At 75.4% G+C, this 55,678-nt stretch carries 61 protein-coding genes (2 of these 61 cut by a window edge); 34 read left to right on the forward strand and 27 right to left on the reverse strand.

The window, feature by feature from the left end; all coding sequences use genetic code 11:
- The 3 genes from ACI789_RS10590 to ACI789_RS10600 all read right to left on the reverse strand — a co-directional run.
- On the reverse strand, positions 1–1,323 hold the 5' portion of the coding sequence (locus ACI789_RS10590) for a sensor histidine kinase (RefSeq protein ID WP_457008727.1). The gene continues 264 nt to the left of window position 1, outside the view; 1,323 of the gene's 1,587 nt are visible here — the first part of the coding sequence; its start codon is at positions 1,321–1,323; its stop codon lies off the left edge, out of view.
- 157 nt (positions 1,324–1,480) lie between these two features.
- Positions 1,481–2,203 carry a response regulator transcription factor gene (locus ACI789_RS10595; protein ID WP_457008729.1) on the reverse strand — a complete coding sequence of 241 codons (723 nt, stop codon included), beginning with the start codon at positions 2,201–2,203 and terminating at the stop codon, positions 1,481–1,483.
- Positions 2,204–2,303: 100 nt separating this feature from the next.
- The gene (locus tag ACI789_RS10600) at positions 2,304–3,101 is read right to left on the reverse strand and encodes a siderophore-interacting protein (protein WP_457008731.1); all 798 of its coding nucleotides are present in this window, start codon (positions 3,099–3,101) and stop codon (positions 2,304–2,306) included.
- A gap of 278 nt (positions 3,102–3,379) precedes the next feature.
- On the opposite strand from ACI789_RS10600, the gene ACI789_RS10605 reads away from it, so the two are divergent.
- Together ACI789_RS10605 and ACI789_RS10610 are read left to right on the forward strand one after the other, a co-directional pair.
- Complete coding sequence (locus ACI789_RS10605) at positions 3,380–3,589, forward strand: DUF2945 domain-containing protein (protein WP_457008733.1); 210 nt, start codon at positions 3,380–3,382, stop codon at positions 3,587–3,589.
- Positions 3,590–3,614: 25 nt separating this feature from the next.
- On the forward strand, positions 3,615–4,046 hold the full coding sequence (locus ACI789_RS10610; RefSeq protein ID WP_457008735.1) for a DUF2795 domain-containing protein: 432 nt from the start codon (positions 3,615–3,617) through the stop codon (positions 4,044–4,046).
- An 11-nt stretch (positions 4,047–4,057) separates the two neighbouring features.
- On the opposite strand, the gene ACI789_RS10615 is transcribed toward ACI789_RS10610, so the two are convergent.
- The gene (locus tag ACI789_RS10615; protein ID WP_457008737.1) at positions 4,058–5,191 is read right to left on the reverse strand and encodes a hypothetical protein; all 1,134 of its coding nucleotides are present in this window, start codon (positions 5,189–5,191) and stop codon (positions 4,058–4,060) included.
- Between the two features lie 292 nt (positions 5,192–5,483).
- On the opposite strand from ACI789_RS10615, the gene ACI789_RS10620 reads away from it, so the two are divergent.
- Positions 5,484–7,529, forward strand: coding sequence for a LytR C-terminal domain-containing protein (locus ACI789_RS10620; RefSeq protein WP_457008739.1), 2,046 nt, complete (start codon positions 5,484–5,486; stop codon positions 7,527–7,529).
- 337 nt (positions 7,530–7,866) lie between these two features.
- Here the strand turns inward: ACI789_RS10620 and pstB are convergent, their stop codons facing one another.
- The 6 genes from pstB to ACI789_RS10650 all read right to left on the reverse strand — a co-directional run bounded on the left by pstB (position 7,867) and on the right by ACI789_RS10650 (position 14,017).
- Positions 7,867–8,646 (reverse strand): phosphate ABC transporter ATP-binding protein PstB, encoded by a 780-nt coding sequence (gene pstB, locus ACI789_RS10625; RefSeq protein ID WP_456916330.1) that lies wholly within the window; start codon positions 8,644–8,646, stop codon positions 7,867–7,869.
- Positions 8,647–8,672: 26 nt separating this feature from the next.
- Positions 8,673–9,752, reverse strand: coding sequence for a phosphate ABC transporter permease PstA (gene pstA / locus ACI789_RS10630; protein ID WP_457008741.1), 1,080 nt, complete (start codon positions 9,750–9,752; stop codon positions 8,673–8,675).
- A complete protein-coding gene (pstC, locus tag ACI789_RS10635; RefSeq protein WP_456916328.1) occupies positions 9,752–10,702 on the reverse strand; it encodes a phosphate ABC transporter permease subunit PstC in 951 nt (316 codons plus the stop codon). The genes pstA and pstC overlap by 1 nt, the downstream gene beginning before the upstream one ends.
- 298 nt (positions 10,703–11,000) lie before the next feature.
- Positions 11,001–12,119 (reverse strand): phosphate ABC transporter substrate-binding protein PstS, encoded by a 1,119-nt coding sequence (gene pstS / locus ACI789_RS10640; protein WP_457008743.1) that lies wholly within the window; start codon positions 12,117–12,119, stop codon positions 11,001–11,003.
- Between the two features lie 211 nt (positions 12,120–12,330).
- A complete protein-coding gene (gene mshD, locus ACI789_RS10645) occupies positions 12,331–13,266 on the reverse strand; it encodes a mycothiol synthase (protein ID WP_457008883.1) in 936 nt (311 codons plus the stop codon).
- A gap of 7 nt (positions 13,267–13,273) precedes the next feature.
- Complete coding sequence (locus ACI789_RS10650; RefSeq protein ID WP_457008745.1) at positions 13,274–14,017, reverse strand: winged helix-turn-helix transcriptional regulator; 744 nt, start codon at positions 14,015–14,017, stop codon at positions 13,274–13,276.
- A 121-nt stretch (positions 14,018–14,138) separates the two neighbouring features.
- Here ACI789_RS10650 and ACI789_RS10655 point away from each other — a divergent pair, with 121 nt between their 5' ends.
- The 6 genes from ACI789_RS10655 to ACI789_RS10680 all read left to right on the forward strand — a co-directional run bounded on the left by ACI789_RS10655 (position 14,139) and on the right by ACI789_RS10680 (position 18,217).
- Positions 14,139–14,897 carry an alpha/beta hydrolase gene (locus tag ACI789_RS10655; protein WP_457008747.1) on the forward strand — a complete coding sequence of 253 codons (759 nt, stop codon included), beginning with the start codon at positions 14,139–14,141 and terminating at the stop codon, positions 14,895–14,897.
- Positions 14,894–15,715: a hypothetical protein gene (locus ACI789_RS10660; RefSeq protein WP_457008749.1), complete on the forward strand. Its 822-nt coding sequence runs from the start codon at positions 14,894–14,896 to the stop codon at positions 15,713–15,715. The genes ACI789_RS10655 and ACI789_RS10660 overlap by 4 nt, the downstream gene beginning before the upstream one ends.
- Complete coding sequence (locus tag ACI789_RS10665) at positions 15,715–16,404, forward strand: LmeA family phospholipid-binding protein (RefSeq protein WP_457008751.1); 690 nt, start codon at positions 15,715–15,717, stop codon at positions 16,402–16,404. Before ACI789_RS10660 ends, ACI789_RS10665 begins: the two co-directional genes overlap by 1 nt.
- 40 nt (positions 16,405–16,444) lie before the next feature.
- Complete coding sequence (locus tag ACI789_RS10670) at positions 16,445–16,807, forward strand: thioredoxin family protein (RefSeq protein ID WP_457008753.1); 363 nt, start codon at positions 16,445–16,447, stop codon at positions 16,805–16,807.
- 280 nt (positions 16,808–17,087) lie between these two features.
- Positions 17,088–17,921 (forward strand): sulfurtransferase, encoded by an 834-nt coding sequence (locus ACI789_RS10675; RefSeq protein ID WP_457008755.1) that lies wholly within the window; start codon positions 17,088–17,090, stop codon positions 17,919–17,921.
- 2 nt (positions 17,922–17,923) lie between these two features.
- Positions 17,924–18,217, forward strand: coding sequence for a DUF1416 domain-containing protein (locus ACI789_RS10680; RefSeq protein ID WP_457008757.1), 294 nt, complete (start codon positions 17,924–17,926; stop codon positions 18,215–18,217).
- An 86-nt stretch (positions 18,218–18,303) separates the two neighbouring features.
- Here ACI789_RS10680 and ACI789_RS10685 read toward each other — a convergent pair whose 3' ends face one another.
- The 3 genes from ACI789_RS10685 to ACI789_RS10695 are packed head-to-tail and all read right to left on the reverse strand — an operon-like array spanning position 18,304 to position 20,179.
- Positions 18,304–19,029 (reverse strand): DUF4184 family protein, encoded by a 726-nt coding sequence (locus ACI789_RS10685; protein ID WP_457008759.1) that lies wholly within the window; start codon positions 19,027–19,029, stop codon positions 18,304–18,306.
- Positions 19,030–19,043: 14 nt separating this feature from the next.
- Positions 19,044–19,490: a hypothetical protein gene (locus ACI789_RS10690; protein WP_457008761.1), complete on the reverse strand. Its 447-nt coding sequence runs from the start codon at positions 19,488–19,490 to the stop codon at positions 19,044–19,046.
- Positions 19,487–20,179, reverse strand: coding sequence for a TetR/AcrR family transcriptional regulator (locus ACI789_RS10695; protein ID WP_457008763.1), 693 nt, complete (start codon positions 20,177–20,179; stop codon positions 19,487–19,489). The genes ACI789_RS10690 and ACI789_RS10695 overlap by 4 nt, the downstream gene beginning before the upstream one ends.
- Before the next feature lie 128 nt (positions 20,180–20,307).
- Here ACI789_RS10695 and ACI789_RS10700 point away from each other — a divergent pair, with 128 nt between their 5' ends.
- From ACI789_RS10700 to ACI789_RS10710, 3 genes are all read left to right on the forward strand, one after another.
- On the forward strand, positions 20,308–21,237 hold the full coding sequence (locus tag ACI789_RS10700) for an NAD-dependent epimerase/dehydratase family protein (RefSeq protein ID WP_457008766.1): 930 nt from the start codon (positions 20,308–20,310) through the stop codon (positions 21,235–21,237).
- 197 nt (positions 21,238–21,434) lie between these two features.
- Positions 21,435–21,968 (forward strand): FABP family protein, encoded by a 534-nt coding sequence (locus ACI789_RS10705; protein ID WP_457008768.1) that lies wholly within the window; start codon positions 21,435–21,437, stop codon positions 21,966–21,968.
- Positions 21,965–23,668, forward strand: a complete 1,704-nt coding sequence (locus tag ACI789_RS10710; protein WP_457008770.1) for a DUF885 domain-containing protein — start codon at positions 21,965–21,967, stop codon at positions 23,666–23,668. The genes ACI789_RS10705 and ACI789_RS10710 overlap by 4 nt, the downstream gene beginning before the upstream one ends.
- Here the strand turns inward: ACI789_RS10710 and ACI789_RS10715 are convergent, their stop codons facing one another.
- Both ACI789_RS10715 and nhaA read right to left on the reverse strand, forming a co-directional pair.
- A complete protein-coding gene (locus ACI789_RS10715; protein WP_457008772.1) occupies positions 23,669–24,391 on the reverse strand; it encodes a hypothetical protein in 723 nt (240 codons plus the stop codon).
- A gap of 322 nt (positions 24,392–24,713) precedes the next feature.
- Positions 24,714–26,039 carry a Na+/H+ antiporter NhaA gene (nhaA, locus tag ACI789_RS10720; RefSeq protein WP_457008774.1) on the reverse strand — a complete coding sequence of 442 codons (1,326 nt, stop codon included), beginning with the start codon at positions 26,037–26,039 and terminating at the stop codon, positions 24,714–24,716.
- A gap of 168 nt (positions 26,040–26,207) precedes the next feature.
- Between nhaA and murD the strand changes: the two genes are divergently transcribed.
- From murD to ACI789_RS10775, 11 genes are all read left to right on the forward strand, one after another.
- Positions 26,208–27,542 (forward strand): UDP-N-acetylmuramoyl-L-alanine--D-glutamate ligase, encoded by a 1,335-nt coding sequence (gene murD, locus ACI789_RS10725; RefSeq protein WP_457008776.1) that lies wholly within the window; start codon positions 26,208–26,210, stop codon positions 27,540–27,542.
- Positions 27,502–28,866 carry a hypothetical protein gene (locus ACI789_RS10730; protein ID WP_457008778.1) on the forward strand — a complete coding sequence of 455 codons (1,365 nt, stop codon included), beginning with the start codon at positions 27,502–27,504 and terminating at the stop codon, positions 28,864–28,866. Before murD ends, ACI789_RS10730 begins: the two co-directional genes overlap by 41 nt.
- Positions 28,863–29,771: a glutamate cyclase domain-containing protein gene (locus tag ACI789_RS10735; RefSeq protein WP_457008780.1), complete on the forward strand. Its 909-nt coding sequence runs from the start codon at positions 28,863–28,865 to the stop codon at positions 29,769–29,771. The genes ACI789_RS10730 and ACI789_RS10735 overlap by 4 nt, the downstream gene beginning before the upstream one ends.
- Before the next feature lie 10 nt (positions 29,772–29,781).
- On the forward strand, positions 29,782–30,249 hold the full coding sequence (locus tag ACI789_RS10740) for a Fur family transcriptional regulator (protein WP_456916306.1): 468 nt from the start codon (positions 29,782–29,784) through the stop codon (positions 30,247–30,249).
- Entirely contained in the window at positions 30,246–31,355 is a 1,110-nt protein-coding gene (ygfZ, locus tag ACI789_RS10745) for a CAF17-like 4Fe-4S cluster assembly/insertion protein YgfZ (protein WP_457008782.1), read from the forward strand. Before ACI789_RS10740 ends, ygfZ begins: the two co-directional genes overlap by 4 nt.
- A gap of 81 nt (positions 31,356–31,436) precedes the next feature.
- A complete protein-coding gene (locus tag ACI789_RS10750) occupies positions 31,437–32,282 on the forward strand; it encodes a 3-keto-5-aminohexanoate cleavage protein (RefSeq protein WP_457008785.1) in 846 nt (281 codons plus the stop codon).
- Complete coding sequence (locus ACI789_RS10755) at positions 32,279–32,836, forward strand: RsiG family protein (RefSeq protein ID WP_457008787.1); 558 nt, start codon at positions 32,279–32,281, stop codon at positions 32,834–32,836. Before ACI789_RS10750 ends, ACI789_RS10755 begins: the two co-directional genes overlap by 4 nt.
- An 80-nt stretch (positions 32,837–32,916) precedes the next feature.
- On the forward strand, positions 32,917–33,861 hold the full coding sequence (locus ACI789_RS10760; RefSeq protein ID WP_457008789.1) for an asparaginase: 945 nt from the start codon (positions 32,917–32,919) through the stop codon (positions 33,859–33,861).
- An 88-nt stretch (positions 33,862–33,949) separates the two neighbouring features.
- Positions 33,950–34,459, forward strand: a complete 510-nt coding sequence (locus tag ACI789_RS10765; protein ID WP_457008791.1) for a helix-turn-helix domain-containing protein — start codon at positions 33,950–33,952, stop codon at positions 34,457–34,459.
- Positions 34,456–35,232 (forward strand): hypothetical protein, encoded by a 777-nt coding sequence (locus tag ACI789_RS10770; RefSeq protein ID WP_457008793.1) that lies wholly within the window; start codon positions 34,456–34,458, stop codon positions 35,230–35,232. Before ACI789_RS10765 ends, ACI789_RS10770 begins: the two co-directional genes overlap by 4 nt.
- A 178-nt stretch (positions 35,233–35,410) precedes the next feature.
- Complete coding sequence (locus tag ACI789_RS10775) at positions 35,411–35,698, forward strand: DUF2516 family protein (RefSeq protein ID WP_456916299.1); 288 nt, start codon at positions 35,411–35,413, stop codon at positions 35,696–35,698.
- A gap of 4 nt (positions 35,699–35,702) precedes the next feature.
- Here the strand turns inward: ACI789_RS10775 and ACI789_RS10780 are convergent, their stop codons facing one another.
- Entirely contained in the window at positions 35,703–35,903 is a 201-nt protein-coding gene (locus ACI789_RS10780; protein WP_457008795.1) for a PspC domain-containing protein, read from the reverse strand.
- A gap of 23 nt (positions 35,904–35,926) precedes the next feature.
- Here ACI789_RS10780 and ACI789_RS10785 point away from each other — a divergent pair, with 23 nt between their 5' ends.
- Entirely contained in the window at positions 35,927–36,448 is a 522-nt protein-coding gene (locus ACI789_RS10785) for an O-acetyl-ADP-ribose deacetylase (RefSeq protein WP_457008798.1), read from the forward strand.
- On the opposite strand, the gene ACI789_RS10790 is transcribed toward ACI789_RS10785, so the two are convergent.
- The 3 genes from ACI789_RS10790 to ACI789_RS10800 are packed head-to-tail and all read right to left on the reverse strand — an operon-like array spanning position 36,438 to position 38,938.
- On the reverse strand, positions 36,438–37,298 hold the full coding sequence (locus ACI789_RS10790) for a spermidine synthase (protein WP_457008800.1): 861 nt from the start codon (positions 37,296–37,298) through the stop codon (positions 36,438–36,440). The two genes, ACI789_RS10785 and ACI789_RS10790, sit on opposite strands and share 11 nt — an antisense overlap.
- Positions 37,295–38,053, reverse strand: coding sequence for a maleylpyruvate isomerase N-terminal domain-containing protein (locus ACI789_RS10795; RefSeq protein WP_457008802.1), 759 nt, complete (start codon positions 38,051–38,053; stop codon positions 37,295–37,297). Before ACI789_RS10795 ends, ACI789_RS10790 begins: the two co-directional genes overlap by 4 nt.
- 27 nt (positions 38,054–38,080) lie before the next feature.
- Positions 38,081–38,938 (reverse strand): class I SAM-dependent methyltransferase, encoded by an 858-nt coding sequence (locus tag ACI789_RS10800; RefSeq protein WP_457008804.1) that lies wholly within the window; start codon positions 38,936–38,938, stop codon positions 38,081–38,083.
- Between the two features lie 34 nt (positions 38,939–38,972).
- Between ACI789_RS10800 and ACI789_RS10805 the strand changes: the two genes are divergently transcribed.
- Complete coding sequence (locus ACI789_RS10805) at positions 38,973–39,980, forward strand: UDP-N-acetylmuramate dehydrogenase (protein ID WP_457008806.1); 1,008 nt, start codon at positions 38,973–38,975, stop codon at positions 39,978–39,980.
- A 129-nt stretch (positions 39,981–40,109) separates the two neighbouring features.
- Here the strand turns inward: ACI789_RS10805 and ACI789_RS10810 are convergent, their stop codons facing one another.
- On the reverse strand, positions 40,110–40,892 hold the full coding sequence (locus ACI789_RS10810; RefSeq protein ID WP_457008808.1) for an SDR family oxidoreductase: 783 nt from the start codon (positions 40,890–40,892) through the stop codon (positions 40,110–40,112).
- A gap of 81 nt (positions 40,893–40,973) precedes the next feature.
- On the opposite strand from ACI789_RS10810, the gene mshA reads away from it, so the two are divergent.
- Genes mshA through ACI789_RS10825 form a run of 3 tightly spaced genes read left to right on the forward strand, consistent with a single transcriptional unit; the run spans position 40,974 to position 44,445 of the window.
- Complete coding sequence (mshA, locus tag ACI789_RS10815; RefSeq protein ID WP_457008810.1) at positions 40,974–42,323, forward strand: D-inositol-3-phosphate glycosyltransferase; 1,350 nt, start codon at positions 40,974–40,976, stop codon at positions 42,321–42,323.
- Positions 42,320–42,853 carry a YbjN domain-containing protein gene (locus tag ACI789_RS10820; protein WP_457008812.1) on the forward strand — a complete coding sequence of 178 codons (534 nt, stop codon included), beginning with the start codon at positions 42,320–42,322 and terminating at the stop codon, positions 42,851–42,853. Before mshA ends, ACI789_RS10820 begins: the two co-directional genes overlap by 4 nt.
- Entirely contained in the window at positions 42,850–44,445 is a 1,596-nt protein-coding gene (locus tag ACI789_RS10825) for an MFS transporter (protein ID WP_457008814.1), read from the forward strand. Before ACI789_RS10820 ends, ACI789_RS10825 begins: the two co-directional genes overlap by 4 nt.
- On the opposite strand, the gene ACI789_RS10830 is transcribed toward ACI789_RS10825, so the two are convergent.
- On the reverse strand, positions 44,418–45,176 hold the full coding sequence (locus ACI789_RS10830) for a class I SAM-dependent methyltransferase (protein ID WP_457008816.1): 759 nt from the start codon (positions 45,174–45,176) through the stop codon (positions 44,418–44,420). The two genes, ACI789_RS10825 and ACI789_RS10830, sit on opposite strands and share 28 nt — an antisense overlap.
- A 416-nt stretch (positions 45,177–45,592) precedes the next feature.
- On the opposite strand from ACI789_RS10830, the gene ACI789_RS10835 reads away from it, so the two are divergent.
- Positions 45,593–45,892, forward strand: coding sequence for a hypothetical protein (locus ACI789_RS10835; protein WP_457008818.1), 300 nt, complete (start codon positions 45,593–45,595; stop codon positions 45,890–45,892).
- A gap of 34 nt (positions 45,893–45,926) precedes the next feature.
- Positions 45,927–46,688: a phosphoglyceromutase gene (locus tag ACI789_RS10840; RefSeq protein ID WP_457008820.1), complete on the forward strand. Its 762-nt coding sequence runs from the start codon at positions 45,927–45,929 to the stop codon at positions 46,686–46,688.
- 57 nt (positions 46,689–46,745) lie between these two features.
- Here ACI789_RS10840 and phoU read toward each other — a convergent pair whose 3' ends face one another.
- Entirely contained in the window at positions 46,746–47,405 is a 660-nt protein-coding gene (gene phoU / locus ACI789_RS10845) for a phosphate signaling complex protein PhoU (protein ID WP_457008823.1), read from the reverse strand.
- Positions 47,406–47,631: 226 nt separating this feature from the next.
- Here phoU and ACI789_RS10850 point away from each other — a divergent pair, with 226 nt between their 5' ends.
- Positions 47,632–48,885, forward strand: coding sequence for a sensor histidine kinase (locus ACI789_RS10850; protein WP_457008825.1), 1,254 nt, complete (start codon positions 47,632–47,634; stop codon positions 48,883–48,885).
- Positions 48,885–49,565 (forward strand): winged helix-turn-helix domain-containing protein, encoded by a 681-nt coding sequence (locus tag ACI789_RS10855; protein ID WP_456916283.1) that lies wholly within the window; start codon positions 48,885–48,887, stop codon positions 49,563–49,565. The genes ACI789_RS10850 and ACI789_RS10855 overlap by 1 nt, the downstream gene beginning before the upstream one ends.
- A 112-nt stretch (positions 49,566–49,677) precedes the next feature.
- On the opposite strand, the gene ACI789_RS10860 is transcribed toward ACI789_RS10855, so the two are convergent.
- Both ACI789_RS10860 and ACI789_RS10865 read right to left on the reverse strand, forming a co-directional pair.
- Positions 49,678–49,887 carry a DUF3072 domain-containing protein gene (locus ACI789_RS10860; protein WP_456916282.1) on the reverse strand — a complete coding sequence of 70 codons (210 nt, stop codon included), beginning with the start codon at positions 49,885–49,887 and terminating at the stop codon, positions 49,678–49,680.
- Positions 49,888–49,930: 43 nt separating this feature from the next.
- A complete protein-coding gene (locus ACI789_RS10865) occupies positions 49,931–50,158 on the reverse strand; it encodes a hypothetical protein (protein ID WP_457008828.1) in 228 nt (75 codons plus the stop codon).
- An 82-nt stretch (positions 50,159–50,240) separates the two neighbouring features.
- Here ACI789_RS10865 and ACI789_RS10870 point away from each other — a divergent pair, with 82 nt between their 5' ends.
- Complete coding sequence (locus ACI789_RS10870; protein WP_457008830.1) at positions 50,241–51,242, forward strand: helix-turn-helix domain-containing protein; 1,002 nt, start codon at positions 50,241–50,243, stop codon at positions 51,240–51,242.
- A gap of 146 nt (positions 51,243–51,388) precedes the next feature.
- Here ACI789_RS10870 and ACI789_RS10875 read toward each other — a convergent pair whose 3' ends face one another.
- The 3 genes from ACI789_RS10875 to ACI789_RS10885 all read right to left on the reverse strand — a co-directional run bounded on the left by ACI789_RS10875 (position 51,389) and on the right by ACI789_RS10885 (position 55,345).
- The gene (locus tag ACI789_RS10875) at positions 51,389–52,231 is read right to left on the reverse strand and encodes a class I SAM-dependent methyltransferase (RefSeq protein WP_457008832.1); all 843 of its coding nucleotides are present in this window, start codon (positions 52,229–52,231) and stop codon (positions 51,389–51,391) included.
- Between the two features lie 5 nt (positions 52,232–52,236).
- Positions 52,237–54,432 carry a bifunctional MFS transporter/dTMP kinase gene (locus ACI789_RS10880; RefSeq protein WP_457008834.1) on the reverse strand — a complete coding sequence of 732 codons (2,196 nt, stop codon included), beginning with the start codon at positions 54,430–54,432 and terminating at the stop codon, positions 52,237–52,239.
- Positions 54,433–54,493: 61 nt separating this feature from the next.
- Positions 54,494–55,345, reverse strand: coding sequence for a hypothetical protein (locus ACI789_RS10885; RefSeq protein ID WP_457008836.1), 852 nt, complete (start codon positions 55,343–55,345; stop codon positions 54,494–54,496).
- Between the two features lie 111 nt (positions 55,346–55,456).
- On the opposite strand from ACI789_RS10885, the gene ACI789_RS10890 reads away from it, so the two are divergent.
- Positions 55,457–55,678 carry the start of a Ppx/GppA phosphatase family protein gene (locus ACI789_RS10890; RefSeq protein WP_457008838.1) on the forward strand. It continues 726 nt past the right edge of the window, so 222 of the gene's 948 nt are visible here — the first part of the coding sequence; the start codon lies at positions 55,457–55,459; the stop codon falls past the right edge of the window.

Genomic DNA, 55,678 nt, shown 5'->3' on the forward strand with positions numbered 1-55,678 from the left:
GCCCGGGCCCTCGTCCGCCACCCGGAGGACGACGGTCCCGCCGTCCTCGCCGTCCGCGGCCTCGTCGGAGATGCTGACGGTGACCGGCGCGGTCGGCGGCGTGTGGACCAGCGCGTTGGTGACCAGGTTCCCGACCACCTGGCGCAGCCGGGCCTCGTCGCCGAGCACGACCGGCAGCTCGCTGAGCCCCTCGTCCACGTGCAGGGTGATCGACCGCTCCGGCTGGACGGCGCGCGCGTCGTGCACCGCGTCCCCGGCCACCTCGGCGAGGTCGACCGGCGCGATGGACAGCGGGCGCTGCTGGTCGAGGCGGGCCAGCTGCAGCAGGTCCTCCACGAGGACCCCCATCCGGGCGCCCTCGGACTCGATCCGCTGCATCAGCCGGGCGGTCTCCTCCGGCGTGCCCACCGCGCCCTGCCGGTACAGCTCGGCGAACCCGCGGATGGAGGTGAGCGGTGTGCGCAGCTCGTGGCTGGCGTCGGCGACGAAGCGACGCATCCGGGTCTCCGACGCCCGGGCCTGCTCCTCGGAGGCCTGCTGGGCGCGGAAGGCCCGCTCGATCCTGCTGAGCATGCCGTTGAGCGCGGTGGTCAGCCGGCCCACCTCGGTCCGGTCGTCGCCCTCGGGGACCCGCTGGGACAGGTCCCCGGCGGCGATCGCCCGCGCCGTCCGCTCCACCTCGGCCAGCGGCCGCAGGCTGTTGCGGACCAGCAGGTAGCCGGCCGTCCCGAGCAGGACCAGCACGATGAGCCCGACGACGACCTGGATCCGGACCAGCCGGCCGATCACCCGCTCGTCGCCGGCCAGGTCCGAGCCGACGAGTGCGGTCCAGCCCTCGGGGAGGTCCACGGCGGCGATCCGCCAGGCCGTGTGGTCGTCCTCGGCGGGCACGGTGAACATCCGCGCCTCCTCGGGGCCGTCGTCCTCCTCCGGGCCGTCGTCCTCCTCGGGGCCGTCGTCGTCCAACTTGTGGGACAGGACGTCGAGGTCGGGCCGCCGCCCCGGGTCGTTGACCGGGCCGAGCACGAGGACGAGGTGGTCCTCGTCCGGCGGCAGGCAGCCCAGGTAGTCCGGCGACGGGTAGCCCGGGCCGCCCTCGGTGCACTGGTCGAGCACCCGCCAGGGGTCGCGGGCGACGCTCTCGGCGCTCAGCCGCAGCTGGGCGTCCTGCTGCCCGGTGAGGTAGCCGCGCAGCAGTGACGTCGCGGCCAGTCCGGTGGCGGCCAGGGCCACCGTGACCAGCGCGACGAGGAGGGCGACGAGGAGGATCCGCAGCGGGATGCGGGCGCCTCCCGGCGCAAGAGCGGGCGCTCGACCGCTCACGACGTCACCGGTTCGCCACCGCGGGGCGTTCCGCTCCTCGCTCGCTGCGACCCCGGTCGCCTCCGCGGTCGCTCCGCTCCTCGCTCGCTGGCGCTCGCTGCGATGCTCACTCCCTGTCGGCTTCGTCGCCCGCTGCGGTGCCCGCGCCCCTGTCCGCTCACGTACCGCGGGGGAGCCGCAGCGTGTACCCCACGCCCCGGATGGTGTGCAGCAGTCGCGGCTCGGTCGTGTCGACCTTGCGCCGCAAGTAGGAGATGTAGGACTCCACCACGTTGGCCTCGCCGTTGAAGTCGTAGTTCCAGACGTGGTCCAGGATCTGCGCCTTCGACAGCACGCGCCCGGCGTTGGCCATCAGGTAGCGCAGCAGCTTGAACTCGGTGGGCGACAGGCTGACCACCTGGCCGGCCTTGATCACCTCGTGCGACTCCTCGTCGAGCTCGATGTCGGCGAAGGACAGCCGCGGGGTCTCCGCGGCGCGCTGCTGGCCGGTGCTGCGGCGCAGCACCGCCCGGATCCGGGCCAGCACCTCGTCGAGGCTGAACGGCTTGGTCACGTAGTCGTCACCGCCCAGGGTGAGGCCGGAGACCTTGTCCTCGTTGGCGTCGCGGGCGGTGAGGAACAGCACCGGGGTGTGCCGGCCGCTCTCCCGCAGGCGGCGCACGACGCCGAACCCGTCCAGCCCCGGCATCATGACGTCGAGCACGAGCAGGTCGGGGCGGAAGGACGCCGCCATGGCCAGCGCCTGCTGCCCGTCGGCGGCCGTGGCCACCTCGAACCCGGCGAAGCGGAGGCTGGCGGACAGCAGCTCGCGGATGTTGGGCTCGTCGTCCACCACGAGGAGGCGCGCCTCCGGTGCCGAGCTCCTGCCGGTGCTGGTCACAGCACCTCCCGTCGAACGTGCAGCCGTCGTCATGGTCCCCAGGGTGGAGCCGGGTGCTTGGTCTCCCCTGGGCGGCACCTGTGAGGAGTCTGGACGCCGGTCAGGTGGTGGGGGACATGGCGCGCCCCCGCCGCCAGTAGCCGATGGCGTGGTGCTGCGCCCGCCCCAGGCCCCAGCGACCGCGCAGGTCGGCCCGGACGGTGCGGACGACGCCGGACTCGGCCGCCACCCAGGCGAAGACGTCGTCCCCCTCCGGCCGGTCCATCCCCGCGAGGGCGTCGGCGATCACCGTGCTCTCCCCCGGGGGCGTGCCGCCGCGGTGCAACCAGCGCACCTCCACGCCGTCCGGCGCGGGCAGCGGCTGCTCCTCCGCGGCGTCGGCGACCTCCACCAGGGCGAGCCCGCGGGTCGACGGTGCGGCCTCGGCGAGGATCCGGGTGATCGCCGGCAGCGCGGTCTCGTCCCCGGCCACCAGCAGCCACCCGGCGGGCCGCTCGCCCAGGGGCCCGCCACCGGCGACGGCGACCGACGCGCCGGGGACCGCGGCCGCCGCCCAGGCCGCCGCCGGGCCGTCCCCGTGCAGCACGAAGTCGATCTCCACCTCGCCGCGCTCGACGTCCTGGCGGCGGGCGGTGTAGCTGCGCAGGCTCACCCCGTGGGAGCCGGCGGGCCAGACGATCCGGCCGTCCCGGGCGACCTCGGGCCAGCGCGGGTCGGGGTCGCCCACCCGCGGCACCAGCAGGGAGATGGTCGGCCCGGCCGCGGCGACCGCCGCCGGCGTGCCCGACAGCAGCACCCGGCGCACCGAGGGGGTGACGTCGCTGACCGAGACGACGGTGAGGACGTCGACCGGGCGGGTCGGGCCGGGCGCGGTCGGAGCGGGGGTGCTGGCGGTCATCTCGGGCCCAGCCTAGAACGGGCCGACCCGGCCGACCCCGGGGGAATGGAGTCGACCGGGCCGGCGATCGAGGACGGCCCACGTGACCGTGGGTAGTCGCTGCCCCCTGTCCGAACTGCACCGATGGGGGAGCGTTCTCCGTCGACGGCAACGCTACGTGACCGCTCGTCGTTTGCCACTGCCCGCACGGGTGATGCGACGTTCCGAACGGGTGATGTGTGCCCCGGGCGCCTGGGGGGCAGGGGCAGGGGGACAGCGACGAGCGCCGGGAGCGACGGATGGCAGACGAGTTCAGCAAGGGCGACCACGTCACCTGGAACAGCCACGGCAGCAAGGCCGAGGGCACCGTCAAGCGCAAGATCACCGAGGAGACCGAGGCGTCCGGGCGGAAGGTGAAGGCCAGTCCGGAGGAGCCCCAGTACGAGGTCGAGAGCGACAAGAGCGGCAGGACGGCGGTGCACAAGCCCGGCGCGCTGCACGAGAAGTGACAGGCCAACGAGGAGGAGAACGACCGTGAGCGAGACCGGGGACCAGTTCGCCGGAGTGTCGGCACGCAGCACCAAGCACAGCCCGCGGCTCGACGAGGAGCTCGAGCACGAGACCCAGGGGATGCTCCGGGCCGAGCGGGCGACCCGCGCGGAGGAGTGGCGCGAGGTCGAACCGGTCGCGGAGGGCGACCCCGACCTGACCGCCGACCCGCAGGGCACCCTCGTCGGCGGCACCCCGGTCGGCATGGACGCCGACGCGGTCGTCCGCCGCGCGGAGCTCGCCCGGTGGCTCGACCGGGCCGACTTCCCGAGCGACGGCCCGGCGCTGGTGGAGGCAGCCCTGGACCACCGGGCTCCTGACAACGTCGTCGACGAGCTCCGGCGGCTGCCCGAGGGCGAGACCTACAAGCGGATCGGCGACGTCGTCCGCGCCCTCGGCTACCCCACCGAGACCTGATCGGCCGGCGGTCAGGAGCCGGTCCGCTCCGGCTCCTGACCGTCCGAGGCGGTCCGCTCGGCCGCCTCGCGCTCCTCGTCTTCGGCGACCTCCTCGGCTCCGCGGCGGCGGAACAGCCGTGAGCCGGGGAACCCCTTCACCACGTGCCGCAGGTCCTGCATCGTGTCGAGCAGGTCGTGGACGTCGGTGCCCACGTTCCCGAGGGACTCCACGATCGGGAGGATGTCCTCGTCGAGGTGCCGCATGAGCTGCGGCAGCCGATCGATGAACGTGACGACCGCCTCGACCTCCGCCGGGTCGACGCTCGCGGCCAACCGCCGCACCGCCGGCGCGAGCGCCAGGAGGGGTTCCTCGTACGTGTCGACCAGCGGGTCGACCCGGCCGAGCAGGCCCTCGGTCGCGGAGACCGCACCGTCGGCCCGGGCGATGGTGCCGTCCACCGCCGTGATCGCCGCATCGGCGCGCTCCTGCGTCGTCCCTACTGCGGTGATCGCCGCATCGGCGCGCTCCTGCGTCGCCCCCACTGCAGTGATGGCGTCGTCGGCTCGCTGCTGGGTGGCGCCGACGGCGCTGATCGCGTCGTCCGCCCGTTGCTGGGTGCGGCCCACGGCGGCGATTGCGTCGTCGGCCTTCTGCTGGGTGGCGCCCACGGCGGCGATGGCGTCGTCGGCCCTCTGCTGGGTGGCGCCCACGGCGGTGATGGCGTCGTCGGCCCTCTGCTGGGTGGCGCCCACGGCGGTGATGGCGTCGTCGGCCCTCTGCTGGGTGGCGCCCACGGCGGTGATCGCGTCGTCCGCCCGTTGCTGGGTGGCGCCCACGGCGGCGATCGCGTCGTCGGCCTTCTGCTGGGTGGCGCCCACGGCGGCGATGGCCTCGTCGGCGGCGCGCTGGGTCTGACCGACCGCGCGAACGAGGTCGTCGGCCCGGCTGCGGGTGCCCTCCACCGCGGTGACCTCGCCGTCGACCCGGTCGAGGAGCCCCTCGATGCGGTCCACCACCCCGGTGACCCGGTCCAGCAGCGTCTCGACACGGCCCACGACCGTCCCGATCCTGGGGACGAGGGCCAGCGCCTCGGTGACGCCGTCGCGGAGGCCCTCCACCGCGGAGATCACGTCGGACGGTCCCGGGACGAAGGGCAGCTTCACCCGGGGGACGGTACGACCGCGTCGGGAGTACCGCGCGGCGATCTCCGCGCGTCGGCGGGGAGGACGGCGATCCGCCCGTATCGTGGACAGTTGCCGCGACCGCGCGCGGGCAGTGCCGCCTGCGCCCGTGCGGAGAGACGGCACGGGCCAGGGCGACACCTCGACGAATGGGAAGTCGGCACACGTGGGGGACAAGCGGACGCGCGACGACGCGGGGGACGGTCGGACGCCCGGGCGTCTCCTCGGCCGGCGGCGTCCGGCCGAGCAACCGGCGGCGGACCCGGCCCAGCCGGTGCGCGAGCCGATCACCGTCGAGCAGCTGATCGCCCGGCAGGGCGGTGAGGTGGGCCGCCGGCGCGCTGCCCGCACCGGTGAGATCCCGCTGCCGCTCGCCGTCGGGGAGCAGCCCCCACCGCACCGGCGCGGCCTGCCGCCGGTGCCCGCGGAGGACGCCCGGCCCGCCCGCGACGGAGCCGGCCCCACCGACCAGACCCCCGCGGCTCGGCGCGGCCTCCCGCCGCTGCCCGGTGCCTCCGCGGGTGTCGTGGGGAGCGGCCAGCCCGGCCCGGAGGCCGACCAGGCTCCGCGGCCCGACCGAGCTCCGGAGCCGGCGGCGGCCGCGGAGGCCCCGCCGCGCAGCGGTCTGCCTCCCGTCCCGCCGTCGCCCGTGCGGGCCTCCACGCCGCTGTTCCCGCCGCTGGGCGACCAGCCGCCCGGGTACCGGCCGTCCCGGCCGATCGCCCCGCTGCCGCCGATCCCGGGCCGTGACGTCCCCCTCGCGGGCGCGACCCGGCTGGCCCCGCCGAGCCCGCGGGAGCGCCGGGCGGCCCGGCGTGCGGCCCGCAGCCCCGGCCGGCGCCGGCTGATCCGCGCGGCGCTCGGCCTGCTGGTCGTCGTGGGCGTCGTCGTCGGCTACCACCTGGGCCTGTACTTCTACGTCGACCAGAGCATCCAGCGGGTCGCGGCGCTGGCCCCCCAGGGGCCGGAGGTGCTCGCCCCCGGTCTGCAGGAGGGTGCGGCCACCTACCTGGTCACGGGTACCGGCCTGCCCGGTGCGGAGGGCCCGGCCGCCGTCGCCAGCCTGCTCGTGCACGTGACCGCCGACGAGCAGCGCGCGGTCCTGGTCAGCGTCCCGCCGACCGCCCTCGTCGACACGCCCGCCTGCGTCGGCACCGACGGCGAGCTGCGTGAGCCGACCACCGAGGCGTTCGCCTCCTCGCTGCTCGACGGAGGGCCGGCCTGCACGGTCCGCGCCGTCCAGCAGGTGACCGGACTGCGGATCGACCACTACCTCGGCGTCGACCTCACCCGCCTGCCCGGCATGGTCGACGCCCTCGGCGGGGTCGGCCTGTGCCTGCCCACGGTGACCGACGCCGTGGCCGCCTCGGCCCGTCCGCTCACGGCCGGCACCAGCGAGCTCTCCGGCGAGCAGGTCACCGGCTTCCTCACCGCCGGGGACGCCGGGTCCGACGTGACCGGGGCCGCGGTGGCCGAGCGCGCCCAGGTGCTGCTCACCTCCACCCTGCGGACGGCGATGTCGTGGGGCACCCTCGGCAACCCGGTGACCCTCACGCAGTTCCTCAGCCGCGCGTCCGACGCCCTGACCGTCGACGAGGGGACCACCCTCGGTGACCTGCGCACGCTGGCCGGCACCCTGGGCGACCTGTCCGGCGACGCGGTGCAGCGCACCGGCCTGCCGGTCTCCCAGGTCGGCTACGTCCCGGCCGGCACCGACCAGGCTCTGGTGGTGCTCGACGCCGACGGCACCCGCTCGCTGTTCGACGAGGTCATCGACGAGGGACGGCTGCCGGAGGAGGTCCTCGCGCAGCAGGCGGCCGACGACGCCCCCGCTGCCGCCCCCGCGCCCGAGGCCGCTGCCTCCGCGGCGCCCACCGCCGAGGGGGAGCAGCCCGCCGCTGCGCCGGCGCCACAGCCGCTGACGGTGGCGCCCGCCGGGATCACCGTCGACGTGCTGAACGGCACCGGCACCAGCGGGCTGGCCGCCACGGTCGCCGACCAGCTGCGCGCCCAGGGCTTCGGCGTCGGCCAGGTGGGCAACGAGCCGGGCACGGTCAACGAGACCCTCGTCCGCTTCGGCCCCGGCGCCGAGGAGCGGGCGCGCACCGTCGCGGCCGCCGTCCCCGGGTCGGTGCTGCAGGCCAGCGACACCATCGGCGACGGCGTGCAGCTCGTGCTGGGGCCCGGCTTCTCGAACGTCGTCCCCGTCGAGGTCCCGGCGCCGCCGCAGCCGGAGGCCGCCGAGGCCCAGCCGAGCAACGACACCCTCGCCGCGCCCGCCACCGAACCCGCCGCGAGCGAGTCCCCGGTCTCCTGCTGAGAACGCGAGAGGGGGCCGCCGCGGAGAACGCGGCGACCCCCTCTGTGCTCTCTGTCGTCCTCCGGACGACACCGCGGCCAGGTGCCGTCCCCCTGCTGCGTCGAGCGCGTCCGCGGACTCGTCGCGGGACCCTGCGGGCCCCACTCCTCGCCGCAGCGACACCGCGGCCAGGTGCCGCCCCCTGCTGCGTCGAGCGCGTCCGCGGACTCGTCGCGGGACCCTGCGGGCCCCACTCCTCACCGCAGCGGCACCGCGGCCAGGTGCCGCCCCCCTGCTGCGTCGAGCGCGTCCGCGGACTCGTCGCGGGACCCTGCGGGCCCCACTCCTCACCGCGAACTCACCCGAAGCGGCCGGAGATGTAGTCCTCGGTGGCCTTCTGGTCCGGGTTGCTGAAGATCTTCTCGGTCGGGTTGAACTCGATGAGCCGGCCCGGCTGGCCCACGCCGTTGAGGTTGAAGAACCCCGTGTAGGAGCTCACCCGCGCGGCCTGCTGCATGTTGTGCGTGACGATGACGATGGTGAAGCGCTCCTTGAGCTCCGTCATCAGGTCCTCGATCGCCAGCGTGGAGATCGGGTCCAGGGCCGAGCAGGGCTCGTCCATCAGCAGGACCTCGGGCTCGACGGCGATCGCGCGGGCGATGCACAGCCGCTGCTGCTGGCCACCGGACAGGCCCGAGCCCGGGCGGTCCAGCCGGTCCTTGACCTCGTTCCAGAGGTTGGCGCCGCGCAGCGACTTCTCGACCAGGTCGTCGGTCTCGGACTTCTTCATGCGCTTGCTGTTGAGCCGGTTGCCGGCCACGACGTTGTCGTAGATCGACATCGTCGGGAACGGGTTGGGCCGCTGGAAGACCATGCCGATCGACCGGCGCACGTTCACCGGGTCGACGTCGGCGCCGTAGAGGTCCTGGCCGTCCATGACGACCTTGCCCTCGACCCGGGCGCCCGGGATGACCTCGTGCATCCGGTTGATGGACCGCAGGAAGGTCGACTTCCCGCAGCCGGAGGGACCGATCAGCGCCGTGATGTTCCGGGGTTCGATGGAGACGTTGACGTCCTGCACGGCGAGGAAGTTGCCGTAGTAGATGTTGAGGTCGGAGACCTCGATGCGCTTGGCCACGTGCGTGTCCTCCTGGACGAACCCGGTCAGCGACCGGTCTTGGGGGCGAAGAATCGGGTGATCAGGCGGGCGACGACGTTGAGCGCCATCACCAGGATGATGAGGACCAGGGCTGCTGTCCACGCGCGCTCGATGGCGAACTCCGGCGGGAAGCCGGGCTGGGTCAGCTGGTAGTAGGCGAACACCGGCAGGGTCGCCATGCGGCCGTCGAACGGGTTGAGGTTGGTGCCGTTGATGATGCCGACCGTCACCAGGAGCGGCGCGGTCTCGCCGATCACGCGGGCCACGGCGAGGGTGATGCCGGTGCCCAGGCCGGCGATCGCCGTGGGCAGCACGACCTTCACGACCGTCCGCCACTTCGGGACGCCGAGCGCGTAGCTGGCCTCGCGCAGCTCGTTGGGGACGAGCTTGAGGACCTCCTCCGAGGACCGGACGACGACCGGGATCATGAGCACCGACAGCGCGACGGCACCCATGACCCCCAGCCGGATGCCGGGACCGAAGAACAGCGCGAAGAGGGCGTAGGCGAACAGCCCGGCCACGATCGACGGGATGCCGGTCATGACGTCGACGAAGAACGTGATGGCCCGCTTGAGCCGGCCGGTGCCGTACTCGACGAGGTAGATGGCGGTCAGCAGACCGATCGGCACGGAGATCACGGCGGTCAGCAGCGTGATGATGACGGTGCCGAGGATGGCGTGGTACGCGCCGCCGCCCTCACCGACGATCCCGAGCATCGAGGAGTTGAAGAACTCGGCGTCGAACCGCTTGAGGCCGTTCTCGAGCACGGTCCACACCAGGGACACCAGCGGGATCATCGCGATGGCGAAGGCCGTGGTCACCAGGGCGGTGACCAACCGGTCGGTCCCCTTGCGCCGTCCCTCCACCTGGCGGGAGACCAGCCAGACCAGCAGCGTGCCCAGGACGGCGCCGTAGATGACCGTCAGGGCGATGCTGAAGCCGGTGAGCGCCGAGACGACGGCGCCGACGGCGATGCCCAGGACGTAGAGCCCCAGCGCCGCATAGCGGGGCAGTTGCCGGCTGCGGCGCACGGGCCCCTCGGTGGGCGGGAGGTTCGTGGGCGCGGAGCGGGTGTCGGTGCTCATCAGTTGGCTCCGGAGAAGTCGGCGCGCCGCTCGACGATCCAGCGGGCGAACATGTTGACCGCCAGGGTGATCACGAACAGGGCCAGGCCACTGGCGATCAGCGTGTTGATGGCGATGCCGGTGGACTCGGGGAACTGCAGGGCGATGTTGGCCGCGATCGTGGACGGGTTGCTGCTGGAGATCAGGTTGAACGTGATCCCGCCGGACCCGGAGAGCACGATGGCGACGGCGAGCGTCTCGCCGAGGGCGCGCCCGAGGCCCAGCATCGAGCCGCCGATGACGCCGGACTTGCCGTAGGGCAGCACCGCCATCCGGATCATCTCCCAGCGGGTGGCGCCCAGCGCCAGGGCGGCCTCCCGGTGCAGGGCCGGCGCCTGGCTGAACACCTCGCGGGAGATCGCCGAGATGATCGGCAGGATCATGACCGCGAGCACGAGCCCGGCGGTCAGCATGGTGCGGCCGGTCGCGGAGGCGGGCCCGGCGAAGAGCGGGATGAAGCCCAGGTTGTCCGCGGCCCAGGCGTAGAAGGGCACCAGGGCCGGCGCCAGCGCGGCGATGCCCCAGAAGCCGTAGACGACGCTCGGGATGGCGGCCAGCAGGTCGACGACGTAGCCGAGGCCCTGGGCGATGCGCCGGGGCGCGTAGTACGTGATGAACAGGGCGATCGCCACGGCGAGGGGTGTGGCCACCACCAGGGCGATGACCGCGGCGATCAGCGTGCCGAAGAGGAGTGGCGCGATGTAGCTGCCCAGGCCCTCGCCGCCGGGGATGTCCTCGGCGGGGGCGGTGAACGCCGGGAGCGCCTCGGCGATCAGGAAGGCGGCGACGCCGGCGAGGACCAGCAGGATGAGGATGCCGGAACCGGTCGCGCTGGCGGCGAAGATCCGGTCACCAGGGCGGCGTACCGGCCGCTTGGTCGTGGGCTCGGACGGGGTCCTGGTGGCGGTCACCCTTGCTCCGTGGGTTCGTCTCGGTCGGTGTCGGGTCCGCCCGGCTCCGGGCGGGGGTGGGGGGGGGGGGGGGGGGGGGGGGGGGGGGGGGGCGCGGGGGGGGGGGGGGGGGGGGGCGGGGGGGGGGGGGGGGGGGGGGGGGGGGGGGGGGGGGGGGGGGGGGGGGGGGGGGGGGGGGGGGGCGGCTCGGGGGGGGGGGGCGGCGCGGCCGGGGGCGCGCCGCCGCGCCGCCCCCCCCCCCCCCCCCCCCCCCCCCCCCCCCCCCCCCCCCCCCCCCCCCCCGGTCCGGGTGGGTCGGTCAGCCCGCGGTGATCGCGTCGACAGCGGACTGGGCCTGGTCGCGCAGGGTGTCCGAGATGGGGGCGCTGCCCGCGGACTCGGCTGCGGCCTGCTGGCCCTCCTCGCTGATGACGTACCCCATGAAGGCCTTGACCGCGTCGGCCTTCGCCTGGTCGTCGTACTGGATGCACCCGACGTGGTAGCTGACCAGCACGATCGGGTACTCGCCCGAGCCCTCGGTCTGCCGGTTGACCTCGATGGCGAAGTCGTACTGACCGCGGCCCTCGACGGCGGGGGAGTTCTCGACGACCGCAGCGGCGGCCTCCGGGGTCGGGGCGACGAACTCGCTGCCGACGGCCACGTTGGCGATGCCGAGCTCGCCGGCCTGGCTGGCGTCGGCGTAGCCGATGGCGCCGGCGCCGGCCTGGACGGCGGCCACGACGCCGGAGGTGCCGTTCGCGGCCTCACCGCCGGGCAGCGGCCACTCGCCGTCGGGCTCCGAGGTCCACACGTCCCCGGCCGTCTGGAACAGGTAGTCGGTGAAGTTGTCCGTCGTGCCCGAGTCGTCGGCGCGGTGGACGGGGGTGATCGCCTGGTCCGGCAGCGTGGCGTCGGGGTTGTCGGCGGCGATCGCCGGGTCGTTCCAGTTCGTGATGGCGCCGGTGAAGATCCCGGCGATGGTGGCCGGCGAGAGGTTGAGCTCGTCGACGCCCTCGAGGTTGTAGATGACCGCGATCGGCGAGATGTAGTTGGGCAGCTCGAAGACCTCGCCGCCGGCGCAACGCTCCTGCGCGGAGGCGAGCTCCTCGTCGTCCAGGGCCGCGTCGGAGCCGGCGAAGTCGGTGCCGCCGGCGATGAACTGCTCACGGCCACCGCCGGAGCCCACCGGGTCGTAGCTGAAGTTGATGCCAGGCTGCTGCGAGTTGAACCCCGCCTGCCAGGCCTGCATCGCGGCCTGCTGGCTGCTGGCGCCGGCGCCGACGAGGTCGCCGCTGAGCTCCGCCGCCGCGGCGCCGCCGGTGCTGCCGCTGCCGCCGCCGGCGTTCTGCTCGTTGGCGGCGCCGCACGCGGTGAGCGCGAGGGTGCCGGCCAGCGCCGTGGAGAGAGCGACGGCGCGCGACCTGGTGCTGAGCTTCAACTCAGTGCCTTTCGACTGGTGTGCCCGGACCTCGATGCCGGGCAGCGAAGAACCAACGAAGGCGAAGTTAGGCAGCCCAAGTAGACGCATCCGGGTCACTCGGTGAACGACCGGTGAACGACGGCGAAGCGTTTCCCGACCGGGTGAGAACCAGGTCACGGCCATCAGGTGAACGAGGCCGTGGCCCCGTTGCGGACGCGATCGTCCGGTACTAGACGGCCCGCCGCCACGAGACGTCGACGGCGTGCCGGGTGAAGCCGCTGCGCTCGTAGAGGGTCACCGCGGCGGTGTTGTCCTCCTCGACGTAGAGCAGGACCTGCCCCAGGCCGAGGGCGCGCAGGTGCGCCAGCCCGATGTCGGTGAGGGCCCGGCCCAGCCCGGTGCCCTGGGCGGCGGGGTCGATGCCGAGGACGTAGACCTCGCCCACCGCCTCCGGCCCCTCGTCGCCGGGCGGGTGCACCTTGGTCCAGTGCGAGCCGAGCAGCGTGCCGCCGTCGTCGGGTTCGCCGCGCCAGGCCAGGAAGAAGCCGGCCGGGTCGAACCACGGCTCGGCCTCGCGCAGCTGCAGGTCGGCGAGGGTCCAGCTGCCCTGCTCCGGGTGGGTGGCGAAGGCGCGGGCGTTGACGGCCAGCCAGGCCTGCTCGTCCCGGCCGGGCCGGAAGGGACGCACCGTCACGCCTTCGGGGAGGGGCCGGCGCGGCTCGGGGTCGACCCCGTCCAGGTCGCGGCGCATCTGGAGCAGCACCCGCGCCCGCGTGTAGCCACGCCGCGCGGCCAGCTCGGCCGACCCGGGCAGGTCGCCGTGCGCCCACACCCGGAGGGGGCGGTCGCCGGCGAGCTCCTCGAGCCGGGTCAGCAGGGTGCGGCCGACCCCCTGCCGCCGGGCGGCCGGGGCGACGACCAGCTCGGCCTCGGCGTCCCCGGTGCCGCCGCCCTCGAACCGCGCGTAGCCGGTCAGGGTGCCGTCCGGCGCCTCGACCAGCACGTCCCGGCCGCCGTCCGGACCGCCGTGCTGCAGCCGCAGCTCGGCCTCCTCGGAGAGCGGGCGGACGCCGTCGGCCGCCGTCGCGGTGCGCAGCAGCGCGAGCACCGCGGCGACGTCGGCGGGGTCGAGGCGCGCGACGTCCCGGGCGGCGGAGGAGGACAGGGGGGCCTCAGACCAGCTCGGCGTCGGAGGAGGCGTCGGCCTCGCTGCGGGCGGCCGCGGCGGTGGCGTCGGCGACCTGCTGGTCGAGCTTGTAGCCGACGTTGCGCACGGTGCCGATCAGCGCCTCGTGCTCGGTGCCGAGCTTGGCCCGCAGCCGGCGCACGTGGACGTCGACGGTGCGGGTGCCACCGAAGTAGTCGTAGCCCCAGATCTCCTGCAGCAGTTGCGCGCGCGAGAAGACCCGGCCGGGGTGCTGCGCCAGGTACTTGAGCAGCTCGAACTCCTTGTAGGTGAGGTCGAGCGGACGGCCGCGGAGCTTGGCCGAGTAGCTGTGCTCGTCGATGACCAGCTCGCCGGCGGTGGTCACGCCGCTGTCGCCGCCGTCGACCGGCGTGGCAGCGGCCATGCGCCGGGCGGTGGCCCACTTCAGCCGCGCGTCGACCTCGGCGGGGCCGGCGGTGTCGAGCAGGACGTCGTCGATGCCCCAGTCGGCGGAGAGCGCCACGAGGCCGCCCTCGGAGAGCACGGCGACCAGCGCGGAGGCGACACCCGTGGAGGACAGCAGCCCGCACAGCGTGCGGGCGCCGATCAGGTCGTGGCGGGCGTCGACGAGGACGACGTCGCCGGAGTCGCCGTCGAGCAGGCTGGACAGCTCGGGCGCCACCACGCGGACCTGGTGGCCCAGCAGCCCGAGGGCGGGCAGCACCTCGGTCGTGGCCTGACGCGCCGCGGTCATGAGCACGAGTCGCATGTCGTCTCCTCAGGGGAGCCGGGGACGGGGATCCGTCCGGGGGCCCACGACGGCACTGTCGAGAGACAGCAGGATAACCGACGTGTTGCCGAAGCCCTCCGTCGTGACCGAACTGCGATCAGTGACGGTGCACACGGACGACGGCGTCCGGCTGTCGGGCGTCGTCGTCCCGGCGGTGCTGCCGGAGCCGCTGCCGCCCGGAGCGCGGCCGCTGACCTTCGTCGTCGCGCACGGCTTCACCAACTCGGTGACCCGGCGGCACTTCCTGCGGCTGGCGGGCTGGCTGCGTCGCTTCGGCGAGGTGCGCGGGGTGGACTTCCGCGGGCACGGGCGTTCCGAGGGCGGGTCGGGGGCCGGGGGCGACGCGGAGCTGCGGGACCTCGACGCCGCCGTCGCCGCGGCCCGGGACGACGGCGCCGACGCCGTCGTGACCGTGGGGATGTCCATGGGCGGCGGCGTGGCACTGCGGCAAGCGGCCCTGGGGCGGCACCGGTCGGACGCGGTGGTCGCCGTCAGCGCGGTGAGCCGCTGGTACGTGCGCGACACCGCGCCGATGCGGCGGGTGCACTGGCTGCTGGAGACCACGGCCGGACGGCGGATCGGCACCCGCGTCGTGCGCCTGCGACTGGACACGCCGTGGATCACCCCGCCGCAGGCGCCGCTGGAGGTGGTGGCCCGGATCGCGCCCACGCCGCTGCTCCTGGTGCACGGTGACCGGGACAGCTACTTCCCGCTGGAGCACTTCCGGGCGCTGGTGCGGGCGGCCGGTCCGGCGGCCACCGCGTGGGTGGTGCCGGGGTTCGGACACGCCGAGAGCGGCGCCACCGGCCCGCTCGTCGAGCGGATCGGCCGCTGGGCGTCTGCGACGATCAACCCGTGACAGCGGCCGCACTCGGGACCGGGGCGTCGACCCGCGGGCGCCACCTGCCCGCGGCCGCCCTGGCGGCCCTCGCCACCGCGCTGCTCGTGGTGCCCGCCGAGGTCGCGGGCGAGCCCGGCCGGGTGGCCGCCGTCGCCGCGCTCCAGCTGGCCCTCGTGGCGGCGTGGAAGCCGGCTACCGGCATCGCCGGGCGGGTCGGTGCGCCGCTGCTGGGGGTCGCCGCGGCCGCCGGCGCGGACGTGCTGCTCGTCGTCCCGGAGCGGCCGGAGCTCGGGTCGCTGCTGGCGGTGCCCGGCCTGGGCTTCCTCGCGGCCGTGCTGCACCAGATGTTCCGCCCGGCGCCGCGCCGCGACGTCGTCGGCTCGCTGGCCGGCGTGGTCCTGCTGGTCTGCGCGGTCTCGGCGCTGGCCGTGCTGCTGCTCCTGCCCGGGGACGGCGACGAGGGCCGCGTGGCGACGACGGCCCTGCTGGTCGCCGGCACCACGCTGGTCGTCGGGCACCTCGTCGACGTGGTGCTGCCGCGGCCGCGGGTCGCCGACGGCGTGCCGCGGGGGGTGCCCGGCCTGGTGGTCTCGGTGCTCGCCGGCGCGGTGCTGGCGCTGGTCCGGCACGGCTCCACGGACCTGTTCCAGGTGCTCGCCGTCCTCACCTTCGGGCTCGGTCTCGCGGGCGTCGCCGCGCTGGTCGCGCTGGCCGCGCAGTACGTGACCGCGGAGGGACCGCGGCGGGCGTGGGCGGCGCTGCTGCTGCAGGTGGTGCTGCCGTTCGCGGCCTGCGCACCGGTCGCGTTCTCCCTCGTCCTGCAGGACGCGTTCTGATGCGCGCCCTGCTGGTGGTGCTCCTGCTGCTGGTCGGGCTGGCCGTCGTCGCCGACCGGGTCGGCGTCGGGATCGCCGAGGACCGGGTCGGCCAGGCCATCGCCGAGCGCGGCGGCCTCGCCGGGCAGCCGGAGGTCGACATCGGCGGGTTCCCGTTCCTCACCCAGGCGGTGAGCGGCACCTACGAGGACGTGCGCATCGCGCTGACCGCGGCCGACCTGGCGCAGCCGGAGGGCACCCGGGCCGACGTCTCGCTGCGGGGCGTGCACGTCCCGCTGTCCGACGTGCTGTCCGGGTCGGTGCAGGAGGTGCCGGTCGACCGGGTCGACGGTACGGCGACGCTGTCCTACGCGCTGCTGTCGCAGCAGCTGGGCCCGGGCACCACGCTCTCCCGCGAGGGCGACGGGCTGCGTGTCGAGCGGACCGTGGAGCTGGCCGGTCTGACCGTGCCGCTGACCGCCGTCGGCACGCTGGGCCTGGACGGGAACGACCTGGTCGTCGACGTCTCGGAGGCCTCCGGCGCCGGTGTGGACCTGCCGGCCGTCCTCGTGGACCAGGCCAGCGACCTGCTGGACCTGCGCTACCCCGTGCCCGAGCTGCCGTTCGGGCTGCAGCTGACCGGCGTCGCCCCGGCCGACGACGGCGTCGACGTCGCCGTGGCGGCCACCGACACCGTGCTGCGGGGCTGACCCCGGGAATCCCGCGGGGACCGGTCGGGTTGGCCGGGGCGTGAGCGCCCAGGACGTGCCGGCCGATGTCCTCGCGGGGCTGGGTGTGCGCCCGGAGGACGCCGACCTGACCGTCGTCCAGTTCTCCACCGCCTTCTGCGGGCCGTGCCGGGCGACCCGGGCGCGGCTGCGGCAGCTGACGGCGACCCGGCCGCGGCTGGCCGCCGTCGACGTCGACGCCGAGAGCCACCTCGACGCGGTCCGGGCGCTCGACGTCCGGAGCACCCCGACGCTGCTCTTCCTCGCCGGCGACGGCCGCCTGGTGGGGCGCGCCGACCGCGCGCCGCGGGCCGGGGAGCTGGCCGCGCTGGTCGATGCGCACCTGGGTGCGCTCGTGGGCACCCGGGCGGGGAGGGGCGTGTGATCGGTTACCCTCGCGCCGTGGGCATCCTGCTGACCTCACGCCGCACAGTCGACCTGTGCCGCGTCGGCAGCTGCCTGTGTCCGGTCTCCTGAGCGCCGGCCCGGCTCGTCAGAACCCGCCCCCACCGACGTGCGGGCGCACGGCCGAACGGCCGGTCCGCCCGGTCGACCCCGGGGCGGACCGTCCTGGCCCTCTCCGCACCCCCACCTGAACCGCCCGGCGGGTCGCACCGGCCCGCACCGCCCGACCCGCACACCCACCACAGGAGGGAACACCCCCCATGAGTCGCAACGACGTGCTCGTCTCCGCCGACTGGGCCCAGGAGCACCTCGGCCAGTCCGGCATCGTCTTCGTCGAGGTCGACGAGGACACCAGCGCCTACGACAAGGGCCACATCGAGGGTGCGGTGAAGCTGGACTGGAAGACCGACCTCCAGGACCCGCTGCGCCGTGACTTCGTCAGCAAGGAGCAGTTCGAGCAGCTGCTGTCCGAGCGCGGCATCAGCAACGACGACACCGTCGTCCTCTACGGCGGCAACAACAACTGGTTCGCCGCCTACGCGTACTGGTACTTCAAGCTCTACGGCCACCAGGACGTCAAGCTGATCGACGGCGGCCGCAAGAAGTGGGAGCTCGACAGCCGTCCGCTGTCCACCGACGCCGTCTCGCGGCCGGCCACGCAGTACCGGGCCCAGGAGCCCGACACCTCCATCCGCGCGTTCCGCGACGAGGTCGTCGCCGCGATCGGCCAGAAGAACCTGGTCGACGTCCGCTCGCCCGACGAGTTCGCCGGCAAGCTGGTCGCCCCGGCGCACCTCCCGCAGGAGGGCGCGCAGCGTCCGGGCCACATCCCCAGCGCCGTGAACGTGCCGTGGAGCAAGGCGGCCAACGAGGACGGCACCTTCAAGAGCGACGAGGAGCTGGCCAAGCTCTACTCCGACGCCGGCCTCGACACCAGCAAGGACACCATCGCCTACTGCCGGATCGGCGAGCGCTCCAGCCACACCTGGTTCGTGCTGCGCGAGCTGCTCGGCCACCAGAACGTCAAGAACTACGACGGCTCGTGGACCGAGTACGGCTCCCTCGTCGGCGTCCCGATCGAGAAGGGGGCCTGAGCATGTGCGGCGCTCCCAAGCAGGGCACTGCCCTGGCGGGCGTGGACCTGACGACCCAGACGGTCATCCAGGGCTCGGTGTGGCACGACGGCGCACCGGTCGCCGGCGCCTACGTGCGGCTGCTCGACTCCACCGACGAGTTCACCGCCGAGGTCGTCACCAGCCCCGAGGGCGAGTTCCGGTTCTTCGCCGCTCCCGGCGAGTGGAAGCTCCGCTCGCTCGCCCCGGTCGGCAAGGGTGAGCGCGTCCTCACCGCGGACGTGGGCCTGAACGAGACCACGGTCGCGATCGACTGAGGAAGGACCCCCGAGGGCCGTCCCGCACAGCGCCCGCTCCGGCACCCGCCGGGGCGGGCGCTGTGGCGTTCTCGGACGTCCGCGGCTCACCGCCGGTGGGTGGCGTGCCACCCCGCAGCGAGGACGACGGAGACGGCGAGCACGGCTCCGCCGCCCCAGGTCGCACTCGCGAACGCCGCCGCCCCGATGCTCGGGGAGGTCAGCGCGGCGACCCCGCCCACGCTCCCGCCGACGGCGGTCAGCAGCAGCCAGGGCCAGGAGGTGCCGGCCCCGGGTGGGAGGGGGCGCGCGGGGGTGCGGCGCCACCACCGCAGCGCCCAGGCCAGCAGCACGAGGCCGCCGACGAGCCCGCTGGCGTACTGCAGCCAGCGGTAGCCCGGCAGCAGCCCCCACTGGGCGGACAGCGCCGGCAGGTGGTCGGTGCCCCAGCGGCGCGGGTGGGTGAACTCGTCCCAGAGCACGTGGGTACCTGCGCCGACGGCGAGCGCCAGCAGCGTCCACGCGACGGCCGGCACCGTGGCCAGGCGCCGTCGCAGCCCCGGCCGGACGCCGGTCAGCCGGGCGCGCAGCGCGGTCGGCGCGACGGCGAGCGCCGGGGCCACCAGCAGCGCGTGCCACAGCGCCCAGGCCAGGCCGCCGAGGAGCACGTCGACGGTGACGACGGCGAGCGCCGTGTGGGTCGCCCAGGGGAACGGGACGGGCAGGTAGAACGGCAGGTCCGGCGCCAGGCTGCCGACGACCAGGGCCGACGGTGGCAGGGGCGTCCGCAGGAACGGCAGCACCGCCGCGGGATGGCTGCCGGTGAACGGCATCGTCGTCCCCCGGCCTACGGGCCCGCGAGCCAGCGGCGCAGGACCTGCTGCTGCTCGGCGGCGCGTGCCCGGCCGAGGCCGAACGGGCCCACGGCGGTGACCTGGAGGGTCTGCACGGTCCCGTCCCGCAGCAGCAGCTGCAGCGCGCCCTGCGTGGGGGAGAGCGAGCCGCTCGTGGACCGGCGCACGTCCTCGATCTGGGCGCGGTCGTAGGTCGTCGTCCGCAGCTGGTTGCGGACGACGAGCCGGCCGTCGGGGGTGCTCCGCACCACCATGCCGGCGGTCCGCGCGATGACGGTGAGCCACACGACCATGAAGGCGGCCAGCGGGAGGACCGGGCCCCACTCCCCGGAGCGTGCGGCGTCGAGCAGGCCGGGCGCGAAGACCAGGACGACGCCGGCCACGGCCACGAGGCCGGCCACGACCCGCGCGACCAGGGGTGGCCGGATCTCGACGGTCACCCGCGGCCCAGCCCGACGAGCGCGGCCAGCTCGCCCATCGCCCGGTCGAAGTAACGGTCGGCGTCCTGCACCGAGCCGACGAAGTGCCCGAACAGCTCGAAGCTGATCGTCCCGTAGAGCGCGCTCCAGGCCAGCAGTGCCCGCAGCCGGACGGCGTCGTCGAGCGCCGGGTGCTCGCCCCCGAGCACCGCGATCGCATCGTCACTGACGAGCGCCGGGTCCCGGTCGCTCCCGGCCGCCTCCGGCAGCGCACCGCTGCGGGCGGCGTCCCCCAGGACGTGCCCGAGGACGACGCCGACGCGGCTGGCCGCGGGCACGGTGTCCCGCGGCGCCGCGTAGCCGGGCACTGGTGAGCCGTAGAGCAGCGCGTACTCGTGCGGGTGGGCCCGAGCCCACTCCCGGACGGCGCGGCAGACGGCCAGCCACCGCTCCCGCGGTGCGGCGCCCGGGTCGTCGGCGGCCTCCGCGACGGCCCCGAGGGCGTCGTACCCGTCGATGATCAGCCGGGTCAGCAGGTCGTCCCGGCTGGGGAAGTAGCGGTACAGCGCCGACGAGGCCATGCCGAGCTCCCGGGCCACGGCCCGCAGCGACAGCGCGGCGGCCCCGACCTCGGCCAGCTGTCGCCGCGCGGCGTCGGTGATCTCGGCGGTCAGCTCGGCGCGGACCCGTTCACGGGCGGTGGGCGGCACGCGCCCATCATGATCGCTTGAGATCGCTGCACGCAAGTGCGAGCACTGCTCTTGACGGGCGACGGTCGCCGTGCCAGCGTCGACCGCATCGAGAGCACTGCTCTCGACCGATCGAGGAGGAGTTCGCCATGGCACTGCACGTGATCGTCGGCAAGGGCCCGGTCGGGACGACGACCGCCGAGCTGCTCGCCACGCGTGGCCACCGTGTCCGGGTCCTGTCGCGCAGCGGCGGGACGTCGACCGGCACGGTCGAGCACCGGCGCGTCGACGCCACCGACGCCGACGCCCTCGCCGCTGCCGCGCAGGGGGCCGACGCCCTCTACAACGCGGTGAACCCCGCCTACCACCGCTGGGCCACCGACTGGCCGCCGGTCGCGACGGCGCTGCTGACCGCCGCCGAGCGCACCGGCGCGGTGCTGGTCACGATGGCCAACCTCTACGTCTACGGCCGCCCGGCCGGCCCGATGACCCCCGACAGCCCGCTGGCCGCCACGGACCTCAAGGGCGTCGTCCGGCGGCGCATGTGGGAGGAGGCGCTGGCCGCGCACGAGGCCGGCCGGGTGCGGGTCACCGAGGCCCGTGCCGCGGACTTCGTCGGCCCGCAGGTGCCGGCGGAGCACTCCCACCTGGTCCGCCAGCTGCCCGCCCTGCGCCGCGGGCGGCGCGCCTGGGTGGTCGGCGACCCCGACGCCCCGCGCAGCTGGGCCTACCTGCCCGACGTCGCCGCCACGCTGGCGACCCTGGGCACCGACGAGCGGGCGCTCGGCCGCGCCTGGCACGTCCCCAGCGCGCCGCCGCGGTCCCAGCGGCAGGCGCTGACCGACCTGGCCGCGGCCCTGGGGACGCCTGCCCCGCGCGTCTCCCGCATCCCGTGGACGGTGCTGCGCGGGATCGGACTGGTCTCCCCGGTCATGCGCGAGGTCGTCGACGTCCGCCACCAGTTCGACCAGGAGTACGTCATCGACGCCACGGCCACCACGGCCACCTTCGGGCTGACCGCGACGCCGTGGGACGAGGTCGTGGCCGCGACCGCCGGCGCGCTCCCGGCGACCGCCTGACGGAGGACCCCGTCCTCCTCACCGCTCGCGAGCTCGAGGCGCGCCTCTGGACGGGGCCGTTCCAGCACGTCACCAGCGGGTCCTACGGTGGAGCGCATGGTCTCTGCCTGGGTCCTCGTCACCCTGGCGTCGCTCGCCGCCCTCGGCTGCGGGTACGGCGCCGCCCGGCTCGCCCGCCGGCCCGAGGGGACGCGTCGATGACCGACGCGACCGAGCTGCCGGTGCCCGACACCGTCGACGTCCGCTCGGGGCCGGAGGTCTCCGACGAGCTGCTCGCGGTGCTGCCGCTGCTCGGTGAGTGGCACGGCGAGGGCCAGGCCGCCGGCGCCGGGGGTGACCACCGGTTCGGCCAGTGGATCCGGTTCAGCCACGACGGGCGCGGGTTCCTCGCCTACGAGTCGCGCACCTGGCGGCTCACCGACGACGGGCAGATCGTCGGTCCGGAGCACCGGGAGTCCGGCTTCTGGCGGCCGCGCGGCCGGGACGACGTCGAGCTGCTCGTGGCCAGCCCCGACGGGCTGGTGGAGATCTACGTCGGCCGGGCCCGGACGACGACCAGCTGGGAGCTGACCAGCGACGTCGTCGCCCGGACGCCGGACGCCCCCGACGTGGCCCGCGCCGTCCGGCTCTACGGCATCGTCGAGGGCGCGCTCATGTACGCCATCGACCGCGCGGGCACCGACGCGCCGCTGGCACCGACCATGTCCGCCCGCCTGGAACGGATCCGATGACCGACGCCGGCCCCGCCACCCCGAGAGCCGTCGCCGACCGGTACGTCGACGCCGTCTGCGACCTCGACCCGATCGTCGCCACGTCGCTGGGCACCCGGCCCGGCGACGACCGGCTGCCCGACCCCAGCCCGGCCGGTCTCGAGGCCGAGGCCCAGCTGGCCCGCGACACCCTCGCCGAGCTGGACCGGGTGCTCGCCGCGGACCCGGCGCTCACCGACGACGCGGTGGAGCGGCGCTGCGCCCGGTTGCTGCGCGAGCGGCTCGGCGCCGAGCTGGCCGCCCACGAGGCCGGGGAGGGGCTGCGGGCGCTGTCGAACCTGGCCAGCCCGGTGCACTCGATGCGGCAGGTCTTCCTGCTCATGCCCGCGGCCTCCGACGAGGACTGGGCGGTGATCGCCCGCCGCATGGCCCGGGTGCCGGAGGCCTACCGCGGCTTCCGCGCCGCCCTGGAGGAGGGCGCCCGCCGTGGGCTGTTCGTCGCCCCGCGGCAGGTGTCCACCGTGGTCGACCAGCTCGGGGAGTGGCTGGCCGGGCCGTTCTTCGGGACCTTCGTCGCCCGGGGCCCGGAGTCGCTGCGCTGCGACCTGACGGCCGCGGCGCGCGCGGCCGACGAGGCGGTGGCCGAGGTCCGGGACTTCCTCCGGGACGGCTACGGCCCGCGGGCCGAGGGGACGCCGGACGTCGTCGGCCGCGACCGCTACGCGCTGGCCGCCCGCCGCTGGACCGGGTCCGACCTCGGCGCGGGCTCCGGGCTGGAGGAGGCCTACGCCTGGGGCTGGGCCGAGCACCGGCGGATCCTCGCCGAGCAGCGGACCGAGGCCGAGCGGGTGGTGCCCGGGAGCACGCCCATGGAGGCCATGCGCTGGCTGGACGTGCACGGCCCGGCCGTCGACGGCGTCGAGGCGATCCGGCTGCGGCTGCAGCAGATGATGGACGACGCCATCGACGCCCTGCACGGCACGCACTTCGACCTGGCCGAGCCGGTGCGCCGGGTCGAGGCGATGATCGCGCCGCCGGGCAGCGCGGCGGCCCCCTACTACACCCGGCCCGCGCAGGACTTCTCGCGGCCGGGCCGCACCTGGCTGCCGACGATGGGCCGGGAGCGCTTCCCGCTGTGGGACCTGACCTCGATCTGGTACCACGAGGGCGTCCCGGGCCACCACCTGCAGCTGGCGCAGTGGGCGCTGGTCTCGGGCGAGCTGTCGACCTACCAGACGTCGCTGGGCTCGGTGAGCTCGAACGTCGAGGGCTGGGCGCTCTACGCCGAGCGGCTCATGGACGAGCTCGGGTACTTCGCCGACCCCGGCACCCGCCTGGGCTTCCTCGACGCACAGCAGCTGCGCGCCATGCGGGTCGTCGTCGACATCGGCATGCACCTGGGCCTGCCGGTGCCGGACGACGCCGACGGGGTGCTGGCCGACCACCGCGGCCGGCCCTGGACGCCGGAGCTGGGCCGCGCCTTCTTCGGCGAGCACAGCGGGGCCACGCCGGCCTTCCTCGACAGCGAGCTCGTCCGCTACCTGGGCCTGCCCGGCCAGGCGATCAGCTACAAGCTCGGTGAGCGCGCCTGGCTCGAGGGCCGGGACGCGGCCCGCAAGGCACGCGGCGACGCCTTCGACCGCAAGGCCTGGCACATGGCCGCGCTCTCGCAGGGGTCGCTCGGGCTAGACGACCTCGCCGCGGAGCTCGCCGCCCTGTAGCTACCTGGCCGGCAGGGGGTTGATCGTGTCGGCGTCCCAAGCCACCGACTGGGTGGGGGAGACCTCGGCGGCTTCCAGTCCGTCGGCGGCCAGGACGGCGTCGACGCACGCGCGGCTCCCACCGACGTAGGTCGTGACCAGGTCGATGTCGGTGGCGACGAGCCACGCGCGGTCGGCCGGCCACCAGATGCCGGCGCTCTGCTCCCAGGGCTCGTCGGCCATGTTGGCCGCGGCCAGCTCGACCGGACCCCGCACGAGCGCGTGCAGCCGGTGCCCCGGGGAGCACGGGACCGTCGGCGTGCCCCCTGGCAGGAACCCGAAGTCGGCCGACACGCCGAGGAGGCAGTCGTCGGGCGTGGTCGTGTGCCGGCGCAGGACCGCGGCCAGGCGGCGGGCGAGGCGCTCGGGCAGGTGCCCGCGTGCCGGGGCGTCGTCCCACAGCGGGGTCTGGTTGTCCTCGCCGAAGTAGTCCATCGACCCGGTGATCGAGCCCCACTCCATCGCGGGGTGGGCCACCGTGCGGTTGGCCGCGGCGACCTCGGCCCAGGGCACGTGGACGTCGTCGTCCCCGGCGTACCGCACGGCGGGGTGGAAGACGCGGGCGTAGGCGGCGAAGACCGGCGGGACGAGCGAGGCGACCGCCTGCTCGGCGAACGGGTGGACGGCGTCGGCGATCCACGTGCCGGGGGAGACGTCCGTCTCGGCCGAGCGGCCGGCGAACACGCGCGGACCTCCCCCGGAGAACGGACAACCCCCGGGCTGCTCCGCGGCGCTGACCCTGCACTGGCAGGGGAGCTGCACGCGGGCCGACTGGACAAGTGTCGGCGGCCCGGGGGTCGGGTGACTGTCCGGTTCTCGCTCGCCGCCGTACGACGGACGGGCGATCTGCCGTCGCTCAGACTGTCGTCTGAACGGGCGGCCCATCTGGACGGCGGCTAGCGGACAGCCACCTCACGAGTCCGATAAGCATGCAAAGTTCGGACCACCTCCCTTCTCGTGTACCTCGACGGTACGTCGCTCTTGAGGGGTCGGCAACGCGGTTTCCTCAGCTGTGAGCGGAATCGTCCGGGGCGGCGTCGAAGACGTCGGGGACCCCGTCGGCGTCACGGTCCACACGCTCTGCCTCGGACATCTGCCGGTAGCGGCGGTTGCGCAGCCGCAGCACGACGGTGGCGGCGAGCGCCGCGGCCAGCGTGCCGGTGAGGATGCCGACCTTCGCGTGGTCGTACGTCGGCGAGCCCAGGCCGTAGGCGAGCTCGGTGATCAGCAGCGAGACCGTGAAGCCGATGCCGCCCAGCAGGGCGAGGCCGACCACGTCGGGCCAGCCCAGGTTCTCGTCGAGCTGCGCGCGGGTGAACCGGGCCACGAGCCAGGTCGCCGCGGTGATCCCGATCGCCTTGCCCGCGACGAGTCCCACGGTGATGCCCACGGCGACGCTGTCGGTGACCGAGGCGGCCAGCCCGGAGACCCCGCCGACCGCCACGCCGGCGGAGAAGAACGCGAACACCGGGACGGCGACGCCGGCCGACAGCGGCCGGAAACGGTGCTCGAAGTGCTCGGCCATCCCCGGACCGGCGTCCGGCCCGCCGGCCGCCTGGCTGCGCACCACCGGCACGGTGAAGGCCAGCAGCACGCCGGCCACCGTGGCGTGCACCCCGGACTCGTGCACGAGGACCCAGGTGACCGCCGCGAGCGGCAGGAGCAGCCACCACGAACGGATCCGCTTCTGGACGAGGAGGCCGAACAGGGCCAGCGGGATCAGCGCGAGCAGCAGCGGCGCGACCGAGAAGTCGTCGGTGTAGAAGATCGCGATCACCACGATCGCCAGCAGGTCGTCGACGACGGCCAGGGTGAGCAGGAACGTCCGGAGCGCGCTGGGCAGGTGGGTGCTGATCACCGCGAGGACGGCGAGGGCGAAGGCGATGTCGGTGGCCGAGGGGATCGCCCAGCCGCGGAGAGCGCCGTCGTCCCGGCCGAGGTTGAACAGCACGAAGAACAGGGCCGGTACGGCCATCCCCCCGACCGCGGCGGCGACCGGCAGCGCGGCGCGGCGCGGGTCGCGCAGGTCACCGGCCACGAACTCGCGCTTGAGCTCCAGCCCGGCGACGAAGAAGAAGACGGCGAGCAGCGCGTCGGCCGCCCAGGTGCCGAGGGTGAGGTCCAGGTGCAGCGACGCCGGGCCGACCCGGGTGTCCCGGAGGGCCTCGTAGGCCTCCGCCCAGGGGGAGTTGGCCCAGACCAGCGCGAGAGCTGCCGCACCGAGCAGCAACGCCCCGCCCACGGTCTCCTTGCGGAGGACCGAGGCGATCCGGCTCGCCTCGGCCCAGGAGCCGCGGCCGAAGAGCCGGGGGGAGGTGGATGGCGTCGTCACGGGGTGGCTCCAGGGGAAGGGGTCGGGTCGAGACCTGCCGACCAGACTTCCCGGCGCACCCAGCCCCAACCCTACCGGGCACCTCCCGCGGACACCGGCGGGCGGCGGCGCGCTCCGTACAGTGGGCGCCGTGACTGCCCGCTCCACGCCCGGTCCCCGGGGCAGCCGGTGAGGCTCGCCGAGCTCGCCGGGCGCCGGGTCGGCGTCTGGGGCCACGGCCGCGAGGGACGGGCCGCCGTCCGCGCCGCGCAGGCCGCCGGCGCCGCGGGCCTCCTCGTGGTCGACGCCGTCCCGCCCGCCGCCGGCGACCTGCCGGCCGGCGCCGAGGCCGGCACCGACGTCGCGGCGCTGGGCACCTGCGACGTCGTCCTGCGGTCGCCAGGCATCAGCCCCTACCGCGAGGACGCGCAGGCCCTCGCCGCCCGGACGACGATGGCGTCGGGCACCGGGATCGCGCTGGCCGAGTTCGGCGCGCGGTCGGTGCCGACCCTCTGCGTCACCGGCACCAAGGGGAAGAGCACCACCAGCGCGCTGGCCGCCGCCGTCCTCACCGCGGCCGGGCGGCCCGCGGTGCACGCGGGGAACATCGGCACGCCGCTGCTCGACGTCCTCCTGGACGGTGTCGTCACCGACGGGACGTCGCTGGTCGTCGAGGTGTCGAGCTACCAGGCGGCCGCGGTCGACGACTACTCCGGCTTCGGCGCGGTCACCTCCCTGGCGCCCGAACACCTCGACTGGCACCGCTCCGTCGACGCCTACTACCGCGACAAGTTGCACGTGTTCGCCGGCTGCGGCCTGGCGACGGTGGTCGTGGGCGGGCAGGCCCGCGCGACCGCCGAGCGGTACCTGGACCCGGCGGTGCTCCTCGACCCGGCCGACGTCGTCGCCGCGGAGTCGCTGGCCGAGTTCCGGCCGGCGCACCTGCCGGGCGTGCACAACGTGGCCAACCTGCACGTGGCGCTCGCCGCCTGCGCCCGGATGGGCGTCGACCTCGCCGTCTCCGGCGACGCCGTGCGGGCCGCGGTGGCCGACTTCCGGGCGCTGCCGCACCGGCTCTCCCCGGTCGCCACCCGGGACGGCGTCACGTTCGTCGACGACACGCTGAGCACCACCCCGGTGTCGGTGCTCGCCGCCCTGGAGGCGTTCGCCGGGCAGCGGGTGACCCTGCTCGCCGGCGGGCAGGACCGCGGCCTGGACTACGCCGACCTGGCCCGCGCCGTGGTGGCCCGCGACGGGAGCGTGCGGGTGGTCACCGTGCCCGACACCGGCGCCCGGCTGGCCGCCGACATCCGCGCGGCGGCGGCCGAGGCCGGGGTCGCGGCGCCGGTCACCGAGACGGCGTCCCTCGGCGAGGCGGTCGCCGAGGCCCTGCGGACGGCGCCGCGCGGCGGGGTCGTGCTGCTCTCGCCCGGCGCACCCAGCTACAACCGCTACCGCAACTACGAGGAGTTGGCACGGACCTATGAGCAGATCCTCCTCGACGCCGGAGCAGAACGTGCCTGACGCCTTCGTCGTGGCCGAGCGCTCCCTGGACCTCGCCACGGGTGAGGCGGCGTTCACCTACCGGCTGGGCGAGGACGAGTTCACCGAGCGGCTCACCCTGGACCCGGCGCTGCTGACCGGCGCGGACCCCGCCCGGCTCGACGCCGCCCTCGACCTGGTCCACCTGGTCATGGGCACCAGCTACTACAAGCTGCGCGCGCCGGGCCGGGTCGTGGTGCGCCGGCCGATCACCAAGGCCCAGTTCGCCGTGGCCGAGGCCGCGTACACCCACGGGCTGGGCGAGTTCGCGGCGGTCAACCGGCTGCCCGTCCCGCACGAGGTGGCGTGGGAGGTCGAGCTGCGGTCGGCCGACCCGGTCCCGTCCGACGCCGGGGGCCGCGGCGCGCTGCTGCCGGTCGGCGGCGGCAAGGACTCCGCGCTGGCGCTGGTCGTCGTCAGCCCCGCCACCGCGCTGGCGGTGAACCCGACCGATGCCCAGCGCGAGGTCACGGCCGCCGCGGGGGTGCCGCTGCTCGGCGTCCGCCGGCGGCTGGACCCGCTGCTGGCCCAGCGGACGGCCGCCGGCGGGCTCAACGGCCACGTGCCGGTCACCGCGATCAACTCGGCGATCTCCACGCTGGTCGCGGTGCTGGGCGGGTTCGACCCGGTGGTGTTCGCCAACGAGCGGTCGGCCGACGAGGAGACCCTCGAGGTCGACGGCGCGCGGGTCAACCACCAGTACTCGAAGTCCTACGAGTTCGAGCGGTTCTTCGCCGCGGCCGCCGCCGAGGTGGGTGTCGGCTACTTCAGCCTCACCCGGCAGCTGTCGGAGCTGGCCACCGTCGCCGCGGTGGCCGGGATGCCCGGCCTGCGCGGGCACATCCTCAGCTGCAACCGCTCCTACACGCAGCGGCACATGGGCTTCGGGGACGGCGGCGCGGCGACCCAGAAGTGGTGCCTGCACTGCGACAAGTGCCTGTTCACCTTCCTGTGCTTCGCGGTGTTCCTGGAGCCGGCCGAGGCCGTCGAGATGTTCGGCGGCAACCCGCTGGAGGACCTCTCCCTGGTCGAGGGCTTCCGCGTGCTGTGGGCCACCGAGAAGCCGTTCGACTGCGTGGGGGAGCGGGCGGAGAGCGCCGCGGCCATGGCGCACCTGGCCGGCAGCACCGCGTGGAGCGGGTTCCCCGTCGTCCGCGCGCTGGGCGGGGAGGCGTCGGCGTTCGCCGCGGTCACCGGCGCCACGGTCGCCGGGTTCCTCGAGCCGCGGGGGGAGCACGCGGTCCCCGAGACGCACCTTGCCGCGCTGCGACGGGTGCTCGCGGAGGCCCGCTCGCCGGTGCGGTGAGCGTCGCCGGCGAGCCGGGCGCCGCGCGGCTGGCGGCGATCGAGCGGGCGGCGCTGCGGCCCGGCGCGCGTGACGTCAGTGGGATCGGCGCGTCCGTCGCCGGCCAGCTCGCTCGCCTGGCCGCGGCCCTGGCCGACGCCGGCCGCGCCCGGTCCCGGGTCGGCCTGGTGACCGGCGTCCACATCGCCTGGGCGCCGCGGCCCGCGGCGGAGACCGACGGGCCGGTGGGCACCGCCGTCCTCGCCGCGGCGCTGGCCGCGCTCGGCGCCGAGCCGGTGGTCGTCACCGACGAGCCGTGCGCCGAGGTCACCGCGGCCTGCCTGTCCGTGCTGGGCCAGGGCCGGCTGACGGTCGTCCCGCCGGGGGACGACGAGGCCGCGGTCGCCGCCCGGGTGGCGGGGCTGGACCTCTCCCACCTGGTGGCGGTGGAGCGCCTGGGGCCCAACGCCGACGGCCGGGTGCTCACGATGCGGGCGGTGGACATCACGTCGTCCACCGCGCCGCTGCACGCCGCGTTCGCCCTGCCGGGGCTGGTCACCGGCGCGGTCGGCGACGGCGGCAACGAGATCGGCATGGGCAACGTGCCGGCCGACGTGGTCGCCGCCTGCGTGGCGCACGGCGCGCGGATCGCCTGCCGGGTGCCGGTGGACGCGCTGGTGACCGCCGGCACGTCGAACTGGGGCTGTTACGCGCTGGTCGCCGCGCTCGCGGTGCTGGCCCCCCGGCACGGGCCGGCGCTGCGGGCGCTGCTCGACCCGGCGGTGGACGCCGGCGTGCTCGACGCGGCCACCGCCGCGGGCGGGATCGACGGGGTGACCGGCTCCCCGGGCGCCTCGGTCGACGGGGTGCCCGTGGCCGCCTACGCCGACCTGCTCGCCGACCTCCGCGCGCTGGCCCGGGAATAGGCTCCTCCCCGTGGCCGACTCGTCCCGCACGGAGCTCGCCGCGCCGCTGGCCGAACGCCTGCGGGCGCGCGGCCTGCGGTTGACCACCCAGCGCCAGCGGGTGCTCGCCGCCGTCGCCGCGATCGAGCACGCCACCCCCGAGGCGATCAGCGCCCGGCTCCGGGAGGACGCCGGCCCCGACGGCGCCGCCCCCGACACCTCCACCGTCTACCGCACCCTCGAGCTGCTGGAGCGGCTCGGCCTGGTCTGGCACACCCACCTGGGCAAGGGCGCGCCGGTCTACCACGCGGCCGAGCACCCGCACGTGCACGTCGTCTGCCAGGGCTGCGGGGAGATCTCCTCGGCCGACCCCGCGCTGCTGGACTCCGCGGCGGAACGTCTGGCGGCCGAGCTGGGTTTCCAGCTGGACGTGGGGCACGTCGCGCTCTCCGGGACGTGCCGCGCCTGCCGCGAACGAGCCGACCAGGAGAAGTCATGAGCACCGCGCCGTCCCCCCTGCTGTCCCGCCCCGGCGCCGTCGCCGTGCAGGACGGGTCCGTCGCGGCCCATTACGGCGACCCGCTGCGGGAGCAGCGCGCGCTGGCCGAGGGCGCGGGCCTGGTCGACCGCAGCGACCGCGACGTCCTGGCCGTCCCCGGCGCCGACCGGCTGAGCTGGCTGCACAGCCTGACCACCCAGCACCTGGACCGGGTCGCCGACGGGACCGGCGCCGAGGCGCTGGTCCTGTCGCCCAACGGGCACGTGGAGCACCACCTCGTGCTCGCCGACCTGGCCGGCACCACCTGGGTCGACGTCGAGCCGGGCACCGGGCAGGTGCTGCAGACCTTCCTCGACCGGATGCGCTTCATGCTCCGCGTCGAGCCCGCGCTGGTCACCGCCGAGTGGGCGCTGCTGTCGCTGGCCGGGCCGCAGGGGGACGACGTCCTCGCCGCCGCCGGGCTGCCGGTGCCGGCCGACCCGTACGAGGTGCGGGCCCTGGACGGCGGCGGCTGGGTGCGGCGGATGCCGCCGACCGGTGAGGGCGCCCCCCTGGTGGACCTGCTGGTGCCCCGCGCCGAGGTGACCGCCCGCGCCGACGCGCTGCTCGCCGCGGGCGCCACGCCGGCCGGGCTGGACGCCTACGAGGCGCTGCGGGTCGAGGCTCGCCGTCCCCGGGCCGGCATCGACACCGACCACCGCACGATCCCCAACGAGACCGGCTGGCTGACCAGCGCCGTCCACCTGGACAAGGGCTGCTACCGCGGCCAGGAGACCGTGGCGCGGGTGCACAACCTGGGCCGGCCGCCGCGGCGGCTGGTGCTGCTGCACCTCGACGGGCTCAGCGAGGAGCTGCCGGCCCCGGGCACGCCCGTGCTGGCCGGCACCCGCGAGGTCGGGCGGGCCGGCACCGTCGTCCGCCACCACGAGCTCGGCGCGGTGGCGCTGGCGCTGGTGAAGCAGTCGGTGAAGGGCGACGCCGAGCTGAGCGTGGGCGGTGCGCGGGCGTCGATCGACCCCGACGACGCGCCGGCGGAGGTCGACGACACCCGGGCCGCGGCGCGGGAGCGCGTCAAGGCCGTGCGGTCTGCCACGATCGGCCGGTGAAGGTGACGCGCTCGTGAGCATCGCAGCGAGCGCCAGCGAGCGAGGAGCGGAGCGAGTGCGGAACCGAGCCAGAGGTGCACGGTGAGCTCCGGTACCCTCATCACGCTCGCCCCCACCGGGGCGGAGTCGGCGAAGGCCGACGTCCCCGCGCTGCCGGTGACCGTCGACGAGGTCGTGGCCACCGCGCGCGACTGCCAGGCGCTCGGCGCCGCGGTCATCCACCTGCACATCCGCGACACCGAGACCCGGCCGACGCTGGAGCTGGGCCGGGTGCGCGAGGTGGTCACGGCCGTCCGGGAGGCCACCGACCTGGTCGTCCAGATCTCCACCGGCGGCGCGGTGACCGACCCGTTCGACGCGCGCCTGGCCGTCCTCGACGTCGAGCCCGACGCCGCGTCGCTGTCACTGGGCACGGTCAACTTCGGCCGCGACGTGTTCAGCAACCCCTGGGACCTGATCGTCGAGCTGCACACCCAGATGCAGCAGCGCGGCATCGTGCCCGAGTACGAGGTGTTCGACCTCGGCCACCTGGCCACCCTGAGCCGGCTGCTGGACAAGTACGGCCCACCGCACGGCGGACACGTGCACGTCGACCTCGTCATGGGCGTCCCCGGCGGCATGCCGGGCAACACGCAGGCCCTGGCCGCCTGCCTGCCCCACCTCTCGCCGGGTGCGTCGTTCGCCGCGACCGGGGTCGGCCGCACCTCGCTGCCGGTGATGCTCGCGGCCCTGTCGGCCGGCGGTCACCTGCGGGTCGGCATGGAGGACACGCTCACCTACGCGCCCGGCGAGCCGGTGCGCGACAACGCGCAACTGGTGGCCCGCGCGGCCGGGCTCGCCCGGATCGCCCAGCGCCCGCCGATGAGTACGGGGGACGCCCGCGCGTTCCTCGGCATCACTCGCACCACCGTGGAGGCTCTCTCGTGACCCCCGTTCCCCCGCCCGCCGGCGGTGCCGCCGTCGACGCGCTGCTCGAGCCCGGCTTCCTCGAGGCCGCCGTGCAGCGGCCGATGGCCGACGTCCGCCGGCTGCGCCGCCAGGCCGAGCAGGAGGAGGTCAACCTCTCCTACACCCGGCGGCTGCTGCAGGGCCGGCTCGACATCGTCCGCCGCGAGCTCCAGCGCCGCGCCGAGCACGACGGCCGGTCGCTGGTCGACCTGCTGCCCGAGATCCTGGCCGAGAAGGGCCGTGGCCCGGCCCACGGCCTGGGCCGGCACCAGACGGTCCAGCCGGCCGCGCCGGAGGAGTACGAGTCGTGGGTCAACGCGCTGACCCCCGGTGTCGACCTGTCCGCGGTCCCCGAGCTCAGCGACGCGGACCTGGAGACGGCGGCCCGCGCGCTGGCCGCCGCCGAGAGCTCGCTGTCGGAGCGCCGCCGCGGCGTGCAGCAGGTCATGGACGGACTGGCCGCCGAGCTCGGCCGGCGGTACCAGAACGGCGAGGCCGACGTCGCCGCGCTGCTGGCCGACGAGGGCCGGTGAAGGTGGAACGACCCCGTCCTCCCCACCCTTCGCAAGCTCAGGGCGGGCCCCTGGACGGGGCCGCGTGGCCGGACAACCCGGTGCTGGCCGAGGTGTGGCGCTCCGGGTTCCTGGAGTCGGTGCACCGGGGCGCGCTGGTCGTCGTCGCCCCGGACGGGGAGGTGCTGTTCTCCGCCGGGGACGTCGACCGGCCGGTGCTGCCCCGCTCGGCGAACAAGCCGGTCCAGGCCACCGCGATGCTCGCCGCGGGCTGGACGCCCCGGTCGGCGGAGGAGCTGGCGATCGGCGCCGGCTCGCACACCGGTGAGGACGGCCACCGCGAGCTCGCCGCCGCGGTGCTGGCCGCCGCCGGCCTCGGTCCGGACGACCTCGGCTGCCCGCCGGCGTTGCCGTCGGACGAGGCGACGAGGGCCGCCTGGCTGGCCGCCGGCCGGGCGCCGGAGCGGCTGGCGATGAACTGCTCGGGCAAGCACGCGGCGATGCTCGCCGCCTGCGTCGCGGCCGGCTGGCCGACCGAGGGCTACCTGGAGCGCGACCACCCGCTGCAGCAGGCGATCGAGGCCCGGCTGGGCGAGGCCGCGGGGACGCCGGTGACGGCGGTCGTGGTCGACGGCTGCGGCGCCCCGCAGCACGCGCTGCCCCTCACCGGCCTCGCGCGCGGGGTGTCGTCGCTGGTCGAGGCGCCGCCGGAGAGCCACGGGCGGTCGGTCGCCGACGCCATGCGCGCCCACCCCTGGTTCGTGGCCGGCACCGGCCGGGACGACACCGAGCTGATGCGGGCCGTCGACGGGCTGCTGGTGAAGGTGGGCGCGGACGGCGTGCACGTGGCCGCGCTGCCCGGCCGCGGCGCGGTGGCGCTCAAGCTGGACGACGGCGGCGAGCGGGGCCGCACGCCGGCCCTGTGCGCGGGGCTGGCACGGCTCGGCGTCCCCGAGGAGCAGCTGGCGCCGTTCGCGTCGACCCCGGTGACAGGTGGAGACGGCGTGGTCGGCGAGGTCCGGTCGGCCGCCGTCCTGCGGGGTTGAGCCGAACGCGACAGGTGTGAGGCAGCTCACCCGGCGATGCTAGCTCTGCCGCTTGCAGTTGCTAGCACCGCTGGTTAGCGTCGTGTTCGTGCAGACGCCCGGCGAGTTCGTGCGCGAGCAGGTGACCACCGTCCGAGAGAAGGTGGACGCCCTCGCGGGCAGCGTCGCGGAGACGGTGGCCGCCGAGCGGTCCAAGGTCACCGCGACCAGCTCGCAGGTCGGCGACTTCATCCGGGAGCAGCGCAGCGCCGCCCGGGTGTCCCTGCGCGAGCTCGCCCGCAGTGCCGGCGTGAGCAACCCGTACCTCTCCCAGGTGGAGCGGGGACTGCGCAAGCCGTCGGCGGAGATCCTGGCCGCCATCGCCAAGGGTCTGAAGATCTCGGCCGAGACGCTCTACGAGCAGGCCGGGATCCTCGACCGCCGGTCCGGCAACCCGGACACGGTGGCGGCCATCCGGTCCGACGCGTCGCTCTCCGAGCGGCACAAGGCGGTCCTGCTCGAGCTCTACGAGACCTACGTCCGCGAGCACGCCGCCGGCCCGGCCCCCGCACCCACCCCACCCCAGACCACCCCCCCTTCCTCGAAGGAGTCGGCATGACCGCCACCGAGAACCTCAAGAAGGCCAGCCGGACCGTCGTGGTCCAGCAGAAGACCGCCCTGCTCGCCGCCGTCGGCGCCGGTGACCTCGCCGTCGAGCGGGCCCGCGCCGCCGCCACCACCCTGCGCAGCAAGGCCGAGGCCCTGCCCGGCGAGGCCCAGGTCCAGGCCGACCTGGCCGCCAAGGAGGCCCGCACCCGCGCCACCGAGGCCGCCAACCGCGCCAAGGACGCCGTGCAGTCGGCCCGCGCCTCCGCTTCGCAGGTCGCCTCCGCCGTCCGCCCCGACGCGGTCGCGAGCACCGTCTCCGGCCTGGTCAGCACCGCCCGCACCCAGGCGGTCGCCACCATCGAGACCCTCGCCCTGCGCGGCGGCAAGGTCGTCGAGGAGCTGCGCCGCCAGCCCGCCGTCCGCAAGATCGTCTTCCGCGCCGAGCGGGCCGTGGACGCCGTCGAGGACCGCCTCGAGGACGTCCTCGAGGAGACCGCCGAGGCCGTCGCCGAGGCCTCCGACGAGGTGACCTCGGTCGCGCAGAAGACCGCCGCCAAGACCGCCAAGGCCGTGGACGCCGTCGAGGAGAAGGCCGCCCAGGCCGCCGACTCGACCAAGGCCGCGCTCGAGGAGACCGCCGAGGTGCCCGCCCCGGCCAAGCCGGCCAAGAAGAGCTCCGCGGCCCGCAAGAGCACGCCGGCCAAGACCTCGGCCCGCGTGACCCGCGCCCGCACCGCCAAGCGCACCGACCCGACGGACGTGCCCGCCAAGAGCGACGCCTGACGAAGGACCCCCTGCCCCCGCCGCTCGCAAGCCCGCGGCGGGACCTGCAGGGGCCGGCACAGGGCCCCGGAGCACCGCTCCGGGGCCCTGTGCCGTCTCGGGGGACCTCGACGACCCTCGCGGGTGACCGGGTTGCACGCGGCTCCGGATCGTGCTCGGGGGCGGGTACCCTCCCGGCATGCTGTCCTTCGACGGGGTCATCTACCTCGGGCTGTACTACGGGGCCCTCGCGCTCACCGCGTACGCCCTCGTCGACGCCCTCGTCCGGCCCGCCGCCGGGTACGTCGCGGCGGGGAAGCTGACCAAGCCGGCCTGGGCGGCGATCACCGGGCTGGCCCTGCTCGTCGTCTTCTGGCAGGGCCCGATGAGCTTCCTCGGGCTGCCGGCGATCATCGCGGCGATCGTCTACCTGGTCGACGTCCGGCCCGCCGTCCGTGGACTGCGCCGGGGCGGCAACAGCTGGTGAGGGGTCAGCCCCTGTCCGCGGGCATGACGATCCACAGCACCAGGTAGGCGACGAACTGCGGTCCCGGCAGGATGCAGGAGAGCACGAACGCCAGGCGCAGGCCGGTGACGGACAGCCCGTAGCGCCGGGCGATCCCGGAGCAGACACCCGCGATCACCTTGTTGCGGGTGTCGCGGCGCAGCGGCGGGCGGACAGGCGAGGTCATGCGCCCGACCCTACGGTCGTCGCGTGTTCCTGCGGGCGGTTGCCGGCGACATCACCGAGGCCGACGTCGACGTCGTCGTCAACGCGGCCAACCCCGGGCTGCTCGGCGGCGGCGGGGTGGACGGCGCCATCCACGCCGTCGGCGGGCCGGAGATCCTCGCCGAGTGCCGCGCGGTCAAGGCCGGGCTGCCCGGCGGCCGGCTGCCGAGGGGGCAGGCCGTCGCGACGACGGCCGGCCGCCTCCCCGCCCGGTGGGTGGTGCACACCGCCGGGCCGATCTGGTCGGCCACCCGCGACCACTCCGCGGTGCTCCGCTCCTGCTACCGCGAGAGCCTGCGGCTCGCCGACGCGCTCGGGGCGCGCTCGGTGGCCTTCCCCGCGATCTCGGCCGGGGTCTACGGGTGGCCGCTGGCGGACGCCGCCGTCCAGGCCGTCGCCGGGGTGACCGCGACCGAGGTCGAGCACGTGCAGGAGGTCCGGTTCGTGCTGCGCGGCGACGAGGCGCTGGCGGCGTTCGAGGCGGCGCTGGCCGGACTCAGCGGCTGAACACGCCCTCCGGCGGCTCGGGGGAGGCCACCGCGTCGACGTCGTGCACCGGCTGCGCCCGCCCGGCGAACCGGTCGAGCTCGGCGCCCTCGACCACCCGGCTGGGCATCGGGTCGGCGGCGCAGCGGCGCACGAGTCCGGCGATCGGCAGGTCCGCGTCGGAGGCGACCGCCACCAGGTTCCCGAACCGCCGTCCCTTGAGCGTGCCCGGCTCGGCGAGCAGGCAGACGTGCGCGAACACCGCGCGCAGCGTGGCCACCTGCGCGCGGGCGAAGCGCAGCGGCGGGCCGTCGGCGACGTTGGCGACGAACGCACCCCCGGGCCGCAGCACCCGGCGGGCCTGCTGGGCGTACTCGACGCTGGTCAGGTGGGCGGGCGTGCGGGCGCCGGCGAAGACGTCACTGACGACGACGTCGGCGCTCGCCGGGGGCAGCGCCTCCAACCCCGCGCGGGCGTCGGCTGCGCGGACCCGGATCCGGGCGCCGCGCGGCAGCGGCAGGTGGGCGCGCACCAGGTCGGTCAGCGGCTGGTCGATCTCCACGACCCGCTGCCGGGAGCCCGGCCGGGTCACCGCCACGTAGCGGGGGAGGGTCAGGGCGCCGCCGCCGAGGTGGACGACGTCGATCGGCCGGCGCTGCTCGGCGGCCAGGTCCAGCACGTGCCCCATCCGCCGGACGTACTCGAACTCCAGGTGCGAGGGGTCGTCGAGGTCGACGTGCGACTGCGGCGTCCCGTCGACCAGGAGCACCCAGGAGCCGTCCCGGTCGGCGTCGCCGAGCAGCTCGGCGACGCCGCCGGCCACGGGGGTGGGGCCCGGGGGGATCACCTCGGGCGTGGCGCGCCGGTTCACCGGCCGCGCAGGAGGGCCTCGGCCGCCGGGTCCCCGCTGACGGACACCTCGGCCGGCCGGCCCCACAGTCGGCGGAGCAGGGCGGCGGCGGGCGCCTCGAGCCGGGTACCTGCGTCGCCGTCCGATCCGTCCCGCACCTCGACGGCGCCGTCGGTGACGCGGACCAGCCAGCCGCGGCCGGTGTCGGTGCTGCGGACGGCGACCGCGGTCCGCGCCGTCCGCAGCGGGTCGGTGTGCGCCCAGCGGGGGACGACGACGCGCAGCAGCTCGTCGACGCCGTCCTCGGCCAGCTCCGGGTCGACCGCGGTGACCGGGACCCCGGCGGCGACCTCGAGGTCCATCCGGTGGACGGTCAGCTCGTGCGCCTGCCGGCGGACCCAGGACGCGGCGACCCGCTCGGCGGCGGGGCTCATGTGCCAGGCGGGGGAGTCCGGCGGGACGGTGCGCAGCGCGGCGACCAGCTCCCCGTGACCGGCCGCGTACCAGTCGAGCAGTCCGTCGTCGGGGGGCTGCGGCGGAGCCGCCGGGCGCTCGGTCGTGCCGGCCCGGACGATCGCGGTGGCCCAGCGGTGCACGGCGCCGAGGTGGCCGACCAGATCGCGGACGGTCCAGGCGGGCACCCACGGGACCGGGCCGTGCAGACCCGGCGCGGCGGTCAGGCCGGCGTCGACCTCCGAGGCCAGGACGCCGAAGCGCTTCCCCTCCTCGACGACGACCTCGGTGCAGCGCTGCCGGAGCGCCTCGTCGATCGCCACGGGGCCATCGTGCCCGACCACCTGCGGTCAGACCGGCGCGACCGCCGACCAGCGCACGGTGACCTCGCCCTGCCGCCACCGGCGGGTGGAGCCGACGAACGGCCAGCCCTGGCCGGCGAGCGCCTCGACCGCGGCCGTCCAGCGCTGGCGCGGGCCGAACGTGGACATCCCCGCCGACGCCGCCCAGGCCGCGTCGAAGGCCCGGAGGAACTCGTGCACCGGCTGCCCCGGGACGTTGTGGTGGATGAGCGCCTTGGGCAGCCGCTCGGCGAGGTCGGAGGGCCGCTCGAGGTCGGACACGCGCGCCGAGAGGGTCAGGGTGAGCGGCCCGTCGGCGTCCAGGGCCACCCAGACCGCCCGCCGTCCCCACTCGTCGCAGGTGCCCTCGACCAGCAGGCCGCCGGGGCCGAGCGCGGCGCACATGGTCTCCCAGGCGCGCGCCGCGGACTCCTCCTCGTACTGGCGCAGCACGTTGAACGCCCGGACCAGGACCGGCCGCAGCCCGGCCAGCTCGAAGCCGCCCAGCCGGAAGTCGATCCGCGGCGGGTCCCGGTCGGCGGCGACCGCGGCCACGCGCGCCGGGTCGATCTCCAGGCCCACCACCTCGAGGCCGGGCACCTCCGGGCCCAGCCGGTCGGCCAGCTCCAACGTGGTCACCGCCGACGCGCCGTAGCCGAGGTCCACCACGAGCGGGCGCGCCGCGTCGCGCAGCCGCGGCAGCTGGGTGGCCAGCAGCCAGCGGTCGACCCGGCGCAGCCGGTTGGCGTTGGTGGTGCCGCGGGTGGGCAGGCCCAGGGCGCGCGCCCGGCCCGCCGCCAGGCGCGGGTTGGCCTTCTTGGGGAGGCTGGCCCGGCGCTTGTGGTCCCCGCCTCCTGCCTCGCTCACCGGTCCGAAGGGTAGTCGCGGTTAGCGTGGAGCCGTGCAGGTCCGACGGAACGCCCCCCTCGCGGAGCTGACGACGCTGGCGGTGGGTGGCCCGGCGGAGCGGCTGGTCGAGGTCACCGACGCCGACGAGCTGGTCGCCGCCGTCCGCGACGCCGACGAGGCCGGACGCCCGATGCTGCTGCTCGGCGGCGGCTCCAACGTCATCGCCCCCGACGCCGGCTGGCCCGGGGACGTGGTCCTCGTGCGGTCCCGCGGCATCGAGCGGGACGGCGGGCGGCTGGTCGTGCAGGCCGGCGAGCCGTGGGACGACCTGGTCGCCGCCACGGTCGAGCAGGGCCTGGCCGGCATGGAGGCGATGTCGGGCATCCCGGGGTCGACCGGTGCCACGCCGGTCCAGAACGTCGGCGCCTACGGCCAGGAGGTCGCGCAGGTCATCACCGCCGTCCGGGTGTGGGACCGCGCGGAGAAGGCCGAGCGCACCCTGACGCCCGGCGAGTGCGGGTTCGCCTACCGCGACAGCCGGCTCAAGCGCGAGCCCGGGCGGTTCGTCGTCCTCGACGTGGCGTTCGCGCTGGAGCCGGGCGAGCTGTCCCGGCCGATCGGGTACGCCGAGCTGGCCCGGCGGCTGGGCGTGCAGCTGGGCGAGACCGCGCCGCTGGCCGACGTCCGCGCCGCTGTGCTGGAGCTGCGCCGCGGCAAGGGCATGGTCTGGGACCCCGCCGACCCCGACAGCCGCAGCGCCGGCTCGTTCTTCACCAACCCGATCGTCGCGGCCGAGCAGGCCGTGGAGGGCTGCCCGAGCTGGCCCGCCGGCGACGGCCGGGTCAAGCTCAGCGCCGCCTGGCTGGTCCAGCACGCCGGTTTCGGCCGCGGCTTCCGCGAGGGCCGGGTCGGGACGTCGTCCCGCCACAGCCTGGCCCTGACCACGGCGGACGGCGCGACCGCGGCCGAGCTGCTCGCCTTCTCCGACAAGGTCATCGCCACCGTCCGCGAGCGCTTCGGCGTGACCCTGGAGCGGGAGCCCACCGCCGTCCGCCCGTGAGCGGGCCCCCTCCGCTGTTGATCATGGGCTCGTTGCTCGACGACACGCCGCTGGGCGGCGTGTCGGCCGGCAACGACCCCATGATCAACGACGCGGTCAGCGACGCGGTGGACGGGGACGAGGGTGTCCCTACTCGCGGAACACCTTGTGCTGGGCGGCCTGGGCCCGGGGCCGGACGACGAGCAGGTCGACGTTGACGTGGTGCGGCCGGGTGAGCGCCCACGCGACGCAGTCGGCGATGTCCTCGGCCACCAGCGGCTCGCGCACCCCCCGGTAGACCGACTCCGCCCTCTCCCGGTCGCCGACCCGATTGAGCGTGAACTCCTCGGTCTTCACCATGCCCGGCGCGATCTCCACGACCCGGACCGGCTGGTCGTAGAGCTCCAGCCGCAGCGTCTCGGCGAGGGTGTGCACCGCGTGCTTGGCCGCCGTGTAGGACGCCCCGCCCTCGTAGGAGATCAGCCCGGCGGTGGAGCCCATGAACAGCAGGTCGCCGGCGCCGGACGCGATGAGCTTCGGCAGCAGGGCCTTGGTCAGCCGCACGGTGCCGAGCACGTTCACCTCGTAGGTGCGCTCCCAGGAGTCGAGGTCGGCCTCGGCGACCGGCGCGGCGTCGAAGGCCCCGCCGGCGTTGTTGACCAGCACGTCGACCCGGTCGAGGGCGGCGGCGAACTCCTCGACCGACGCCGGGTCGGTGAGGTCCAGCGGCAGCGCCCGGCCGCCGATCGCGCCGGCCAGCTCGGCCAGCCGGTCCAGGCGCCGCGCCCCCAGGACGACGTCGAAGCCCTCCGCTGCCAGTCGTGTGGCCGTGGCCGCCCCGATGCCGCTGGAGGCGCCGGTCACGACCGCGGTGCGGCCCGCGCCGGGCAGGTGCGGGGAACCGGATGCAGACTGGGCGGAGGGGTCGGGCATGTGCCCATCCTGGCGTTGTTGCAGGATGGAGAGTCGAGCGGGTGCCGTCCGGCGCCCTGAGCCGAGGCGGGGAGGTCGGACGTGGCCGCTCGCCGACGCCCCCGGTCGGCCGCGCCCCGGCGGGTGGCGACGCTCTCGGTGCACACCAGCCCGCTCGACCAGCCCGGCGCCGGTGACGCCGGCGGCATGAACGTCTACGTCGTCGAGGTCTCCCGCCGGCTGGCCGCCCGCGGCATCGAGGTCGACGTCTTCACCCGCGCCACCTCCAGCGACCTGCCGCCCGTCGTCGAGATGAGCCCGGGCGTCACCGTGCGGCACGTCAGCGCCGGCCCGTTCGAGGGGCTGGGCAAGGAGGAGCTGCCCGGCCAGCTGTGCGCGTTCACCGCCGCCGTGCTCCGCGAGGAGGCGCAGCACGAGCCGGGGCACTTCGACGTCGTCCACTCCCACTACTGGCTGTCGGGCCAGGTGGGGTGGCTGGCCCGCGACCGGTGGAGCGTGCCGCTCATCCACACCGCACACACCCTCGCCAAGGTGAAGAACGCCGCGCTCGCCGCCGGTGACCGGCCCGAGCCGCAGGGCCGGGTGATCGGTGAGGAGCAGGTGGTGGCCGAGGCCGACCGGCTGATCGCCAACACCGCCGACGAGGCCCGCGACCTGGTCGACCACTACGGCGCCGACCCGCGGCGCACCCTCGTCGTCCCGCCCGGCGTGGACCTCGACCGCTTCACCCCCGGCGACCGGACGGCGGCCCGCCGGGAGCTGGGCGTCGCCGAGGACGCCGTGGTGCTGCTCTTCGTCGGCCGCATCCAGCCGCTCAAGGCGCCCGACCTGCTGCTCGAGGCGGCGGCCCGGATGCTCGCCGACGACCCCGCGCTGCGCGACCGGCTCCAGGTGCACGTGATCGGCGCGCCCAGCGGCTCGGGCCTGGAGGCGCCCCGGCAGCTCGAGCAGCTGGCCGCCGAGCTGGGCATCGCCGACCTGGTCCGCTTCCTGCCGCCCCAGCACGCCGAGCGGCTCGCGCAGCACTACCGCGCCGCCGACGTCGCCGTCGTCCCCAGCCACAACGAGTCCTTCGGCCTGGTGGCGCTGGAGGCCCAGGCGTGCGGGACGCCGGTGGTGGCCGCCGCCGTGGGCGGGCTGCGCACCGCCGTGCGGGACGGCGTGTCCGGCGTGCTCGTCGAGGGCCGCGAACCGGCCGACTACGCCGCCGCGATCCGCGCCGTCCTCGCCCGGCGGGAGCTGCTGTCGGCCGGTGCCCGGCGGCACGCCGGCTCCTTCTCCTGGGAGCGCACCGTCGACTCGCTGGTCGCCGCCTACACCGCCGCCGCCGAGGAGATGGCCGCGGCCGCCCACGGCCGGGTGGCCGGCCCGGTGCTGCGCCCGGCCCGCACCCTGGGGGCGGTGCTGCCGCTCCCCGGGGTCGCCCGGTGAGCGTCGAGGCGCTCGACGCGGTCATCGAGCAGACCCTGCGCGAGGCCGAACTGGTCTTCGAGCACCCGGCCCCGGGCCGCTGGCTGGTCGACCTGCCCGGCACGAAGAAGCTCAAGACGGTCTGCGGCCTCGTCGTCGGGGAGCACGCGCTGCGGGTGGAGGCGTTCGTCTGCCGGCAGCCCGACGAGAACCGCGAGCAGCTGTGGACCTTCCTGCTGCAGCGCAACGCCCGCATGTACGGCGTGTCCTACTCGATCGACCGGGTGGGCGACGTCTACCTGACCGGCCGGCTGCCGCACGCGGTGGTGACGCCCGAGGAGCTGGACCGCATCCTCGGCGCCGTGCTCAGCTACGCCGACGAGCCCTTCAACACGATGCTCGAGATCGGGTTCGGCACCTCCATCCGCCGGGAGTGGGAGTGGCGGGTGAAGCGGGGCGAGTCCCTGCGCAACCTGGAGGCGTTCGCCGACTTCGCCGACCCCCAGCGGCGGACCGGCGCGGCCGTCCGGGACCGGGACGGCGAGGAGTGACGGCGGCCGAGCGGACGGCGTCCGGGCCCCCCGCCGAGGACCGCCCCGGCTACGCCCGCCGCTGGTGGGTGCTGGCCACGATGACGGTCTGCCTGCTCGTGGTGATCATGGGCAACACGACGCTCAACGTCGCCATCCCCACCCTCCAGCGGGACCTGGGGGCCAGCCAGGGCGAGCTGCAGTGGGCGATCGACGCCTACATCCTGGTCTTCGCCGGCCTGCTGTTCTCCTGGGGCGTGGTGGGGGACCGGATCGGCCGCCGCACCGTGCTGCTGGTCGGCCTGTCGATCTACGCCGTCGCGTCGGTGTTCGGCGCCTTCAGCGACAGCCCCGCGCAGCTGATCGTCTGGCGGGCGGTGATGGGGATCGGCGGCGCGGCGGTCCAGCCGGCCACGCTCGCGGTCATCACCAACGTCTTCCCGCCCGGGGAGCGCGGCCGCGCCATCGGCATCTGGGCCGGGGCCGCGGGGCTGGCCGTCGCCGGCGGCCCGCTGGCCAGCGGCGCGGTGCTCGAGCACTTCTGGTGGGGCGCGATCTTCCTCATCGCCGTGCCGGTCGCCGTCCTCGGGGTGGTCGCCACGCTGCTCGTCGTCCCCGAGTCCCGCGACCCCTCCCCGGGCCGGCTGGACGTCCCCGGCGTGCTGCTGTCCATCGTGGCGCTGGCCGGCCTGGTCTACGGGATCATCCACGGCGGCTCGGGGGAGGGCTGGAGCTCGCCGGGTGTGCTGGTGCCGCTGCTCGGCGGGCTGGGCCTGCTGGTGCTGTTCGTCTGGCTGCAGCGGCGCTCGACCCACCCGGCGCTGGACGTCACGCTCTTCCGCAACCCGGCGTTCTCCGCCGCCGCGGCCGCACTGGGCCTGAACTTCTTCGCGCTCATGGGCGCGACCTTCTATCTCGTCTACTACCTGCAGGGCGTCCTCGGCTACGGACCGCTGGGCAGCGGCGCCGCGCTCATCCCCATGGCCCTGGGCATGGCGGTCATGGCGCCGGGCAGCTCCCGGCTGGCCGAGCGGTTCGGCGCCAAGGCCGTCGTCGCCACCGGCTTCACCCTCATCACGATCGCCGTGCTCGGCTTCCAGCTGCTCGACCGCGCCTCGCCGCTGTGGCTGCTGCTCGGCATCCTGTCGGTGCAGGGGCTCGGCATGGGCGCGGTGATGGCGCCGACGACGGAGTCGATCATGTCCGTCGTCCCGCGGCACAAGGCCGGCGCGGGCGCCGCGGTGAACAACTCCGTCCGGCAGGTGGGCGGCGCCCTGGGCGTGGCCATCCTGGGCTCGCTGCTGGCCTCGTCCTACGGGTCCTCCCTCGGGGACGCCGTCGAGGTGCTCCCGCCCGGCGCCCGCACCGAGGCGAGCACCTCGCTGGTGGCGACCCTCGAGGCGGTGGCCGGGGTCCGCGCCGCCGGGGACGCCGACGCCACGGCCGCGGCGACGAGCCTGCTCGACCCCGCGCAGGAGGCCTTCGTCTCGGCCATGCACGTCACGGCGGTCGGGACGGCGGCGGCCACCCTGGTCGCCGCGGTCGTCGTCCTCGTCTGGCTGCCCGGACGCCGGCGGACGGCCGCTCAGGAGGCGGTCCCGGCCCACCAGTAGGTCGTCGACGTCCGCGGCCGGTCGTCGCGGAACCGGCGCATCGCCTCGGCCACCTCCGGCTCCCGCTCGGCGGGCAGGCACAGCCGGCGCCTGGTGAAGGCCAGGACGACGTCGTCCGGGGCGTCCTGCCAGGGGTCGGGCCGCGACTCGGAGACCGACTCCGCGGCGACGCCGAGCTCGGCCAGCACCTCACCGAAGAGCTCGGCGCTCGGGCCGGCGGGGCGGTCCTGCCCGTGGAAGTGCCGCCACAGCTCTCGCATCGAGGTCCAGGGGTGCAGGTCGCTGAGCTCGACGACCACCCGGCGGCGGGCGTGGTCGGTCAGCGCCGCGACGAACCCGGCGATGTCGGGCACGTTGTAGACGACGTCCGCGGCGACGACGACGTCGGCGGGCGGCACCTCCCCCGCGACGTCGGGCCAGCGGCCGCACCAGGTGCGCACCGGCGTGGTCCCGGCTGCCTCCCGGTACCGCTCGAGCATCTCGGGGGAGGAGTCCACCGCCAGCAGTTCCGCGGCGCCCACGGGGAGGCTGGCCCGGCCGCCGCCGCAGCCGACGTCGAGCACGCTGGCCGGAGCCGCCTCGCGCGCCACCTCGACGGTGCGGCCCGGGCGGCGGGTGCTGCCGAACAGCCCGGGCGGGAACCCGTACGGCGACTCGGGTGCGGCGGCCAGGATCTCGGGGTCGATGGCCCACGCGGCGAGTTCGTCGGCCCAACGCTGCACTGCGGTCACCCACTGATGCTCTCCTGCTCGCACCGCGCGCTCGTGGGTAGTGGGGGCTCGGGGGTCGCCCTTGGCTCTCGGCCCCGCTGCAGGGTCCCGCCGCGAGCGTGCGAGTGGTGGGGGGCTCGGGGGTCGCCCTCGGCTCTCGGCCCCGCTGCAGGGTCCCGCCGCGAGCGTGCGAGTGGTGGCGGGGCTCGGGGGTCGCCCTTGGCTCTTGGCCCCGCTGCAGGGTCCCGCCGCGAGCGTGCGAGTGGTGGCGGGGCTCGGGGGTCGCCCTTGGCTCTCGGCCCCGCTGCAGGGTCCCGCCGCGAGCGTGCGAGTGGTGGGGGGCTCGGGGGTCGCCCTTGGCTCTTGGCCCCGCTGCAGGGTCCCGCCGCGAGCGTGCGAGTGGTGGGGGGCAGGGGCGTCCTTCTACCGTGGCGACGGTGCAGGACCAGACCGGGCAGCAGCGCTTCGTGCGGGTGCTCGTGGGGCTGGTCGCGGCCTCCGCGCTGGTCTACCCGATGCTGCTGTGCGCGGTGGAACTCGCCCTCGCCCAGCTGGTCGTCGTCGACGTCCCTGCGGTGCTGCTGTGGCTCGCGGTCGCCGTGACCTGCAGCGTCGCCCTGGTCGCCGCGCTGCGCTGGGGTGCCGAGCGGCCGGTCCGCAGCCCGTGGCTGCTCACCGGCCTGGCACCGCCGGCCGCCTTCGAGCTGTGGGTCGTGTGGCCGCTGCTCACCGGCTGAGCCCGCCCCACCCGCGTCGGGCAGGATGGCCGGTGTGACGACGACTCCTCCGGGGACGCTGGTGCTGCTCCGCCACGGCGAGAGCGAGTGGAACAAGGCGAACCTGTTCACCGGCTGGGTGGACGTGCCGCTGTCGGAGAAGGGCCGCGCCGAGGCCGCGCGCGGTGGCGAGCTGCTCGCCGAGCACGGCCTGCTCCCGGAGGTGGCGCACACCTCGGTGCTCAAGCGCGCCATCAGCACCGCCGAGCTGGCGCTGGCCGCGGCCGACCGGCAGTGGATCCCGGTGAAGCGCTCGTGGCGGCTCAACGAGCGGCACTACGGCGCCCTCCAGGGCAAGGACAAGGCGCAGACGCTCGCCGAGTACGGCGAGGAACAGTTCATGGTCTGGCGCCGCTCCTACAGCACCCCGCCCCCGCCCATCGAGGCCGGCAGCGAGTACTCCCAGGACGACGACCCGCGCTACGCGATGCTGCCGTCGGAGGTGCGGCCGCAGACGGAGTGCCTGGCCGACGTCGTCGTCCGGATGCTGCCGTACTGGTACGACGCGATCGTCCCGGACCTGCGCGCGGGCCTCACGGTGCTCGTCGCCGCGCACGGCAACAGCCTGCGGGCGCTGGTGAAGCACCTCGACGGGATGGGTGAGGACGAGGTGGTGGGCCTCAACATCCCCACGGGCGTGCCGCTGCGCTACGACCTCGACGACGACCTGCGGCCGGTCAAGCCCGGCGGCGAGTACCTCGACCCGGAGGCGGCCGCGGCCGCCATCGAAGCGGTCAAGAACCAGGGCAAGAAGTAGGACGACGACGGGCCCCTCCCGGGATGGGAGGGGCCCGTCGTCGTGCCGCGGAGCGGGTCAGTTCGCCGTCGCGTGCATCTCCCGCTCGCCGGTGACGAGGAAGACCACCCGCCGGGCGACGCTGACCGCGTGGTCGGCGAAGCGCTCGTAGTAGCGGCCGAGCAGGGTGATGTCGATGGCCGCCTCCATCCCGTGCGGCCAGTCCTTCGACAGCAGCTCACGGAAGAGCTGGCGGTGCAGCTGGTCCATGAGGTCGTCGTCGGCCTCGAGGTGGGCGGCGGCCTCGACGTCGAGCTTGGCGATCACCGTGGCGGTCTGGCTGACCAGGCTCTCGGCGACGTGTCCGGCCTGCAGGAAGATCGGCCGCAGCTCCTGCGGGACGGCGGGCTCCGGGAAGCGCATCCGCGCCAGCTTGGCCACGTGGACGGCCAGGTCACCCATCCGCTCGAGGTCGGCGATGATCCGCATGGCCGCGGTGATCGTCCGCAGGTCGGTGGCCACCGGCGCCTGGCGGGCCAGCAGGGTGAAGCAGCGCTGCTCGATGCTCTCGCGGGTGGCGTCGATGCGGTCGTCGCCCTCGATGACCAGGTTGGCCAGCTCGACGTCGGCGTCCAGGAGGGCGGTGGTCGCCTTGCTCATCGCCGAGCCGACCGCGTTCGCCATGTCGACCAGGCAGCTGTTGATGTCCTCGAGTTCCTCGTGGTAGTGCTGGCGCACCGTCGTCCTCCTCGTCGGCCGGCCGGACCGGTCCGTGGCTGGCGCGCCCGGTGCCCGTCGGCTGGACTCCCCGGCGCTTTCCTCGTCGAGGGTAGGGCTGCATCGTTCCCCCATCCGGCCCCGCGGGTGAACGAGCGGGCACGGGAACGTGAACAGTCCCGGTACGGGAACGGCCGCCACTCGTACGGGGGATGACCTGGCCTGCCCCCCGCCTAGCATCGGTCGTGTGAGCCCCACGGTCGCCCTCGTGGTCGGCCTGGTCGTCGGTGGCGTCCTGGTCGCCACGGTCCTCCTGCGCTACGCCCGAACCGACGCCGACCACCCGGTCCCCCCGCCGTCGCCGGCGCTGGCCGAGGCCGTGTTCGCCCGCCGCCTGCTCGACCTCATGGACCCGGCGGTCGTGCTGCTGGACGGTGACGACGTCGTCGTGCTGGCCAACCCGGCCGCGCGTGCCCTCGGCATCGTGCGGGACACCCGGCTGCTGGTCCCGGACCTGCTCGAACTGGCCCGGGAGGTCCGCGCCGGCGGACGGCGGCGGGCCGACGTCTCGCTGCCCGGCCCGCTGGTGGGCGGGGGCCCGCGGCTGGTCGGCGTCCACGGCGTCCGTCTCGAGGCGGGGTCCACGCCGGGTGGGCCGGTGGCGCTCGTGCTGCAGGACGTCACCGAGGCTCGCCGGGTGGAGGCCGTCCGGCGCGACTTCGTCGCCAACGTGGGCCACGAGCTGAAGACGCCGGTGGGGGCGCTGTCCCTGCTGGCCGAGGCCGTGGAGGACGCCTCGGACGACCCCGAGACGGTCCGCCGCTTCGCCGCGCGCATGACGCACGAGGCCGACCGGCTGGCGCGGCTGGTCCGCGAGCTGATCGACCTGTCCCGGCTGCAGGGCGGCGAGCCGCTGCCCGAGCTGGTGCCCGTCGACGTGGACACGATCGTGGCCGAGGCCGTCGACCGCACCAAGCTGCCTGCCGCGGCCAAGCGCATCGCGATCGCCAGCGGCGGCGAGCGCGGCCTGGTGGTGCGCGGGGTGGAGGCCCAGCTGGCCACGGCGGTGACCAACCTGCTGGCCAACGCCGTGGCCTACAGTCCCGAGGCGACGCGGATCGCCGTCGGCGCCCGTGCCCGGTCCGGCTTCGCCGAGATCACCGTGACCGACAGCGGGATCGGCATCCCGCGGCAGGACCGCGCGCGGATCTTCGAGCGCTTCTACCGGGTCGACCAGTCGCGGGCCAGCAGCACCGGTGGCACCGGCCTCGGGCTGGCCATCGTCAAGCACGTGGCCAGCAACCACGGCGGCTCGGTGAGCGTGTGGAGCGAGGAGGGCCTCGGCTCCACGTTCACCCTGCGGATCCCGCTCGCCGCACGGACGGCGGGTGGCCCGCCCCTCGGCGACGCCGCCGACCAGTCAGATCTCGCCGGCGACGCCGTCGCCGAGCACCCCATCGCCGGCGACGCGGTCGTCGGCGACGCCCCGAAGGGACGCTGATGACCCGCGTGCTGGTGGTGGAGGACGAGGAGTCCTTCTCCGATGCGCTGTCCTACATGCTGCGCCGGGAGGGCTACGACGCGGTCGTGGCCGGGACCGGCCCCGAGGCGCTGGCGGAGTACGACCGCGGCGGCGCCGACGTCGTGCTGCTCGACCTGATGCTGCCGGGCCTGCCGGGCACCGAGGTGTGCCGGGCGCTGCGTTCCCGCGGGAACGTGCCGATCATCATGCTGACCGCCAAGGACTCCGAGGTGGACAAGGTCGTCGGGCTGGAGCTGGGCGCCGACGACTACGTCACCAAGCCGTACTCCGCCCGCGAGCTGGTGGCCCGGATCCGCGCGGTGCTGCGCCGCCGTGGCGACGTCGAGGTCCCGGTGGACGCCACCCTCGAGGCCGGCCCGGTCCGGATGGACGTCGAGCGGCACGTGGTCGCGGTCGACGGTGAGCCGGTGGCGCTCCCGCTCAAGGAGTTCGACCTGCTCGAGCTGCTGCTGCGCAACTCCGGCCGGGTGCTGACCCGCGGCCAGCTCATCGACCGGGTGTGGGGGTCGGACTACGTGGGCGACACCAAGACCCTCGACGTCCACGTCAAGCGGCTGCGGGCCAAGATCGAGCCGGACCCGGCCAACCCGAAGTACCTGGTGACCGTCCGCGGCCTGGGCTACAAGTTCGAGGCGTAGCGCCTGGACCCGAGGCCCCCGCAGGGGCCCGCCCCCGGCCCGTCCAGGGCCCGCCCCGAGCGTGCGAGGAGTGGGGAGGACGGGGCCTCCTCCGGTGGGGGCAGGGGTCCTGCTACTGCCCCCGGCCGGTCTCCTCCTGGAGCTCGTCGATCTTGCGCGAGGCGTCGGCCTTGGTGAGGTCGTCGGGGACCTCCTCACCGGCCTCCCGGGCGAGGGTGCCCAGGTAGCTCTTCTGCGCGCCGGTGGCCGGCTCGTCCCCGGTCACCCAGTCCGAGGGGTCCTTCTCGGTGGTGCGCTCGGTGTGTGCGTCGGATTCGCTCATGTGTTCGAGCGTAGGCCCGGGCGTGGTCGCGCGCACGGCGAACTCAGGCCCGCGCCAGCTCCGGCGCCGGTCGGGCCGGGACCGCGCGCTCCTCGGTCCGCTGCCGCCGGGTCTCCTCCCAGCGGCGGCCGGTGCGGTAGACGTGCACGGCGCCGCAGGCGGGGCACTCGACGTGCATCGCGATGTGGGTCGGGTGGTTGACCACGGAGCGGATCCGCCGGTCGGCGACCAGCTCGTCGGTCCGGGTGACGGGGCAGGTGATCAGGAACATGGGAGGAGCGTGCTCCCGGTCACAGTGGCTGCACGAGTGGCAGGACTGACCGCAATCGCAACTTCTCTGCCATGATGTCGGCATGGCAGCCAGGGGTCGTCCGCTCGTCGTCAGCTGCGTCGTCGCCGACGGGCTCGTCGGCAGTTTCGGCCTCGGTGTGGCGGCCGAGGTCTTCGGCTACGACCGGCGCACCATGGGGCTGCCGCGCTTCGACTTCGCCCTGGTCACCGAGCAGCCGGGCGTCGTCCGCACCGACACCGGCATCCCGATCACGATCGAGCACGGCCTCGAGCGGCTGGCCGCCTCCGACATCGTGACGATCACCGCCTGGGAGCTGTTCAGCCGCGTGCCCACGCCGCAGCTGCTCGACGCGTTCCGCACCGCGCACGCCAACGGGGCGCTGATCGTCAGCCAGTGCACCGGGGCGTTCGTGCTCGCCGAGGCCGGCCTGCTCGACGGCCAGCGGGCCACGACGCACTGGAAGTACGCCGGTGAGCTCGCCGCGCGGTACCCCTCGGTGCACGTCGACCCGAGCGTCCTCTACGTGGACAACGGCTCGATCCTCACCGGCGCCGGCACCGCGGCCGGGGTGGACACCCTGCTCCACCTCGTCCGCCGGGAGTGGGGGGCGGCCGCGGCCAACGCGCTGGCCCGGGAGATGGTCGTGCCGCCGCACCGCGACGGCGGGCAGGCCCAGTTCATCGACGCCCCGGTCGCCGCCTGCGAGGACGACCTGCTCGGCGCCGTCCTGGAGTGGGCCTCGGCGCACCTGACCGAGGACATCAGCGTCGAGGTGCTGGCGCGGCGGGCGCTGATGAGCCCGCGCAGCTTCGCCCGCCGGTTCAAGGCCACCACGGGGACGACGCCGCACGCCTGGCTGCTCGGTCAGCGGCTGGCCGCCGCGGAGGAGCTGCTCGAGAACAGCGACGCGCCGGTCGAGGAGATCGCCCGGCTGGTCGGCTTCGGCACCGCGGCCGGGTTGCGCGAGCAGTTCACCCGCCGCCGCGGGGTGTCGCCCCGCGCCTACCGGCAGACGTTCCGCAAGGCGCTCCCGGCGGTCGCCGGCGAGGAGACTGCGGCCTGAAGAAGGACCCCGAGAAGGACCCCGTCCTCCCCGCCGCTCGCAGGCTCACGGCGGTGCCCTGGACGGGGCCGCGAAACCGCGCGCAGGCTCGCGGCGGTGCCCTGGACGGGGCCACCGACCGTCAGCAGAGGCCTGCGGCCACCGTCCTAGTTCGGGATGGGCCGGGCGATGCCGACGAGGGAGTCCAGCCGTCCGGCGTTGGCCGGTGCCAGCGGGCTGCGGATCACCCGTGTCAGCGCCAGCCCGGCCCGGGCGAGCAGCAGCGCGTGGGTGCGCGGCGTGAAGTGCCAGATGTGCTCGGTCGGCTTGAGGGTCCACCAGCGGGTGCCCAGCAGCCGGGCCGGCAGCGACGAGTAGTAGGGCGTCGAGAAGACCACCACGCCGTCGTCGGCCACCTGGCCGCGCACCGTGCGCCAGAACGACAGCGGGTCGGGCACGTGCTCGACGGTGTCCCACGCGCAGACGACGTCGAAGCCCGGGGTCAGCGGGGCGTCCTCGAGCTGGCCGCAGAACACGTCCAGGCCCAGCGTGTCCTGCGCGTGCTTGGCGCCGGTGCGGGACAGCTCCACGCCGGACGTCGTCCAGCCCGCGTCGCGCGCGGCCGCCAGGAACAGGCCGTAGCCGGCGCCGATCTCCAGCAGCCGCCCGCCCGCCGGGGCGCCGTCCCGGGCGCGGTCGATCAGCCGCAGCCGGCCCGCCGTCCACGTGCGCTGCAGCAGCATCGCGGGGGAGAGGCCCCCGGACGCCGGGGCGTCGGCGGCCGAGGAGACCGCGTTGCCGTACACGCCGCCCTCGAAGTAGCCGACGTCGTCGTAGAGCCGCTGCAGTGCCTCCGGGCGCAGCCGCGGGCTGATGAACACCAGCTCGCACTGCGGGCAGCGCACCACCCCGAACGGGGCGACGTCGTGCACGAGCGTGCCGGCGACGCCGCACAGGCAGCAGACGACCTCCTCGGTGTCCTGCGCCGTCCAACGCGCGAGCTCGTCCACGGAGGTCAGCCTACGGAGCCGTCGGCGACGTCCCGGGCAGCGGGCGACCGAACCGGGACCGGCGGGTCGACCGGCGCCCGCTCGGTCCCCGCGGTGCCCTCGGGGGCGGCCGGGTAGCGCAGCGCGAGCAGGCTCTCGATCCGGCGCCGGACGACGGGCGAGACCAAGCCGTCCTCGCCCTCGGCCGCCAGCAGCTCACCGGGGACGACGACGTAGCGGTCCGGCGCGGCGTCGGCCTGGGCCAGGAAGGCGCGCCGGACCGCCTCGGGGTCGGCGTCGGCGGGCGCGGCCGTGACGGGGGAGTCCACCACCACCGTGAGGTCGGGCAGCAGGCCGCGGGTCGCCCACAGCGACGTCCGGAAGATGCGGTCGGCGTCGAGGCCCTGCCCGGCGCCGTGGAAGGCGATCGAGGTGTCCACGTAGTGGGTGTTCACCACGACCTGGTTGCGCTCGAGCGCGGGCCGGATGACGGTCGCGACGTGCTGGGCGCGGTCCGCGGCCGCCAGCAGCGCCGCCGTGTACGCCCCGACCGGCTGGCCGTCGTCGTCCAGGGCCGGCTCGGGGGACGGGAAGCCGGTGCCCGAACCCGGCGGCGGCGGGAACAGCACGCCGCGCACCTGCCGGCCCAGCTGGGTGTCGCTGGGTTCGGAGGTGACGACGACCGGGCAGCCGCAGTCGCGCAGCACCCGGGCGACGTCCTGCGTGTACCGCCGGGTGAGCTCGCGGTCGGCGCCCTCGACGACGACGAACAGGCCGACGCCCGACGACGACGCCGACAGGATGTCCGAGCTGCCCCAGATCAGGCGCAGCACGTCGCGGAACCGGGTGCGGGAGCGCCCGGCCGCCACCTGCCGCCGGGCGTAGGCGCTCACCACCAGCGCGATCAGCCCGCCGACGAGCAGCGTCAGACCGGGGCCGGTGACGGTCAGCCGCAGGTCGCCGAACTGCAGGTCGTGGCCGCCCAGCAGGCCGGCCAGGCCGGGGCCGACGGCCACGGCCAGCAGCAGGACGATCCGCACCGAGGAGACGACGAAGGAGAAGACCCGCCCGCGCAGCCGGTCCTCCACCTCGAAGCCGATGAGCGTGTAGCCGATGATCCAGCTCACCCCGGCGAACAGGCCGACGAGGAAGGCCGCCCCGGTGGCGAGCACGAAGTCGCGCAGCACCGACATGGCCAGCAGCGCCATCCCCGCCAGGCCGATGGCGTTGGCGAAAACGCTGCGGCGGGGGACCGTCGGCAGGACGCGCGGCCCCACCAGCATGCCGATCGCCAGGCCGGTGAAGACCACCCCGAAGACGACGCCGTACCCGGCGGTGCCGGCCTCCAGCGTGGCGACGTAGAGCTGGGCGACGCCGATGGTGAGCCCGCCGGCGCCGAACGCGCCGATGACGCCCACGTAGAGGGCTCGCATCAACGGCCGGCCGCGCAGGAACGACACGCCCTCCACCACGAGCGAGAAGACGTTGCGCTGCTGGCCCTCCCGGTCGGCCGGCGTCCCGGGGATGAGCCGCCGGGAGAGCAGCACGGTGAGCGCGCTGAGGCCGAAGCTGGCCGCGTTGATCACCAGCGCGACGACGATCGCCGTCCTGGCCTCGCCGCCCTCGCCGCCGCCGGGGAACACCCGGGTGATCGTCGACAGCAGCGCGAACAGCAGGGAGGCCACCGGGACCGCCCCGTAGACGGAGAACAGCGAGATCTGGTTGGCCACCGCCAGCCGCTCGCGGGGAACGATCGCCACCCACATCGCCTGCTTGGCCGGGTTGGTGAACAACCCGACGGCCTCGACCAGGAACTGGGCGACGTAGAGCCAGGTCAACTCGTAGGTGAAGGCGATGGACAGGTACAGCGACATCGCCAGCAGCTCGCCGACGACCACCGTGGTGCGGCGGTCCAGCCGGTCGGCCAGCGCGCCGGCCAGCGGGCCCAGGACCAGGTCGGGCAGCAGCCGGGTGAGGATCACCCCGGAGATGGCCGCGCCCTGCACGGCCAGGGACTCCTCGCGGGTCAACTGCTGGGCCATCGCCGTGGTGGCCAGGAGGCCCAGCCAGTCGCCGAGGCTGGAGACGGCGATCGCCGCCCACAGCCGCCGGAACACGGGGATGCGGACCAGCGCCAGGAAGGCGTTGTCGGGGCGTGTACCGTCCCCGCGGGACCGCTCCCCGGCCGAGGGAGGGCCCGCCGTCGCGCGCGCCTCGGTCACAGTCCCCGCCGTCCGCTCGTCGATTCGTCCGAGGGCGAGGGTAGTGGCGCGAGGCCGCGGCTCAGCGCGGATGCACCCCTGACGAGGGAGACGCCGCCGGTCGCCGGCGCTGCAGGACGAGCGGCACGGGGCGCGGGCTGGCCGGGTGCGGGGCGACCAGGCCCTGGTCGAGCCGGGCCTCGGTGAGCCGGCGCAACTCCTCGTAGGCCGGCGCGCCGAGCAGGGCGGTCAGCTCCGCGGCGTAGGTGAGGACGAGGGGCTCGGCGGACACGTGCGCCGAGGGCGAACCGGTGCACCACCAGTGGAGGTCGTGCCCGCCCGGTCCCCACCCGCGGCGGTCGAACTCGCCGATGCTGGTGACCAGCACCTTCGTGCCGTCGGGCCGCTCGACCTCCTCCTGCTCGCGCCGGACGGGCAGCTGCCAGCAGACGTCGGGCTTGGTGAGCAGCGGGTGCAGGTCCTCGCGCAGTGCCATGCGGTGCAGCGCGCAGCCGGCGCCGCCGGGGAACCCGGGACGGTTGAGGAACACGCACGCGCCGTCGACCAGCCGCGTGCGCAGGGCCCGCACGCCCTGCTCCTCGTCGGGGGCTTGCCCCTCCTCAGCACTGTCGGGCTCGGTCCACGCGCCGCGGCCCACCGGGGCCAGCTGCCAGTCGTCGTCGGTGAGGTCGGCGACCGCGGCGGTGACCCGCGCCAGGTCGTCCTCGTCGGTGAAGAAGGCGCCGTGGCTGCAGCAGCCGTCGTCCGGTCGGCCCTCGACGACCCCGGCGCAGCCGCGACCGAACACGCAGGTCCAGGCCGACGACAGCCAGGTCAGGTCGGCGCGGACGACGTGCCGCGGGTCGGCCGGGTCGGGGAACTCCACCCACTCGCGGGCGAAGTCGAGGGGCACCTCGAGCGGGACGTCCTGCACGGACCGAGGGTAGGCGGGCCGCGCCGTCCCGCCGTCCTCCCAGCGACCCCTGCGGCTCACGACGACCCCCCGTGACCGGCCGGTTCCGCGGGCGACCGGCAGACTGACGGCATGCGGCTCGGGGTGCTGGACGTCGGATCGAACACCGTCCACCTGCTCGTGGTCGACGCCCACCGCGGCGCGCACCCCACCCCGATGCACGACGACCGGTCGGTGCTGCGGCTCGCCGAGCACGTCGGCCCGGACGACGTCCTCTCCAAGGAGGGTGAAAAGGCGCTGGTCAAGGCCGTGCGCCGGGCGTGCGACCAGGCCGAGAAGGAGGGGTGCGAGCAG

This window comes from Geodermatophilus sp. SYSU D00965 (genome assembly GCF_054050075.1).

Bases quoted from the DNA above. Each gene is read 5' to 3' on its own strand.
- ACI789_RS10600 (WP_457008731.1), bottom strand. From the start codon at position 3,101: ATGACCGCCAGCACCCCCGCTCCGACCGCGCCCGGCCCGACCCGCCCG.
- ACI789_RS10605 (WP_457008733.1), top strand. From the start codon at position 3,380: ATGGCAGACGAGTTCAGCAAGGGCGACCACGTCACCTGGAACAGCCAC.
- pstA (WP_457008741.1), bottom strand. From the start codon at position 9,752: ATGAGCACCGACACCCGCTCCGCGCCCACGAACCTCCCGCCCACCGAG.
- ACI789_RS10650 (WP_457008745.1), bottom strand. From the start codon at position 14,017: ATGCGACTCGTGCTCATGACCGCGGCGCGTCAGGCCACGACCGAGGTG.
- ACI789_RS10665 (WP_457008751.1), top strand. From the start codon at position 15,715: ATGCGCGCCCTGCTGGTGGTGCTCCTGCTGCTGGTCGGGCTGGCCGTC.
- ACI789_RS10675 (WP_457008755.1), top strand. From the start codon at position 17,088: ATGAGTCGCAACGACGTGCTCGTCTCCGCCGACTGGGCCCAGGAGCAC.
- ACI789_RS10680 (WP_457008757.1), top strand. From the start codon at position 17,924: ATGTGCGGCGCTCCCAAGCAGGGCACTGCCCTGGCGGGCGTGGACCTG.
- ACI789_RS10685 (WP_457008759.1), bottom strand. From the start codon at position 19,029: ATGCCGTTCACCGGCAGCCATCCCGCGGCGGTGCTGCCGTTCCTGCGG.
- ACI789_RS10700 (WP_457008766.1), top strand. From the start codon at position 20,308: ATGGCACTGCACGTGATCGTCGGCAAGGGCCCGGTCGGGACGACGACC.
- ACI789_RS10705 (WP_457008768.1), top strand. From the start codon at position 21,435: ATGACCGACGCGACCGAGCTGCCGGTGCCCGACACCGTCGACGTCCGC.
- ACI789_RS10710 (WP_457008770.1), top strand. From the start codon at position 21,965: ATGACCGACGCCGGCCCCGCCACCCCGAGAGCCGTCGCCGACCGGTAC.
- ACI789_RS10730 (WP_457008778.1), top strand. From the start codon at position 27,502: ATGAGCAGATCCTCCTCGACGCCGGAGCAGAACGTGCCTGACGCCTTC.
- ygfZ (WP_457008782.1), top strand. From the start codon at position 30,246: ATGAGCACCGCGCCGTCCCCCCTGCTGTCCCGCCCCGGCGCCGTCGCC.
- ACI789_RS10770 (WP_457008793.1), top strand. From the start codon at position 34,456: ATGACCGCCACCGAGAACCTCAAGAAGGCCAGCCGGACCGTCGTGGTC.
- ACI789_RS10775 (WP_456916299.1), top strand. From the start codon at position 35,411: ATGCTGTCCTTCGACGGGGTCATCTACCTCGGGCTGTACTACGGGGCC.
- ACI789_RS10780 (WP_457008795.1), bottom strand. From the start codon at position 35,903: ATGACCTCGCCTGTCCGCCCGCCGCTGCGCCGCGACACCCGCAACAAG.
- ACI789_RS10810 (WP_457008808.1), bottom strand. From the start codon at position 40,892: ATGCCCGACCCCTCCGCCCAGTCTGCATCCGGTTCCCCGCACCTGCCC.
- ACI789_RS10855 (WP_456916283.1), top strand. From the start codon at position 48,885: ATGACCCGCGTGCTGGTGGTGGAGGACGAGGAGTCCTTCTCCGATGCG.
- ACI789_RS10860 (WP_456916282.1), bottom strand. From the start codon at position 49,887: ATGAGCGAATCCGACGCACACACCGAGCGCACCACCGAGAAGGACCCC.
- ACI789_RS10865 (WP_457008828.1), bottom strand. From the start codon at position 50,158: ATGTTCCTGATCACCTGCCCCGTCACCCGGACCGACGAGCTGGTCGCC.
- ACI789_RS10870 (WP_457008830.1), top strand. From the start codon at position 50,241: ATGGCAGCCAGGGGTCGTCCGCTCGTCGTCAGCTGCGTCGTCGCCGAC.